Annotated in this window: 47 protein-coding genes, 1 other RNA gene and 7 pseudogenes (2 of these 55 running past the window's edge); 31 read left to right on the top strand and 24 right to left on the bottom strand. The window is 58.3% G+C overall.

Features of this window, described 5'->3' with window-relative positions; translation table 11 throughout:
- Positions 1 to 973: the 5' portion of an anthranilate 1,2-dioxygenase large subunit gene (antA, locus tag CES87_RS13585; protein ID WP_128606505.1), read on the bottom strand. 419 nt of this gene lie to the left of the window's left edge; only the first 973 of its 1,392 coding nucleotides appear in the window; the start codon lies at positions 971 to 973; its stop codon lies off the left edge, out of view.
- Positions 974 to 1,360: 387 nt separating this feature from the next.
- Here antA and CES87_RS13590 point away from each other — a divergent pair, with 387 nt between their 5' ends.
- Complete coding sequence (locus tag CES87_RS13590; protein WP_128606506.1) at positions 1,361 to 2,374, top strand: helix-turn-helix domain-containing protein; 1,014 nt, start codon at positions 1,361 to 1,363, stop codon at positions 2,372 to 2,374.
- A 272-nt stretch (positions 2,375 to 2,646) separates the two neighbouring features.
- On the opposite strand, the gene CES87_RS13595 is transcribed toward CES87_RS13590, so the two are convergent.
- Entirely contained in the window at positions 2,647 to 3,120 is a 474-nt protein-coding gene (locus tag CES87_RS13595; protein WP_128606507.1) for an Lrp/AsnC family transcriptional regulator, read from the bottom strand.
- Positions 3,121 to 3,340: 220 nt separating this feature from the next.
- Here CES87_RS13595 and kynU point away from each other — a divergent pair, with 220 nt between their 5' ends.
- From kynU to CES87_RS13610, 3 genes are all read left to right on the top strand, one after another.
- The gene (gene kynU, locus CES87_RS13600) at positions 3,341 to 4,591 is read left to right on the top strand and encodes a kynureninase (RefSeq protein WP_128606508.1); all 1,251 of its coding nucleotides are present in this window, start codon (positions 3,341 to 3,343) and stop codon (positions 4,589 to 4,591) included.
- Positions 4,592 to 4,696: 105 nt separating this feature from the next.
- Positions 4,697 to 6,010 (top strand): OprD family porin, encoded by a 1,314-nt coding sequence (locus tag CES87_RS13605; protein ID WP_128606509.1) that lies wholly within the window; start codon positions 4,697 to 4,699, stop codon positions 6,008 to 6,010.
- A gap of 99 nt (positions 6,011 to 6,109) precedes the next feature.
- Positions 6,110 to 7,498, top strand: a complete 1,389-nt coding sequence (locus CES87_RS13610; RefSeq protein ID WP_128606510.1) for an amino acid permease — start codon at positions 6,110 to 6,112, stop codon at positions 7,496 to 7,498.
- 50 nt (positions 7,499 to 7,548) lie between these two features.
- Here CES87_RS13610 and CES87_RS13615 read toward each other — a convergent pair whose 3' ends face one another.
- The 3 genes from CES87_RS13615 to CES87_RS13625 are packed head-to-tail and all read right to left on the bottom strand — an operon-like array spanning position 7,549 to position 9,482.
- Complete coding sequence (locus tag CES87_RS13615; RefSeq protein WP_128606511.1) at positions 7,549 to 7,920, bottom strand: MerR family transcriptional regulator; 372 nt, start codon at positions 7,918 to 7,920, stop codon at positions 7,549 to 7,551.
- Positions 7,921 to 7,977: 57 nt separating this feature from the next.
- Positions 7,978 to 8,553, bottom strand: a complete 576-nt coding sequence (locus CES87_RS13620) for an NAD(P)H-dependent oxidoreductase (RefSeq protein ID WP_128606512.1) — start codon at positions 8,551 to 8,553, stop codon at positions 7,978 to 7,980.
- Positions 8,554 to 8,597: 44 nt separating this feature from the next.
- Complete coding sequence (locus CES87_RS13625) at positions 8,598 to 9,482, bottom strand: LysR substrate-binding domain-containing protein (RefSeq protein ID WP_128606513.1); 885 nt, start codon at positions 9,480 to 9,482, stop codon at positions 8,598 to 8,600.
- 228 nt (positions 9,483 to 9,710) lie between these two features.
- Here CES87_RS13625 and CES87_RS13630 point away from each other — a divergent pair, with 228 nt between their 5' ends.
- Positions 9,711 to 10,475, top strand: coding sequence for a sulfite exporter TauE/SafE family protein (locus CES87_RS13630; RefSeq protein WP_128606514.1), 765 nt, complete (start codon positions 9,711 to 9,713; stop codon positions 10,473 to 10,475).
- Between the two features lie 3 nt (positions 10,476 to 10,478).
- On the opposite strand, the gene CES87_RS13635 is transcribed toward CES87_RS13630, so the two are convergent.
- Complete coding sequence (locus CES87_RS13635) at positions 10,479 to 10,793, bottom strand: putative quinol monooxygenase (RefSeq protein ID WP_128606515.1); 315 nt, start codon at positions 10,791 to 10,793, stop codon at positions 10,479 to 10,481.
- A 162-nt stretch (positions 10,794 to 10,955) separates the two neighbouring features.
- Between CES87_RS13635 and CES87_RS13640 the strand changes: the two genes are divergently transcribed.
- From CES87_RS13640 to CES87_RS13685, 8 genes and pseudogenes are all read left to right on the top strand, one after another.
- Complete coding sequence (locus CES87_RS13640) at positions 10,956 to 11,546, top strand: NAD(P)H-dependent oxidoreductase (protein ID WP_128606516.1); 591 nt, start codon at positions 10,956 to 10,958, stop codon at positions 11,544 to 11,546.
- A 158-nt stretch (positions 11,547 to 11,704) separates the two neighbouring features.
- A complete protein-coding gene (locus CES87_RS13645; protein ID WP_128606517.1) occupies positions 11,705 to 12,616 on the top strand; it encodes a LysR family transcriptional regulator in 912 nt (303 codons plus the stop codon).
- Positions 12,617 to 12,832: 216 nt separating this feature from the next.
- On the top strand, positions 12,833 to 14,278 hold the full coding sequence (locus CES87_RS13650) for a SulP family inorganic anion transporter (RefSeq protein ID WP_128606518.1): 1,446 nt from the start codon (positions 12,833 to 12,835) through the stop codon (positions 14,276 to 14,278).
- A gap of 159 nt (positions 14,279 to 14,437) precedes the next feature.
- A pseudogene (locus tag CES87_RS13660) lies at positions 14,438 to 14,512 on the top strand (MurR/RpiR family transcriptional regulator); the annotation flags it as partial.
- 1 nt (position 14,513) lies between these two features.
- The gene (locus CES87_RS13665) at positions 14,514 to 15,968 is read left to right on the top strand and encodes an amidohydrolase family protein (protein ID WP_128606519.1); all 1,455 of its coding nucleotides are present in this window, start codon (positions 14,514 to 14,516) and stop codon (positions 15,966 to 15,968) included.
- 121 nt (positions 15,969 to 16,089) lie between these two features.
- The gene (locus CES87_RS13670; protein ID WP_128606520.1) at positions 16,090 to 16,458 is read left to right on the top strand and encodes a glyoxalase superfamily protein; all 369 of its coding nucleotides are present in this window, start codon (positions 16,090 to 16,092) and stop codon (positions 16,456 to 16,458) included.
- A 223-nt stretch (positions 16,459 to 16,681) separates the two neighbouring features.
- Positions 16,682 to 16,927, top strand: a complete 246-nt coding sequence (locus tag CES87_RS13680) for a plasmid stabilization protein (protein ID WP_128606522.1) — start codon at positions 16,682 to 16,684, stop codon at positions 16,925 to 16,927.
- A complete protein-coding gene (locus tag CES87_RS13685) occupies positions 16,924 to 17,343 on the top strand; it encodes a type II toxin-antitoxin system VapC family toxin (RefSeq protein ID WP_128606523.1) in 420 nt (139 codons plus the stop codon). The genes CES87_RS13680 and CES87_RS13685 overlap by 4 nt, the downstream gene beginning before the upstream one ends.
- Positions 17,344 to 17,461: 118 nt before the next feature.
- On the opposite strand, the gene CES87_RS34295 is transcribed toward CES87_RS13685, so the two are convergent.
- Both CES87_RS34295 and CES87_RS34300 read right to left on the bottom strand, forming a co-directional pair.
- Complete coding sequence (locus CES87_RS34295) at positions 17,462 to 18,325, bottom strand: methyl-accepting chemotaxis protein (protein WP_371858213.1); 864 nt, start codon at positions 18,323 to 18,325, stop codon at positions 17,462 to 17,464.
- Positions 18,326 to 18,367: 42 nt separating this feature from the next.
- Positions 18,368 to 19,381, bottom strand: a pseudogene (locus tag CES87_RS34300) (methyl-accepting chemotaxis protein); the annotation flags it as partial.
- A 261-nt stretch (positions 19,382 to 19,642) separates the two neighbouring features.
- On the opposite strand from CES87_RS34300, the gene CES87_RS13695 reads away from it, so the two are divergent.
- A complete protein-coding gene (locus CES87_RS13695; protein ID WP_128606525.1) occupies positions 19,643 to 20,314 on the top strand; it encodes a histidine phosphatase family protein in 672 nt (223 codons plus the stop codon).
- Positions 20,311 to 21,132 (top strand): phosphatase PAP2 family protein, encoded by an 822-nt coding sequence (locus CES87_RS13700; protein WP_128606526.1) that lies wholly within the window; start codon positions 20,311 to 20,313, stop codon positions 21,130 to 21,132. Before CES87_RS13695 ends, CES87_RS13700 begins: the two co-directional genes overlap by 4 nt.
- 170 nt (positions 21,133 to 21,302) lie before the next feature.
- Here CES87_RS13700 and CES87_RS13705 read toward each other — a convergent pair.
- The 5 genes and pseudogenes from CES87_RS13705 to CES87_RS13725 all read right to left on the bottom strand — a co-directional run.
- Positions 21,303 to 21,565 (bottom strand): annotated as a pseudogene (locus tag CES87_RS13705) (DUF6124 family protein).
- A 333-nt stretch (positions 21,566 to 21,898) separates the two neighbouring features.
- Positions 21,899 to 23,338 (bottom strand): glycosyltransferase family 39 protein, encoded by a 1,440-nt coding sequence (locus CES87_RS13710; RefSeq protein WP_128606527.1) that lies wholly within the window; start codon positions 23,336 to 23,338, stop codon positions 21,899 to 21,901.
- A gap of 81 nt (positions 23,339 to 23,419) precedes the next feature.
- Positions 23,420 to 23,590 (bottom strand): annotated as a pseudogene (locus CES87_RS13715) (30S ribosomal protein S5 alanine N-acetyltransferase); the annotation flags it as partial.
- A gap of 196 nt (positions 23,591 to 23,786) precedes the next feature.
- Positions 23,787 to 25,190, bottom strand: coding sequence for a DUF2252 domain-containing protein (locus tag CES87_RS13720; RefSeq protein ID WP_128606528.1), 1,404 nt, complete (start codon positions 25,188 to 25,190; stop codon positions 23,787 to 23,789).
- Positions 25,191 to 25,359: 169 nt separating this feature from the next.
- Positions 25,360 to 26,304, bottom strand: a pseudogene (locus CES87_RS13725) (multiheme c-type cytochrome); the annotation flags it as partial.
- Positions 26,305 to 26,966: 662 nt separating this feature from the next.
- Here CES87_RS13725 and CES87_RS13730 point away from each other — a divergent pair.
- Entirely contained in the window at positions 26,967 to 29,126 is a 2,160-nt protein-coding gene (locus tag CES87_RS13730; RefSeq protein ID WP_128606529.1) for a cytochrome-c peroxidase, read from the top strand.
- Positions 29,127 to 29,353: 227 nt separating this feature from the next.
- On the opposite strand, the gene ssrA is transcribed toward CES87_RS13730, so the two are convergent.
- The 7 genes and pseudogenes from ssrA to CES87_RS13765 all read right to left on the bottom strand — a co-directional run bounded on the left by ssrA (position 29,354) and on the right by CES87_RS13765 (position 37,921).
- Positions 29,354 to 29,750: a transfer-messenger RNA gene (gene ssrA, locus CES87_RS13735) on the bottom strand.
- A gap of 98 nt (positions 29,751 to 29,848) precedes the next feature.
- Positions 29,849 to 30,124, bottom strand: a complete 276-nt coding sequence (locus CES87_RS13740; RefSeq protein ID WP_128606530.1) for a hypothetical protein — start codon at positions 30,122 to 30,124, stop codon at positions 29,849 to 29,851.
- Positions 30,125 to 30,317: 193 nt separating this feature from the next.
- A complete protein-coding gene (locus tag CES87_RS13745) occupies positions 30,318 to 33,128 on the bottom strand; it encodes an FAD-binding and (Fe-S)-binding domain-containing protein (RefSeq protein WP_128606531.1) in 2,811 nt (936 codons plus the stop codon).
- Positions 33,125 to 33,796 carry a lactate utilization protein gene (locus CES87_RS13750; protein WP_128606532.1) on the bottom strand — a complete coding sequence of 224 codons (672 nt, stop codon included), beginning with the start codon at positions 33,794 to 33,796 and terminating at the stop codon, positions 33,125 to 33,127. Before CES87_RS13750 ends, CES87_RS13745 begins: the two co-directional genes overlap by 4 nt.
- Positions 33,796 to 35,250: a LutB/LldF family L-lactate oxidation iron-sulfur protein gene (locus CES87_RS13755; RefSeq protein WP_128606533.1), complete on the bottom strand. Its 1,455-nt coding sequence runs from the start codon at positions 35,248 to 35,250 to the stop codon at positions 33,796 to 33,798. The genes CES87_RS13750 and CES87_RS13755 overlap by 1 nt, the downstream gene beginning before the upstream one ends.
- Positions 35,247 to 36,070 (bottom strand): annotated as a pseudogene (locus CES87_RS13760) ((Fe-S)-binding protein). Before CES87_RS13760 ends, CES87_RS13755 begins: the two are co-directional and overlap by 4 nt.
- Positions 36,071 to 36,226: 156 nt before the next feature.
- A complete protein-coding gene (locus CES87_RS13765) occupies positions 36,227 to 37,921 on the bottom strand; it encodes a lactate permease LctP family transporter (protein ID WP_128606534.1) in 1,695 nt (564 codons plus the stop codon).
- 262 nt (positions 37,922 to 38,183) lie between these two features.
- Here CES87_RS13765 and CES87_RS13770 point away from each other — a divergent pair, with 262 nt between their 5' ends.
- Complete coding sequence (locus tag CES87_RS13770) at positions 38,184 to 38,951, top strand: GntR family transcriptional regulator (RefSeq protein ID WP_128606535.1); 768 nt, start codon at positions 38,184 to 38,186, stop codon at positions 38,949 to 38,951.
- Between the two features lie 109 nt (positions 38,952 to 39,060).
- Here the strand turns inward: CES87_RS13770 and smpB are convergent.
- Positions 39,061 to 39,773, bottom strand: a pseudogene (gene smpB, locus CES87_RS13775) (SsrA-binding protein SmpB).
- On the opposite strand from smpB, the gene CES87_RS13780 reads away from it, so the two are divergent.
- The 3 genes from CES87_RS13780 to CES87_RS13790 are packed head-to-tail and all read left to right on the top strand — an operon-like array spanning position 39,661 to position 41,813.
- Positions 39,661 to 41,064: a sodium-dependent transporter gene (locus CES87_RS13780; RefSeq protein WP_128606536.1), complete on the top strand. Its 1,404-nt coding sequence runs from the start codon at positions 39,661 to 39,663 to the stop codon at positions 41,062 to 41,064. The pseudogene smpB and the gene CES87_RS13780 sit on opposite strands and share 113 nt — an antisense overlap.
- 7 nt (positions 41,065 to 41,071) lie before the next feature.
- Positions 41,072 to 41,506, top strand: a complete 435-nt coding sequence (locus CES87_RS13785; RefSeq protein WP_128606537.1) for a type II toxin-antitoxin system RatA family toxin — start codon at positions 41,072 to 41,074, stop codon at positions 41,504 to 41,506.
- Positions 41,499 to 41,813, top strand: coding sequence for an RnfH family protein (locus CES87_RS13790; RefSeq protein ID WP_128606538.1), 315 nt, complete (start codon positions 41,499 to 41,501; stop codon positions 41,811 to 41,813). Before CES87_RS13785 ends, CES87_RS13790 begins: the two co-directional genes overlap by 8 nt.
- Before the next feature lie 59 nt (positions 41,814 to 41,872).
- Here CES87_RS13790 and CES87_RS13795 read toward each other — a convergent pair whose 3' ends face one another.
- The gene (locus CES87_RS13795; protein ID WP_128606539.1) at positions 41,873 to 42,400 is read right to left on the bottom strand and encodes an outer membrane protein assembly factor BamE; all 528 of its coding nucleotides are present in this window, start codon (positions 42,398 to 42,400) and stop codon (positions 41,873 to 41,875) included.
- A 97-nt stretch (positions 42,401 to 42,497) separates the two neighbouring features.
- Here CES87_RS13795 and fur point away from each other — a divergent pair, with 97 nt between their 5' ends.
- On the top strand, positions 42,498 to 42,902 hold the full coding sequence (gene fur, locus CES87_RS13800; RefSeq protein WP_003197684.1) for a ferric iron uptake transcriptional regulator: 405 nt from the start codon (positions 42,498 to 42,500) through the stop codon (positions 42,900 to 42,902).
- 75 nt (positions 42,903 to 42,977) lie between these two features.
- On the opposite strand, the gene recN is transcribed toward fur, so the two are convergent.
- A complete protein-coding gene (recN, locus tag CES87_RS13805) occupies positions 42,978 to 44,651 on the bottom strand; it encodes a DNA repair protein RecN (protein ID WP_128606540.1) in 1,674 nt (557 codons plus the stop codon).
- Between the two features lie 240 nt (positions 44,652 to 44,891).
- Here recN and grpE point away from each other — a divergent pair, with 240 nt between their 5' ends.
- From grpE to CES87_RS13850, 8 genes are all read left to right on the top strand, one after another.
- Positions 44,892 to 45,458: a nucleotide exchange factor GrpE gene (grpE, locus tag CES87_RS13810; protein WP_128606541.1), complete on the top strand. Its 567-nt coding sequence runs from the start codon at positions 44,892 to 44,894 to the stop codon at positions 45,456 to 45,458.
- A 102-nt stretch (positions 45,459 to 45,560) separates the two neighbouring features.
- Positions 45,561 to 47,477: a molecular chaperone DnaK gene (gene dnaK, locus CES87_RS13815; protein ID WP_128606542.1), complete on the top strand. Its 1,917-nt coding sequence runs from the start codon at positions 45,561 to 45,563 to the stop codon at positions 47,475 to 47,477.
- Positions 47,478 to 47,775: 298 nt separating this feature from the next.
- Complete coding sequence (dnaJ, locus tag CES87_RS13825) at positions 47,776 to 48,900, top strand: molecular chaperone DnaJ (RefSeq protein WP_128606544.1); 1,125 nt, start codon at positions 47,776 to 47,778, stop codon at positions 48,898 to 48,900.
- Between the two features lie 10 nt (positions 48,901 to 48,910).
- Positions 48,911 to 49,714, top strand: a complete 804-nt coding sequence (gene dapB, locus CES87_RS13830) for a 4-hydroxy-tetrahydrodipicolinate reductase (RefSeq protein ID WP_077046413.1) — start codon at positions 48,911 to 48,913, stop codon at positions 49,712 to 49,714.
- 258 nt (positions 49,715 to 49,972) lie between these two features.
- On the top strand, positions 49,973 to 51,109 hold the full coding sequence (gene carA, locus CES87_RS13835) for a glutamine-hydrolyzing carbamoyl-phosphate synthase small subunit (RefSeq protein WP_128606545.1): 1,137 nt from the start codon (positions 49,973 to 49,975) through the stop codon (positions 51,107 to 51,109).
- Between the two features lie 118 nt (positions 51,110 to 51,227).
- On the top strand, positions 51,228 to 54,449 hold the full coding sequence (gene carB, locus CES87_RS13840) for a carbamoyl-phosphate synthase large subunit (protein WP_128606546.1): 3,222 nt from the start codon (positions 51,228 to 51,230) through the stop codon (positions 54,447 to 54,449).
- A 2-nt stretch (positions 54,450 to 54,451) separates the two neighbouring features.
- The gene (greA, locus tag CES87_RS13845; RefSeq protein WP_128606664.1) at positions 54,452 to 54,928 is read left to right on the top strand and encodes a transcription elongation factor GreA; all 477 of its coding nucleotides are present in this window, start codon (positions 54,452 to 54,454) and stop codon (positions 54,926 to 54,928) included.
- Between the two features lie 28 nt (positions 54,929 to 54,956).
- Positions 54,957 to 55,361: an MFS transporter gene (locus CES87_RS13850; protein ID WP_128606547.1), complete on the top strand. Its 405-nt coding sequence runs from the start codon at positions 54,957 to 54,959 to the stop codon at positions 55,359 to 55,361.
- A 9-nt stretch (positions 55,362 to 55,370) separates the two neighbouring features.
- On the opposite strand, the gene CES87_RS13855 is transcribed toward CES87_RS13850, so the two are convergent.
- A complete protein-coding gene (locus CES87_RS13855; RefSeq protein ID WP_007942889.1) occupies positions 55,371 to 55,679 on the bottom strand; it encodes a YhbY family RNA-binding protein in 309 nt (102 codons plus the stop codon).
- 101 nt (positions 55,680 to 55,780) lie between these two features.
- Here CES87_RS13855 and rlmE point away from each other — a divergent pair, with 101 nt between their 5' ends.
- Together rlmE and ftsH are read left to right on the top strand one after the other, a co-directional pair.
- The gene (gene rlmE, locus CES87_RS13860; RefSeq protein WP_128606548.1) at positions 55,781 to 56,413 is read left to right on the top strand and encodes a 23S rRNA (uridine(2552)-2'-O)-methyltransferase RlmE; all 633 of its coding nucleotides are present in this window, start codon (positions 55,781 to 55,783) and stop codon (positions 56,411 to 56,413) included.
- Positions 56,414 to 56,613: 200 nt separating this feature from the next.
- Positions 56,614 to 57,296 carry the beginning of an ATP-dependent zinc metalloprotease FtsH gene (gene ftsH / locus CES87_RS13865; RefSeq protein WP_128606665.1) on the top strand. Its footprint extends 1,228 nt past the window's final position, so only the first 683 of its 1,911 coding nucleotides appear in the window; its start codon is at positions 56,614 to 56,616; the stop codon falls past the right edge of the window.

Consider the following 57,296-nt stretch of genomic DNA (forward strand, 5'->3'; position numbering starts at 1 on the left):
GGAAAAACAGGCTTGGGTAGATGTTCAGATTGCGCAAGCGATGCATCATCCATTCGGCCTTTTCCTGACCGTGTTCTTCGACCAGTCGCGGCATGATCGTCGCATAGCCAGAGCGTACCGTCGGGTTCGGCATGTCACTGAACAGCAGGCTGTGGCCGTTGTTGAAGGCAAACCAGCCGTCATCAGTATTGGCATCGCCTGCCCCCAGTTTGCTGTAGTCGAGGGTGCTGCCGCTGCTGGTACCGTTCTCGCTGTTGACTTGCTGGCGATGCTGCACCGTGGCCACGTAGTTATAGTGAACGGTGCTGACGTGGTAGCCGTCGAGGCCGTTTTCGTTTTGCAGTTTCCAGTTGCCGTCGTAGGTGTACGCCGACTTGCCTGGCAGCACTTCCAGCTCACCGGTAGGCGACTGGGCGACCATCATGTCGAAGAACACTTTGGCGTCACCGAGGAAGTCTTCCAGGCTGTTGTCCGCGTGAACGTCCAGACTGATGAACACGAAACCCTTGTAGCTCTGGATACGGGCTTTCTTCAGGCCACGGGTGGCTTTGTCGAAACCTTCCGGGTACTCGCCTGGCGCCTTGACCTTGACCAGGCGACCGTCGCTCTTGTAGCACCAGGCATGGAACGGGCAAGTGAAGGTCGACTGATTGCCTTTGCCGACACGGGTCAGGGTGGTGCCGCGATGCTGGCAGGCGTTGATCAGCGCGTTGAGCTGACCGTCGCCGTCGCGGGTGATGATCATCGGCTGACGGCCGGCGCGCATGGTCACGAAGTCGTGGTTATTGGCCAGCTCGCTTTCATGGCAGGCGTAGATCCAGTTCTTCTCGAAGATCAGTTCCATCTCCAGATCGAACAACTGCGGCTCGGTGAAAATGTCCCGGGCGATCCGGAACACGCCCTCTACCGGACGGAAATCCAGACAGCCTTGGATAAACGCTTTCCACTGCTCGACGTTTTTTTCGCCACTCATGGGTGTGTACCTGTTTTTATTAGGGCTAATCGGTGTGCCCATTAGAGGGAGTGGGGCGGGTGGGGGTCTATCCGGTTTGTCGGCGAAGGCAGTCCAGAAAATTCGTGGGGTAACACCCTCCAGGTATCAAGCTGGGCAGCGGCTACTCAAACTGCGCACCAAACGATGAACGGCTGCACCTGTTTGCAGCAATCAGGTACTGTTTTGTGAGGCATCGAGTGCTGTTTGACAGCGTTTGCATGCCTCTGGCCGGCTGCGTTATCCACTTAGTCGAGGATTGTTATCCACTAAGTTGGCGCTGGCTTCTTGTGGCTTGGAACTTGCCTTTTTCAAGTCGGAGACGCGCCGTCAGAGCGCGCCAGAAAAATAGCCCGTGGGTGCACCGTGATGACCAGCAACACTGATTCGCAGTTTCGCGACATTCGTGTCGACAGCGATGACCTTGAGGCCGCCAGAAGCTGGATGTCCGGTATCTGCGGGCCCCATCGACTCGTGACCGCGACGCCCGAGCGGATCCGCTTTCATCACAACGCCAATATGTTCAAGTCGATGGCCACGACCCTGGGCACCATCGAATACGGCACCGATGTCACCATTGATATCGAAGATGCCGAGCACTTCAGCAGTTACAGCCTGAGCTTGCCCCTGGTGGGCGAGCAGGAGTTGAGCAAGAACGGCAGCGTGGTGAAGTCTGACCGCGACCAGGGGGTGATCATTTCCCCGAATGAAAATCAGCTGCTGGCTATCTCCGGGGATTGCCGCAAGGTCCAGGTGGTGATCACCCGCCTTGCGATGAGCGAATCCCTTGAAGGTCTGCTGCAACGCCCGTTGGATGCACCGCTGCGCTTCGAACCGGTGATGGATGCGGTCGACGGCGCGTCGGCCTCGTGGTGGCGCATGGCGCGTTACTTCATTGCCGAACTGGAACGCAGCAGCGAGCTCTACGAGCAGGTGGCCTTCACCCGGGACATCGAAAGTTCGCTGATCAAGGGCCTGATCCTCGCCCAGCCGAACAACTACTCAGAAGAGTTGCGCGAGGTGTTGGGCGTGAAGCTGCCGCACTACCTGATCAGGGCGCGGCAATACATCCACGACAACGCCCGCGAGGCGCTGCACCTGGAGGACATTGAAGCGGCGTCTGGGGTTTCGCGCTTCAAGCTGTTCGAAGCGTTCAAGAAGTACTTTGCGTTGTCACCGATGGTCTACCTGAAAAAATACCGCTTGAACGCCGTGCGCCAGGAGATTCTTGAGCATGGCTCAGCGCGTAATATTTCGGGGATCGCCATGGGTTGGGGTTTCACCCACCTGGGTCGTTTTTCCGCCGAGTACCGCAAGCTGTTCGACGAATCCCCCAGCATGACCTTGCAGCGCAACGAAGCCCGACGCATGCGCGGCTTCTGAGGGGCGCTTGTAGGAGCTGGCTTGCCAGCGAAAGCGGTTGCTCGGTCGACATCTTCAGCGGCTGAAAGAACGCCTTCGCTGCGGTGCGGCGATCCGACAAGCCAGCGCCTACACAAATGCGTACACACTAGGACCTTTTGGACACCCCCAAATCTGTAGGAGCCGGCTTGCTGGCGAAGGCGTTTTCATTGGCGCTGCACGACGCAAGGCCGCCTTCGCTGCGGTGCGGCGATCCGACAAGCCAGCTCCTACAGTAAATCGATGTAAGCCCCTTACTTGCGCACAACCAGATCCAGCAACTCTTCCCGCTCCTTGATTTTCTGCAGGACGATTTCCGAGCGGATATCGGTGACACCCGCCGTGCGGTTCAGGTGGTTGACGATGAAATCGGAGAAGTGTTTGAGGTTGCGCGCCTGGACCCGCAGCACATAGTTGCTTGCCCCCGTGATCACATACGCAGTAACCACTTCCGGCCATGACTGGACCTTCTTGATGAAGGTCTCGTGCCAGCCCTCGACGTCCTGTCGCAATGACACATGGACGATGGCTTCCAGTTCGATTCCCAGCCGCTCGGCATTCAGCACGGCGCGATAGCCGGTGATGATTCCCTCGCTTTCCAGCAGGCGCAATCGGCGTAAACAGGCCGACGGCGAGAGGGCAACTTTCTCCGCCAGTTCCTGGTTGCTGATACGGCCATCCTGTTGCAGTTGATGGAGGATTCGCAGGTCGGTCGAGTCGAGATTCATGGTTGAAATAAATCCGCGGTTAATGGAGTTGGATTCGAATTTTCTGCGAGATAACTACTATAAGGCCGCTTACTTTGCACGAAAATTCTCCAATGCTTCGTTCATTATCTCTCCACCGAAAAGGCGCAAATCTGGCCTGAAATACGAAGTAGAACCTTCTGCCCGCCCCGACGTTTGCGATCTGCCCGGACGGCATGTCTTTCAAAAAACAGGACTCTCAATGACTACAAGAAACGATTGCCTGGCGCTTGATGCTCAGGACTCTTTGGCTGCGCTGCGTCAGCAGTTCGCGCTCCCTGAAGGCGTGATTTACCTCGACGGTAATTCCCTGGGCGCGCGGCCCGTCGCGGCATTGGCCCGGGCTCAGGCGGTGATCGCCGAAGAATGGGGCAATGGCTTGATCCGTAGCTGGAACAGTGCTGGCTGGCGCGATCTGTCCGAGCGTCTGGGCAATCGCCTGGCCGGGCTGATTGGCGCCGGCGACGGTGAAGTCGTGGTGACCGACACCACCTCGATCAACCTGTTCAAGGTGCTCAGCGCCGCGCTGCGTGTGCAGGCTACCCGGTCGCCAACGCGGCGGGTCATCGTCACCGAAGCCAGCAATTTCCCCACGGACCTGTACATCGCCGAAGGTCTGACCGACATGCTGCAGCAGGGCTACACCCTGCGACTGGTGGACAGCCCTGAAGAGCTGCCGCAGGCAATTGACCAGGACACGGCGGTGGTCATGCTCACCCATGTCAATTACAAGACCGGCTACATGCACGACATGCAAGCCCTGACCGCGCTCACTCACGAGTGTGGCGCGCTGGCGATCTGGGACCTGGCGCACTCCGCCGGGGCGGTACCGGTCGATCTGCATCAGGCGGGTGCCGACTACGCCATTGGTTGCACGTACAAATACCTCAATGGTGGTCCCGGTTCACAGGCGTTTGTCTGGGTATCGCCGCAGCTGTGCGATCTGGTACCGCAGCCGCTGTCGGGCTGGTTCGGCCATTCGCGGCAGTTCGCCATGGAGTCGCGCTACGAGCCGAGCAATGGCATCGCTCGCTATCTGTGCGGCACTCAGCCGATTACTTCTCTGGCGATGGTCGAGTGCGGGCTGGATGTCTTCGCCCAGACCGACATGGCCAGCCTGCGCCGTAAGTCCCTGGCCTTGACCGACCTGTTTATCGAACTGGTCGAGCAACGTTGCGCCGCTCATGAATTGACCTTGATCACCCCGCGTGAACACGCCAAACGTGGCAGTCACGTCAGTTTTGAGCACCCCGAAGGTTATGCAGTGATTCAGGCCCTGATCGCCCGCGGCGTGATCGGTGATTACCGCGAGCCGCGGATCATGCGCTTCGGCTTCACCCCGCTGTACACGACCTTCACCGAGGTCTGGGATGCAGTGCAGATCCTCGGCGAAATTCTCGATGATAAAACCTGGGCGCAAGCGCAATTCCAGGTTCGCCACAGCGTCACCTAATCCCTCCACCGTTCACGTCTTGCTGCCGGGACCTTCCTGGCAGCAAGGCTTCGGTCGTCGCCAATAAAGAGTTCTGTGCAAACACAATAATAAGGAGCACGCAGAATGAAGTTGTCCCTCTGGCCCGCCTTGCCGCTCGCCATCACCAGTTGCCTCGGGCAAATATCCTATGCCGCCGCCGACAAGGGATTCGTCGAAGACAGCAGCCTGACCCTGACCAACCGTAACTTCTATTTCTATCGCAACAACCTCAACAATCCGGGTGGCCAGAATTATCGGGATGAATGGGCCCACGGGATCATGCTCGACTACCGTTCCGGTTTTACCCAGGGCACGGTGGGTTTCGGGGTCGATGCCTATGCGCAGTTGGGGATCAAACTCGACAGCGGCAGGGGGCGTACCGGCACCGGTTTGCTGCCGGTCGATTCAGATGGCCGTCCCGAGGATGAGTACTCCGAAGCGGGTGGCGCACTCAAGGCGCGGATCTCCCGTACCGAGCTCAAATACGGCAACCTGACCCCGCTCAACCCGGTGTTCGGCACCGGCAATGCGCGACTGTTCACCTCCGTGGCCAACGGCTTTCAGTTGACCAGTAACGAACTCAAAGCACTGCAACTCGACATCGGTCATTTCACTTCCGGCAATGACAGTAACTCGACCAACGCCGATGGTGCCCTCAAGGCGCTCTATGCCGGGGTGGAAACCCGCAGCGTCGATTATCTGGGGGGCAGTTATGCCGTAAACGATCAACTGAGCGTCAGCCTGTACGGTTCGCAGTTCACCGATATCTGGCGGCAGTACTACGCCAACACCAACTACACCTTTGCCCTGAGCGAAGGCCAGTCGCTGAACCTGGATTTCAATATTTACCGCACTAACGACGATGGCCAAAGCCTGGCCGGCAAGATCGACAACACCACCTGGTCGCTGGCCACTGCCTACAAGTTCGGCGCCCATCGATTGACCCTGGCGTATCAACGCGTCGATGGCGATGAGCCGTTCGACTATCTGGGGTTCGATCAGCAGCCGGGCACTTCGATTTTCCTCGCCAACTCGGTTCAGGTGCTCGACTTCAACGCCCCCAACGAACGTTCCTGGCAACTGCGCTACGACCTGGATATGGCGGCGTTCGGGGTGCCGGGCCTGAGCTTCATGTCGCGCTACGTCAGCGGTGACCATATCGACGACAGCCACTACGACGGCGGCCCCAACGGCGCCTATGGACGTTACGGCGATGACGGCAAGCGCTGGGAACGCGACATCGAAGCGCGCTACGTCGTGCAGTCGGGCTCGGCCCGTGATCTGTCGGTGCGGGTGCGTCAAGCCAGTGTGCGTTCGACCGCTCAAGTGGCCCGGGCGGACACCACGGACAACAACGAAATCCGCGTCATTTTCGAATATCCACTGAGTATTTTCTGATCCGTGTCCTGCTGTGCGTGGCTGATCCCCACCGCTGATTCCCAACCGCAGTACCAACGACGTGCTCTTCAAGAAAGACAATATTCAGAGGACATAAAAATGGCTGATAACGCCGGATTTGAAACGATATCCAACCGTGAGCAGGGCCTGCGACGTCAGTTGACGTCGGGGCAGATGAGCATGATCGCCATTGGCGGTGCGATTGGCACCGGGTTGTTCATGGGCAGTGCCTACGCGATCGGGTACGCCGGGCCGAGCGTGCTGCTCAGCTACGCCATTGGCGCCATCATCACGTTGCTGTTGATGGGTTGCCTGGCGGAAATGACCGTGGCCCATTCGACTTCGGGTTCGTTCGGTGCCTATGCCGAATTCTATGTCAGCCCGCTGGCCGGGTTCCTGGTGCGCTATGCCTATTGGGCGGCGATCGTACTGGCGGTCGGTACCGAAGTGACGGCCGTGGCGATGTACATGAAGTACTGGTTCGCCAATGTGCCGGAGTGGATCTGGATAGTCTCGTTTTCCAGTGTGCTGATCGTGCTGAACGCCATCAGCGTGAAGACATTCGGCACCTTCGAATACTGGTTCTCGACCATCAAGATCGGCGCGATTGTCGGCTTCATCATTCTCGCGGTGTATGTGGTGTTCGGCTCCGGCAACCCGGAATACGGCGTACACAATTACACCGCGCATGGTGGCTTTTTCCCTCATGGCCTGCAAGGAATGTGGGTCGCGGTGATTGTGTCGATCTTCAGCTACCTGAGTGTGGAGATGATCGCGGTAGCCGCCGGCGAAGCGCAGGACCCGGAGCAGGCCGTGAAGAAGGCTTTTCGCGCGACCATCGTGCGACTGGTGGTGTTCTATCTGCTGACCCTGGCGCTGATGCTGGCGATCGTGCCTTGGGTCCAGGCCGGTCACGCCCAGAGCCCGTTCGTCACGGTCATGCAAGCCATCGGTATTCCCGGCGCGACCGGCGTGATGAATTTCGTGATCCTGATCGCGGCGTTGTCAGCGATGAACAGCCAGTTGTACATCACCACGCGCATGATGTTCAGCCTGTCCCGTGGCGGTTACGCACCCAAGTCCATGGGCAAACTGAGCAAGACCGGTATCCCGCTGAACGCATTGTTGCTGTCCAGTTCGGGCATTGCCCTGGCGACCTTGCTCAACATCCTGTATCCGGATAGCTCGTTCACCTTGATGATGGCGATCTCCATGTTCGGCGCCATCTTCACCTGGTTCATGATCTTCCTGACGCACTACTGTTTCCGCCGTTATCACCAGCGCCATGGCGAGCGCAAACTGTCCTTCCGCATGCGTCTGTTTCCGTACACGACGTTGCTGGGTTTGGTGCTGATGGGCGCGGTGATGATCACCACCTACTTCACCGAAGCCTTCAGGATGACATTGGTTTTCGGTGTGCCGTTTCTGCTGCTGCTAACGGTTGTCTACGGCCTGTTTTCAGAAAGCCCAAGACCGTCGCGGCGTTGAGTCCACTGCCGAAGGCGTAGACCGCGGGCTTCATTGCCGGACGGTGGTCTTCAACGACTGCCGAGCCGGCATTGATCCTCGGCATGAGCGAGACTGGCCTCGAAGGCCTCCAGCTCGCCATGCAGCCGTTGCAGTGAGTCGATGCTGTTCATCAGTTCGCGTTTCTTGTCCGCAATGGCTGCCCGGGCCAGTTCCAGGGTAAGTACTTCGCCTGGGTGTCGGTCGAACATTGCCTGCATCTCCTTGAGCCTGAAACCCAGTTGCTGGGCACACTTGATGAAAATCAGCAGCTCCACGCTTTGCTCGGTGTAGATCCGGTAGTTGCCCTGGCGTTGGGCGGCGGGTAACAAGCCGATGGCTTCGTAGTGGCGGATACTCTTGACGGTACATCCCGATAGCTGCGCAGCCTTGCCGATGAACATGAAAAATCCTTCTTCGAATGTCCATGTCAGTGTGCCCGAATGGGCGGCCCGCCGCATTCAACCATGGGAGATAGCCTGCGCCTGTTTTAGCCAGATATCCCTTTGCGTGGCCTTGGAGCCGAGAATCGGGCCGAAGGTCAGGGTTCTAGTCGGTTTGATGCCGCAAAACTCCAGGGTGGTCTTGCGAACCTGGTGCAGCCCGGGCATGCGGTAAAACCAGCGGTAATACCAGGGCGGTGTGTCCATGGTCACCAGCAAATGAGCCGTACGGCCTAGAAGGAGTTTGTCGGGAAAGGCTTTGCCCTGGCGATATTTGAAAGCGAAACCCGGCAGGAACACCCGATCGAAAAAGCCCTTGAGCAAGGCCGGAATCCCACCCCACCAGATTGGATAGACCAGCGTCAGGTGTTCGGCCCACAGGATGTCTGCCTGCGCCTGAAGCAAATCGCCTTCCAGTGGCTGGACCTGTTGATAACCTTCACGCAGCACCGGGTCAAATATCATGTTGCCCAAAAACAACTGGCGTACCTCATGTCCGGCGCGCAACGCCGACTGTGCGTAGCGCTCGGCGAGGGCGCCGCAGAAGCTGTGGCTTGAAGGGTGGCCGAGAATGACCAGTATGCGTTTGCCCACGGTTCTGTCCCTGAAAATGAAACCTCAAGGGTAAAGTCTGCCCCTCAGGGGAGAGTCAAGGCGTGCAGCAAGGCCTTGGCGTAACCGGGCAACGTTGCGAAGTCGCGGGCGCAGATCAAGAGTTTGCGTTGGGCCCAGGGCTCTTGCAGGACGAGGCTGGTGAACGGCTGTTTGCCAGACCCGCGTTCGACCGCCGCAAGGGGCACTATCGCCAGCCCCGCCCCCCGGGCCACCATGCGCATCACCCCATCGAAACCCTCGGCGCGGATGCGGATCTGCATGCGTGAGCCGACGTGCAGCGCCTGTTCCTCCAGATACACGGCCAACGCGCTGTTGGCGTTCAAGCCGACGTAGTCGTAATGCAGTGAGTCGGCAAAACTTAACGATGCGGCGTTTGCCTGCGGGTGATCTCCGGGCACGATCAGCACCAGCGGATCATCGCGAAACGGCACTGTTTGCAGGTCATCGGTATCGACCGCGTCGGACACGATACCCAGGTCCGCCGCACCTTGGCGCAAGGCGTGGGTGATGCGCGAGCTGGGCATTTCTTGCAAATCGATGTCGAGGTTGGGGTGATCGCGCAGAAAATCGGCGAGCAGCTCCGGCAGGTATTCGGTGATTGCCGTGGTGTTGCACAGCAAGCGGATCTGGCCTTTGACACCGTTGGCGTATTCGGCCAGGTCCTGTTGCATGCGCTCGGCCTGTTGCAGCAGGGTGCGGGCGTGCTGTGCCAGGGCTTTGCCGGCAGGTGTCGGCGTGACGCCGCGACGGCCGCGCTGCAGAAATTCGATGCCCATTGAAGCTTCCATGGTCCGGATACGCGCACTGGCGGCCGCCAGGGACAGGTGACTGCGAGCGGCGCCGGCGGTGATGTTGCCGGTGTCGAGGATGTTCAGGTAGAGGCGCAGGTCGGTCAGGTCGAAGTGCATTGTGGCAATCCAGAGAGGTGTGGCGTCAGTGCGGACGCCTTCGCGGGCAAGCCCGCTCCCACAGTGGATTTGTGTTGGATACAAAATTTGCATTCGCCGCAAAACCCTGTGGGAGCGGGCTTGCCCGCGAAGGCGTCGGCAGCTTCAACTTATGCCTCTTGTTATGGCAGAGGCACCCTCAGTATATGGCAGATTTTCAACCGGCCATTCCAGGCTCACCATAGCCCCATGAATACACTCGCCGCGTTCTACCAAAACCTCGGTCTGGCCCTCTCTATGCTGGTCATCGCCACCTTCCTACTGGCTGGCATGATCAAAGGTGTGATCGGTCTCGGCCTGCCGACCATTGCCATGGGCTTGCTCGGTCTGGCTATGGCGCCGTCGCAGGCTGCGGCGCTGTTGATCATCCCGGCCACGCTGACCAATGTCTGGCAATTGGCATTCGGCGGGCATCTGCTCGGGCTGATCAAACGACTGTGGCCGATGTTGCTGGCCATCTTCATCGGCACCGGTGCCGGCACGCTTTGGATCGGCATGGCCGGTGGGCATTGGGTGGTGCGGGGATTGGGCGCGGCGTTGTTGCTCTATGCCTTGAGCGGATTGTTTCTGCCGACCTTGCGCGTCAGCAGGCGCAGCGAACACTGGCTCGGTCCGCTGTGCGGCATGTTGACCGGCATCATCACCTCGGCCACGGGCGTGTTCGTAATCCCCGCGGTGCCATACCTGCAAGCGCTGGGTTTGAGCAAGGATGAGCTGGTGCAAGCGCTGGGATTGTCGTTCACCGTCTCCACCCTGGCATTGGCCGGCGGGCTGTTATGGCGCGGCGCCCTCGGCGGTGGCGAGTTGAGTGCGTCGCTGCTGGCGCTGATCCCGGCGGTGCTCGGCATGTGGCTGGGGCAGTGGCTGCGCCAGCGGATCAGCGCCGTGTTGTTCAAGCGCGTGTTCTTCATTGGCCTTGGATTGCTGGGCGGTCATTTGTTGATCAGCAGTTAGCGGCTAGCGGTTATTGGACGGGGGGCTGATCATCTCGATGGCGCGGATCTCGAAATCCCGCTCCAGATATTCATCGCGCTGCTCAAGAAACTGCTTCATGTGCGGCAGATTCGAATGCACATCGAGGTGAGCCTGGGACTGCCAGATTTCATAGAAGATAAACAGGGTCGGGTCCTGTTTATCGCGCAGCATGTGGTACTCGATGCAACCAGGTTCGGCGCGACTTGCTTCTACATAACTGCTGAAAAACCCTTCGAAGGCGTCGGATTTTTCCGGACGGGTCTTGGCGTGCAGGATAAAGCCTTGCATTTCACTCATGAAAATCGCTCCTCAGGTCAGAATCGGCGCCAGTCTAAGGCAACAATCGCCTGATGATTCGTGCGTATGGGTCAAATGAATGTTGCGCAACGAGCGCTTTTTCCGCGTGAACCAGATCGTTAATCTGCCGCCATCCAGTTTCTGACCTTCCCGAGATCACTGATGAAAAAAGTACTGTTGCTCAATGGCGGCAAAAAATTCGCCCACTCCGATGGCCTTTATAATTTCACGCTGCACGAGGCCGCCTTGAGCGTGCTGGACCGTGGCGGTGTGGATGTGAAGACCACGTTCATCGACGAGGGCTACGACGTCGCTGAAGAAGTCGCGAAATTCCTCTGGGCCGACGTGATCATTTACCAGATGCCCGGCTGGTGGATGGGCGCGCCGTGGACCGTCAAGAAGTACCTCGACGAGGTTTTCACCGAAGGTCATGGCAGCCTCTACGCCAGCGACGGCCGTACCCGTTCCGATGCGTCGCAGAAATACGGCAGCGGCGGCCTGATTCAGGGCAAACAGTACATGCTGTCGCTGACCTGGAACGCACCGCAGCAAGCCTTCGACGACCCGACCGACTTCTTCGAAGCCAAGGGCGTGGATGCGGTGTACTTCCCGTTCCACAAGGCCAACGAATTTCTTGGCATGACCGGGTTGCCGACCTTTCTGTGTGTGGACGTGATGAAACGCCCGAACATCGAGGGCGATGTGGCGCGGTATGAGCGGCATTTGACTGAGGTGTTTGGCCTTAAGGCGTAACGCTCGGCTACTATCGAAAGCCTGAGCCGGGCCGCTTCTCGTAGGAGCGAGGCTTGCCCGCGAAGGCGCCCTCAAGATCGCCTTCGCGGGCAAGCCTCGCTCCTACGCAAAGCGGTTCAGCGGCATTAATAGGCGGGGCTACTGATAAAGGGACGCACGTGAAAGCCAGATCCGATGAGTTGCAGATCTTCGTCTGCGTAATTGAGTGCGGGTCGATTTCGGCTGCGGCCGAGCAGGTCGGGCAGACGCCGTCGGCGGTCAGCCGCACGCTGTCGCGGCTGGAGGCCAAGCTCGATACGACGTTGATCAACCGCACCACTCGGCGCATGGACCTCACCGAGGAGGGCAAGTATTTCTTCGAGCACGCCAAGCTGATTCTCGATCAGATGGATGAACTCGAAGAGCGCTTGTCCTCCCGCCAGCAAACACCGTCCGGGCGTTTGCGCATCAATGCCGCATCGCCTTTCATGCTGCACGCCATCGTGCCCTACATCGACGAATTCCGCCGGCTTTACCCCGAGATCCAGCTCGAACTCAACAGCAACGACCTGATCATCGACCTGCTTGAGCAAAGCACCGACATTGCCATCCGGATCGGCATACTGGCCGACTCGACCCTGCACGCTCGGTCCCTGGGGAGCAGCCCGCTGCACATCGTCGCAAGCCCCGGCTACCTGGAAAAGCATGGCACGCCGATGGAAGTGGCCGATCTGACCCACCATACGCTGCTGGGCTTCACCCAGAACGAAGGCCTCAACCAATGGCCGTTGCGCTATGTACACGGTGATCGCTGGCCGATCGAGGCGTCGCTCAGCGCATCCAGCGGCGAGACCATTCGCCACCTGGCGCTGGAAGGGCAGGGCATCGCCAGCCTGTCGCATTACATGACCATCGAAGACATTCGTGCCGGGCGCTTGAAAGTGTTGCTGGCAGAGTTCAATAGCGGTTATCGCCAGCCAATCAACGCGGTGTACTACCGTAACTCGCAGCTGGCCTTGCGGATCCAGTGTTTCCTGGACTTCATCCAGGGCAAGTTGGCGCTGTACGCGAGTTCGGATTTCAAGGACTGATGGGGGATCCCTGCGCAAGGTGCTGAACCTGCGTGAGCCGTGGTGGAGTGGATTCGCAGCGAGATGGTGTGAGTTCGCTTTAGACCGCGTCATCGTTCTTCGCGGGCAAGCCTCGCTCCTACAGCGAAGGCATTTCTGAAGTCCCAAAAACTGGCCGGGTTGCCCTCGATTCCGTAACATCCGCACATTCTTTCTCGCTAGTCCCCGCGGTCCTCCATGAAACCAAAACACCTGCGCGCCGATGCCCTGGCCGGCCTCACCACGTCTTTTGCCCTGTTGCCCGAATGCATCGCCTTTGCGCTGGTGGCTCACCTCAATCCGCTGATGGGGCTGTACGGCGCGTTCATCATTTGCACGCTGACCGCACTCTTCGGTGGTCGGCCGGGGATGGTGTCCGGTGCCGCCGGATCGATGGCGGTGGTGATTGTCGCGCTGGTGGTGCAGCACGGTGTGCAGTACCTGCTGGCCACCGTGTTACTGGGCGGGTTGATCATGACGGCGTTCGGCTTGCTCAAGCTCGGCAAACTGGTGCGAATGGTGCCGCATCCGGTGATGCTCGGTTTCGTCAACGGCCTGGCGATCATCATTGCCCTGGCGCAGTTGGAGCATTTCAAAAGTGGCGAGAGCTGGCTGAGCGGTACGCCGCTGTACATCATGATCGGATTGGTGGCGGTGACGATGGTGATCGTCTACGTGTTGCCCCGCCTGACTCGCGCGGTGCCGCCGGCACTGGCGGCGATCCTGGGTGTCGGCCTGGCGGTTTATCTACTGGGCCTGCCGACCCGCACCCTCGGCGACATGGCGCATATCGCTGGCGGTTTGCCGACGTTTGCCTTGCCGGACATTGCGTGGAACCTGCAAACCCTGCGCATCATCGCCCCGTACGCGATCCTGATGGCACTGGTCGGTCTGCTGGAAACCCTGCTGACCCTGAACCTCACTGACGAGATCACCGAAAGTCGTGGTTACCCGGACCGCGAGTGTGTCGCGCTGGGGGCGGCGAATGTGGTGTCCGGCGTGTTCGGCGGCATGGGCGGCTGCGCCATGATCGGCCAGACCGTGATCAACCTCAGCTCCGGCGGGCGTGGGCGCTTGTCCGGCGTGGTGGCCGGGGTGTCGATTCTGCTGTTCATCTTGTTTCTGTCGCCGCTGATTGAGCGCATTCCGTTGGCGGCGCTGGTCGGGGTTATGTTCGTGGTGTCGCAGCAGACCTTCGCCTGGGCTTCGCTGCGGGTGGTGAACAAGGTTCCGCTCAATGATGTGCTGGTGATCATCGCGGTCACCGTGATCACGGTGTTTACCGACCTCGCCACGGCCGTGCTGTGCGGGATCATCATCGCCGCGCTGAATTTCGCCTGGCAGCAGGCTCGCGAACTCTATGCCGACAGCCACCTTGAAGCTGACGGCAGCAAGCTTTACCTGCTGCATGGCACGCTGTTCTTTGCCTCGACGACACCGTTCCTCAATCAATTCGATCCAGCCAACGACCCGTCGGTGGTGACGATCGACTGTCGCCATTTGAGCTTCGTCGACTACTCGGCCATCGCCGCACTCAAGACGCTGCGCGAACGCTACGAAAAGGCCGGCAAGCATCTTCGGGTGCTGCACCTGTCCGAGCGTTGCAAGAAACTGCTCAAGCGTGCGCGGGTGGATCACGAATGACTAACCGACCAACTCACCAACCAACTAACCACCGACACTGATCGTTCCCACGCTCTGCGTGGGAATGCAGCCCGGGACGCTCTGCGTCCCCTTCGAAAGCTGGAACGCGGAGCGTCCCTTGAGGCATTCCCACGCGGGAGCGTAGGAACGATCAGGGTCGAGCGTCTGCGGCGGATTAAACTCGCCCTGGACGATTACCGCGGCGGCGACGATCACTTGCCGCTGGGAGACTGACATGATGTACGACACGCTGATCCGCAACGCCCTGATCATCGATGGCAGCAACAGCCCCGGTTACCCCGCCGACGTGGCGATTCTCAATGGTCGTATCGAACGCATCGGCGACTTGCGCGACGCCCGCGCCACTGAGGAAATCGACGCGCAGGGCCACGTGCTGGCGCCGGGTTTCATCGACGTGCACACCCACGACGACACGGTGGTGATCCGCCAGCCGCAGATGCTGCCCAAGCTCAGCCAGGGCGTGACCACGGTGATCGTCGGCAACTGCGGGATCAGTGCAACGCCTGTGAGTTTGTGCGGTGATCCACCGGACCCGATGAACCTGCTCGGCACATCCGCTGCGTTTGTTTATCCGAAGTTCAGCGATTACCGCGCTGCTGTCGAAGCGGCGAACACCACGCTGAACGTGGCCGCCCTGGTCGGTCATACCGCGTTGCGCAGCAATCATCTCGATGACCTGTTTCGCACCGCCACATCTGATGAAATCGCCAGCATGCGCGAGCAACTGCGCGAGAGCCTGGAGGCCGGCGCGTTGGGCTTGTCCACCGGTCTGGCCTACGCCAGCGCCTTCTCGGCGTCTACCGACGAAGTCATGCAACTGACCGAAGAGCTCACGGCATTCGGCGCGGTTTACACCACCCATTTGCGCAGCGAATTCGAACCGGTGCTGGAGGCCATGGACGAAGCATTCCAGATCGGCCGCCATGCGAAATCCCCGGTGATCATTTCCCACCTCAAATGTGCCGGTGCCGGTAACTGGGGACGTAGTCCGCAACTGCTCGCATCCCTTGAACACGCGGCGAAAACCCACCCGGTTGGCTGCGACTGCTATCCGTATGCCGCCAGTTCTTCGACCCTGGACCTCAAACAAGTCACTGATGCCCATCGCATTACCATCACCTGGTCGACGCCGCACCCGGAAATGGGCGGTCGCGACCTGATGGACATCGCTGCGCAATGGAACCTGTCGCTGCTCGACGCCGCGCGCCAACTGCAACCGGCGGGTGCGGTGTATTACGGGATGGACGAGGCCGATGTGCGCAGAATCCTCGCGCATCCGCTGTCGATGGTCGGCTCCGACGGCTTGCCGGAAGACCCGTTTCCGCACCCACGCTTGTGGGGCGCATTCCCACGAGTGCTCGGACATTTCAGTCGTGACGTAGGACTGTTCCCGCTGCACACGGCTGTACACAAAATGACCGGGCTGTCGGCGGCGCGATTTGGCTTGAAGGGCAGGGGCGAAATCCGTGAAGGGCATTGGGCGGATCTGGTGTTGTTCGACCCCGCGACTATTCGCGATGTGGCGGACTTTAACGATCCACAACAAGCGGCCGAAGGCATCGAAAGCGTATGGGTCAACGGCGTTCTGAGCTATCGCAACGGTCAGGCGAACGGGCGCAGGGAAGGACGGTTTCTGGCGCGGGAAGGGGATTTGCGCGACGGGTTTTAGAATGATTTGGGCAGTGCGTCACGGTGATGGCACATTGAGATTAAAGAATGCCCTCACCAAGCCGACTTGCTGACATACAGCCCGGCTACACTGTGGGCTATTTCTGTCTGGGAGCAACTTGATGAGCTTCGGCAAAACCACTCCGATCCTGCGCATCTTCGATGAAAGCAAGGCCGTTGAATTCTACGTCGACTTCCTTGGGTTCAAGATCGACTGGCAGCACCGCTTCGAAGCCAACTTCCCGCTGTACCTGCAAGTCTCCCGCGGCGAATGCGTGTTGCACCTGTCCGAACACCACGGTGACGCGACACCGGGCTCGGCCCTACGCATCGAGACCGATGAGCTGGAAGCCTTCCAGCAGCAACTGCTCGCCAAGGAATACCCGTTCGCCCGCCCGCAAATCCAGGCGATGCCGTGGGGTAGCCAGGACATGACCATCAGTGATCCGTTTGGTAATAGGTTGGTGTTTACCAATGCGATTAGTGTTTGAGTTTTTTCGCTGACACTCATCGATCTGTAGGAGCCGGCTTGCTGGCGAAGGCGGCGTATCAGTCAACATTGATCTTGTCTGACACACCGCTTTCGCCAGCAAGCCGGCTCCTACAGGTTTTGCGCAATCCAGTGGAGCGAGGCCGTTCGGCAGCTTGGTGGTTTTTACTGAGGTATGATGTGCTAGCCTGCAATCAATGATTTCATTGATTGCAGGAGGCATCATGGCCAGCATCACAATTCGAAACCTCGACGATCAGATTAAAGAGCAGCTGCGCATTGCGGCCGCTCATAACGGGCATTCAATGGAAGAGGAAGCCCGCCTTATTCTGGGCAGAGCATTAGCTCCCGTCGATCGTGCAGGAGGGCTTGGCAGCAGAATCCGTAACCGTTTCAGTACTTGCGGTGGGGTAGAGCTCGATCTGCCTGTCCGGCAGGAGAAAGCGACCGCGGTGGACTTCTCCGAATGATAGTGCTCGATACCAATGTCCTATCAGAGTTCATGCGGGTCGAGCCTGACATTCAAGTTCTCGCTTGGGTAGATGCACAACCTGCGATGGAACTGGCAATTAGTGCCGTCACCGTGGCGGAGATTCTCCACGGGATCGCCCGCCTCCCGTCCGGCAAACGCAAACAGAAACTTGAAGCACATGCGATGGCGATGTTTGAAGAGGACTTTGCCGGAAGGATATTGCCCTTCGATGTCCATGCTGCGGTCGAGTACGCGACGCTGGTAGCGGCTTGTGAAGCTAAAGGACGGACAGCGGGAATGGCTGACGCGCAGATTGCTGCCGTCTGCCGAATTCACGGAGCACCGATTGCCACTCGCAATGTTCGGGACTTCGAGTTTCCCGGGCTGGAGGTGATTAACCCGTGGGAAGCCTGAGTGCATTCATTGCCAGTTAGATCGCGTTCGCCAGCAAGCCGGCTCCTACAGGTTTTGCGCAATCCTGTGGGAGCGGGCTTGCCCGCGAATGGATTTGTGATTCGCCGCTAGCCGAATGTCAGACGCGGAAGTGGCTCACCATCTGTTGCAACTGATTCCCCAATCGCGCCAGTTCAACACTGGACTTGGCCGTCTCATCGCTGGCCGCAGCGGTCTGTTCCGACACGTCGCGCACGTTGATGATGCTGCGGCTGATTTCCTCGGCCACGGCGCTTTGCTGCTCGGCCGCGGCGGCGATCTGCTGGTTCATCGACTGGATGTTGGACACCGTGCGGGTGATGCTTTCCAGTGATTCGCCGGCCTTGCGGGTCAGGGCCACGCTGCTGTCGGTGAGGACACGGCTGTTGTTCATCACCGCCGACACTTGTTGCGTACCGTTTTGCAGGCCGGCGACCAGGCCTTCGATTTCTTCGGTGGATTTCTGCGTGCGTTGGGCCAGGCCACGCACCTCATCGGCCACCACCGCAAAACCACGGCCGGCTTCACCGGCGCGGGCCGCTTCGATGGCGGCATTGAGGGCCAGCAGGTTGGTCTGTTCGGCCACGGCCTTGATCACGTCCATGACGCTGCCGATCTTGTCGCTTTCCTTTTGCAGCACGCTCATGGCTTCGGTGGATCGCACCACTTCGCTGGCCAGGCGCTCGATCTGGGCAATGGCTTCGTTTACCACTTTGTCACCTTCACGGGCTTCGTCGTCGGCAGCGGCGGCGGCTTGCGAGGCTTGTTCGGCGTTGCGCGCGACTTCCTGAACGGTGGCAGTCATCTCGTGCATGGCTGTGGCGACCTGATCGGTCTCGACCTTCTGGCTGTTGACCCCGGCGCTGGTTTGCTCGGTCACGGCCGACAGTTCTTCGGCGGCGCTGGCGATCTGGGTGACGCCGTCGCGGATGCCGCTGATCAGGTCGCGCAGGGTTACGCCCATGCGGGCGATGCCTTGCTGCAATACACCGAGTTCGTCGCGGCGGGTGACCTTGACGTCATGGGACAGGTCGCCGCTGGCGATGCGATCGACCACGGCCAGGGTATCGCGCAAGGGACCGGTGATCTGCCGGGTGATAAGGACGGCGGCAATGATGCCCACCAGCAACGCCAGCAATGTGCTGACCAGTTGCAGGGTCTGGGCCTTGGCGCTTTCGGCATCACGGCGGTCGAGCTGGATTTGGTACAGCTGCTCGCTCAGGGAAACGATGGCGGCGCCTTCGTCGGTCATTTCCTGGCGCGCCTGCACTACATCGATGTTCGCGGTTTTGTAAGCCTGCAAGGCGCTGCGGTAGTTGCTCAGTGCGCTTTCCAGTTGACGCAGGGCGTCCGGCTGAACGTCGGCGAAATGCGCGTTGAGGGATTTCACGCTGGCGATAGCCGCATCCAGTTGCGCGACGGCTTTTTGCTCGGTCTCGGCGTTGGTGGTGGCGGTGTAGCCCCGCACTTCGTAGCGGGCCAGCAGGAACGCTTCCCTGGCCGCCGTGATGGCCTGGAATTGTTCGAAACGCTGATCGCTCGGCGGCAGTTGTTGTACGCGGGTGTTGATGTCGTTGATCAGCGCGTAGGCGGTTTGCGCGTTGGCGGCCATGAGATCGCGTGCGCTGTTGCCGGCGCGGTAGGCACCACGCATTTTGTTCAGCGACGTTTTGTAGGCGTCGATGACGGCGCCTTGCTCATTGAGCAACTTGAGATTTTCCGGGCTCTTGAATGTCACCAGCAGGGCTTGCTGCTGAGCCGAAAACGCTTCGAGGGTGGTCTGCACTGTCTGTGCGGTGGTTTCGTCGCCGTTGGTCATCATGTATTGCAGGCGCACCACGCGCAGTTTGGTCAGGCCGGCGTTGAGCTGGGTGATGTCGCTCATCCAGTTGCTACGGTCGATCAAACTGCCGAGGCTGGTCCAGCCGGTCAGGGCGAGGACGCAGGTCAGGGCCAGGACCAGGCCAAATCCCAGCCCCAGTTTCAGGTTCACGCTGATATTGCCGAACCAGCTATTCATCAAAATTCCTCCAGTAACGTGGTGCTTCTCGATCGTCGGTTGGCTGGAAGATTGTTGTTTTTAGGTGCCAGCAAGCTGTGTAGAAGGTCTGTATCGGCCGCAATCACGAGAGCTGAAAGGATTTTGTCGGCATGATTATGTAACAGGACGTTTGTGCTGGTTTTAAGCTTTTTTTCACATATGTTTCACTGCCTGCCTACGCCCGTCTCTCTAACCTCCGCGGATTAAATGAAGTGGTGCATGCCGGCGAGGCGGCTTGATGTGGAATTGAGACTGAGTCTTTTCGGTAGAAAACGCTCGATCGATCTTGGCCGTTTGGGCCGGTATCGCAATGCAGCGGTTGTGCTGGTCTCGGCGCTGCTGGTCATCCCGTTGACCGTGTTTTTGCTGCGGCCTGCTGCCGTGCCCGACCTGGCCAATGGCAACGTCGCTGGCGCACAGGCGTTGCGGGCGGGCTGGGCCAAGGGCGACATGATCGTGTTGGTGCGCCATGTCGAGCGCTGCGATCACTCCAGCGCCCCTTGCCTGAGCGGTAACGATGGCATTACTGATCGTTCGCGTAGCGTCGCGGTGGCTGTCGGTGCACAATTTGAGCAGTTGGGCCTGGACAAGGCCGATATCTACAATAGCCCGATGATGCGCACGGTGCAGACCGCGGGCTTCATGTTCAACAAGGTCAGTGTCGGTGACGAGTGGTTGATCAACTGCAAGGGCACCATGCTACGCGATGCCCTGGCACACAAGGTTGCCGGGCGTAACCTGATCCTGGTGACTCACAGTGAATGCATGTCGCAACTGGAGAAAGACATGAAGCTGCCGACCTCGACTTTGGGTTATGGTGCTTCGCTGTTTATTTCCACTGCCAGCCCTGCCGCCCCGCAGATGCTTGGTTATATTGAAGCCTCAGACTGGCGCACGGTGACCACCCAATGACCTCACGTTTTTATGCATCCAACTTCGGCATCCCGCTGGCCTGTGCCGTGCTGGTATTCCTGATGTTTGACATGACCAGCATCGACGTCGCTTTCAGCAACCTGCTGTTTGATCCGCTGACCCATTCTTTCCCGCTGGATCACAACCACTTCTTCGAGAAGCTTACTCACAAGTGGGCGCGGATCATTCCGAACTGGACGGCTGAAATTGCCTTGATCGGTGCAGGGCTGTCGTTCGTATGGCCGCTGGTCAACCCGCAAAAGCGTCCTCGACTCGGCGGTTTTCTCGAACGCAGCAAGGTCGCGCCAGTACTACAGTTTGCCGCGGCTCACCGTCGGGATTTTCTGTTCGTTGTGATCGCATTTGCGCTTTGCACAGGCGTGATCCATTTCCTCAAGTCCCACACCAGTGTTTACTGCCCGATCGAGACCACGATTTACGGCGGAAAAATGGCCCATATCGAGTGGTACAACAACTTTCAGTTGTTCCAGGAAGCAGGTGATGGACGCTGCTGGCCGGGTGGGCATGCGTCGGGCGGCTTTACCATGCTGGCGTTGTACTTCGTGGCACGCCGTTACCGCTGGCGGTTTTCCAGTGCAGTGCTGTACGGCTCGCTGTTGCTGGGTTTCGTATACGGCACAACCCGGGTCCTTCAGGGGTGGCACTACATGTCTCACACCTTCTGGTCCGGAATCTTCGTGTGGCTGACCTGTTTGCTGACAGCCCTGGCGTTTTATGGACGGGCGCGGCTGGATCAACCTGTGTTGAAAAAACATGAACGAGCGCAATTGGTGGCCCAGGCTGAACCTGTGAACTGAAATATTTGTTGCATGGCGAAACCCGCATCCTGAGTCAGGGGTGCGGGTTTTTTGTTGTTTGGGACATAGCTTTCGCGAGCAAGCCCGCTCCCACAGTTGGCCTGAGTCGTACACAAATCAAACGTGGGAGCGGGCTTGCTCGCGAAGAACGATAATGCGGTGGTTCAGGCTTACTCCTGCGGATCGAGGTTATCCAGCGCCCGATTCACCGCCAGTTCCGCCAACATGACGATCTGCGCAATGGCCAGCGCGGTGTTGCGCTGTGGGCCGTTCAGGTAGGTGGCGAAGTCGTTGAGCATCACGTTGGCTGACGCCAATGACTCGCAGGCGTGGGCGAGGAGGTTCTCGGTTTTTATGTCGGGAAGGACGGTGAAAAACGTGGTGGGGCTGTAGGGTCTTTCGGTACAAGGGGATCAGGAATTATCTTATCCATCTAAGTTCTCCACTCGGTTTTAGAACCACCACTCGCCGGTCTCACTCGGCGAAATGGGTGGCAGCTATGTGCGGAGTGAGATCACCGGGAGCAGAGAACCGGTCAGACCGAAGTCTGCCCGCACACAGCCGCCATAAAACATTGCGGACAGCGGATAGCTGGCGGCAATTATGGTGGTACTGGTACTAGATTCATACTCTCGGGATCTCACACCCGGTCACTGAATTTTTCAGCGACCGCCATAGACTATTGAGCCCACTTCCGACCGACAACCTGAAAGACCTGTGGGACCTTTCTTCTCATTCCCACCAAACGTAGGACTTGTCCTGCGACTCACTCCTCGACGAAGTAATACGCCTGGCGCCCCACCTTCATCGTCTTGAGCACTTTCAACGGCGCCAAAGGCTCGGTGTCGCCGGCAATGACTGCGACATGCGCAGGCGATGCACTCAGAAACTCATGAAGCTGCTCCTCGGTATCGAGCCCCTTGAGCAGGCTACGGGTGTAGAACACGATGGCGCCACCCAGCCGCTCATTGGCCTGGAACAGCGCGACTTGCTGCCCGTTGGCCTGCATCGACTGGATCTGTTCGGTCAGCGGCAGGAAAGACAACTTGCGATCGGCATGGGGCAGCAGCCATTGAGCGGCCGCCAGGTAGCTGCCGATGACCACGGCCAGTGTGCCGATGGCCAGGCCGTGGCGATATTTGACGAGGCGATCCAGCCAGGTCGAAGCGCCTTCCCCGGCCCTCAGGCGTTCGAACAGAACACGGGCGTACTCGGCCGCGATCACCGCCGCTGCGGGCGTGATCGACATCAGATACACCGTGCGTTTGCTCGACGCCAGCGTCAGCATCACAAACTGCGCCAGTACCCATAGGGTGAAGAACAGCAAGTAACGGTTAGCCACCAGGCTTTTGCGAAAGTGCCACAGCCCCAGGTACACCAGAATGTTCCAGGGCAAGAACGCTTCCGGCAATTTGGCGAGATAGTAATAGAACGGTTCATAGTGCCCGGCCTCGACGAAGGAGCCGCTGAATCGACCGACGCTGTTGGTCAGCAACACATCGGTCACCGCCTGGATGCCCTCGCGCTGATACAACACCGCAAGCCAGATCATCAGCGGTACCAGCCCCAGCAATGTCAGCAGCCCTGGCCGCAGCCAGTCCGTCAGCTTTACGCGTCGGTCCAGCAAACTCTCGGTCAACAGGTACGCGAAGATCACCACCCCCGGCATGGCCAGGCCCAGTACGCCTTTGCTCAACGTTGCGATCATGATCCCCAAGGCAAACAGCAAACCGTTGCCAACGTCCGCTCGCCGTTGCCCGGCAAAGAACGCCAACAGGGCCGTGCTCACGCCGAGCGCTAGCAACGCATCCTCACCGACACCGCGCACGTTACTCCAGTAGCTGGCCATGGTCGTCAGCAGAATGGCGGCGGTCCATGCGACGCTGACGGGCCGGCCGTAGCGGCGCAGCATCCCGTACAAAAGCATCACGCTGAACAATCCGGCAAACGCCGATGTCAGGCGCACGGCCCAGGGTGTGCCGCCGAATGCACGGATTGCGGCGGCATCGAGCCACAGGCTCAGGGGCGGTTTTTCCAGAAAGGGTTCGCTGAACAGACGGGGCGTCACCCAGTCGTTATCCAGGTGCATTTCCATGGCGATCCCGGCGACCCGGGCTTCGGTGGAACCTTGTAACTGGTGATTCCCCAGGGCGAAGAAAAACAGCATGGCTGCAAGCAGCAAGAGCGAATAGGCGGGGCGTGACATGGGCTACTGGTGACCGAAGAAGGACCGGGAAACCCAGCATACGAGGCGATAACTTAACGGAGCGTGAACGGCGTGTGAAACTTACGAAAGCTGTCGCGACCATTGCCGATCCGGATCCTCCCAAACCCTGCTGACCAGCGCCGTCAGCACATGATCCTGCCAGCGCCCGGCAATGTTCAGATAAGCCTTGGCATACCCTTCGCGCTCGAAACCCAAACGTTCGAGCAAGCGCGTGCTGCGATCGTTGCCCGGGCGCTCCGGGCGCGTTGTCCCATGAATGGAAAGAATGACGAGCAATCTACAGGCAAAAAAAAGCCCGCGGGAGGGCGGGCAAACCGTAGTTTCTTGAATGAGCGAGGGAAATGTACAGCTAGTGGCATTAAGGTGGGGTGAAGAAAAGTTCATGTCCCGGCCGATATGCGGCGCTACCGCCGCTTGTGAACCAGGTTCAGGGCAAATGATCCGCCGCAAAGTCGGCTTCGGAGCGTGCGCGTAAAGTCCCCTTGCGGCAGGCTTGCTGGAAGCGTTCGAAGTCGCGTTCGTTCTGCTCGGTATAACCATGAGCATACTTATGAAGCGCATCGGCCAATGCCTCGCCTTTGCCGATATAGCCGCTGATCACTGCCGCGTGTCCCGAAGACTTGGCGTGCGCACGGGCCAGTGCCCGACCGCAGAGCCGCCCGTAGGCCGCAAAGGTCTCTCCATCGAAGGTTTCGAGCTCGGCCGAGATTTTCATATCGCGCAATTGCCGCACGTAAAAGTGACGCCCGCTGGGACCGGTGGTCCAGCCGAGGAACAAATCACTGGCCGATTGCATGAGCCGCTGGCCATCGACGACGCGCTGGCCTTCATGCCGTGTCCGCGTCTTGTTTTTCACGTAATGGGCCAGTACCGAGGGGCGTGCTTCCTTAAATTGCAGGAATAACGGGAAGTTCTGCCCGTCGGTCAGCAGCGCCACCAGGCAGCGGGTGCCGACGCTGCCGACTCCCACCACTTTGAACGCCATGTCCTGAACCTCAAAGCGTGACAACAGTTCGCGGCGGTCGGCTTGCAGCGTGACGCGATAATCGCGCATGAGCGTGTCGAATAGTGGTCGCCAGTCGAGGCGCAGCCACTCATCGTCGGCATCGAGTAGCGTGGTGCTGTTTTGCAGGTGGAATATTTCCGGCAGGTCATCGCGAATGATCAGGCGACCGTTGGCGTCGCGCTCACATATTTTCGGCAACAGTTCGGCGTGGGTGCGCCGTTCGGCTTTTTCGATGGCGCGCTGCACATGCTCCAGCGTGCTTTTGTTTGCCTGCTGCAGCAGATCGTCATAGCTGATGGATTCGTACCAGGTTTCCAGCGCGCTTTGTTCGGCGCACTCAAGCATGGTCTTCTGATAGGCGCCCACCACTTCATGGCAGACCGCTTCTTCAACCGAACTGCCGTGACGCAGGTCGCGGGCGGCCACCAGAAAACTCGCGACCAGGCGTTTCAAGTCCCACTCCCAAGGCCCCGGATGGGCTTCGTCGAAATCGTTGACGCTGAACAGCAGATTGCGCTCGGGTGTGGCAAAGCCACCAAAGTTCATCAGGTGACAGTCACCGCAAATCGGCGCAACCAGCCCCATATTCGGTGTGCCTGCCAGGTCGTGCGTCTGCAGCAATGCATTGCCACGGTAGAAGCTAAACGGCGACACCAGCATGCGCCCGTAACGCAACTCGACCAACGACTTGACCCGCCCCTGACTCGACGCCTTGATCAACGTAATCGGATCGCGATTGGCTTTGCCCAGTGACGCCTGGGCAGTGCGCGGGCACTTCTTGCGCGCGTCCTTGCCTTGTTTGAAGCGGTCTTTGAGGGTGGTCATGAGGGCTCGTTTCGGCAGGAGGTGAAGGAGGGCTGCCGATTGAGTGTAGAAGGGGGCGAGGTTTTTTTCGAAGTGGTTCGGGGCAATCTCGCCGGACCGCCGCGATGGAAGGCGCAGCCTTCCCTTGCGATGTCTGTCCGATGCGGGGGCCGCTGCGCAGCCCATCGCGGGCATCCTGCGATTCGTCATAGGTTCGCTCGACCGCCACACTGCTGAACGGGTGCGTGATGTTGTGGCAAGTGCCGCGAAAGTCCGAGCGCGTGTGCAGAGGGGAATATACGGTGTCGTGATAGGGCGAAACGGCATCTTTGCGCGGGCCGAACTTGGTCGGTTTGCCGTGCGCGCGAGGGCTCAGGACATAGGCGCCGTTATCCAGGCCCGTGCGGGCGCTAATGTTGTGGCAGGTCTCGCAATCGACCCCGGGCATCGGATGATTTTTCGCACTGTCTTCAACTGAGGAGCGGTTGACCTGCGAATTGATCTGCCCGGTCGTGAGACCGATCGGGGGTATGGCAGCCGGTGCAAAAGTTATCGACCTTGCCCTCGGTGGCCGAACTCGCACGCTTGAGCAAGGCCCGATAGATGGGTTCATCCCAGGCTTGGGACATCATCGACGAGCGCCACTGCTTGTAGATCTCCGTATGGCAAGCGCCACATACCTTGGCATTGTCGAAGTCTTTTACATTCAAGACCAGGTTGCCGGGGGTATTGGCCGATGCGGAAAGAACGGCATCGCGCCATTTACATGCATGAGTTTGGAGCGTGCCGGCTCCAGCCACTTCTCATTTGCCTGATTGTCATTGCCCTGAGGCTCGTCGGCCGCCACCAGCGTTACCGTCAGCAGGCAGACTAGAAAGCACAAAAAACGGAGAACTAAAGGTCTGTGCCTGGGCGAGTATTTGCGTATCTGGTTAACGCGCAAACCTGCACGCACCACGAAAAACGGCATGAACAATGTCGTCAGCGAAATATTCAAGTCGATAATAGTTAGCCAGACATTCTCCGATACATTAAATAAGGCTGCGTAAGAGCTGGTGCATATTATCCATAGAATATTCAAAGCCGATAAGCCGTGCAGCGCTACTTGCCCAAGCGTGTATTTAGGGTGGTTCATGAAAGTTTCCCCAAGGCGATTGCAGAGGGTGACTGCAACACGTCTATTGAGTTGACGGAGGTACTTCATGATGCATATCAACGGTTATATGTAATCACTCAATGGGGTACTTACAACTCCCCCGACGCTCCACCTTTCATGAACGGGACAAGCTCATTCAGCAATTACTCTGCCAATTTGTTGCAAGATATGTCTAGCAGCCTGAAAGCCCCGTAAACACTGGCTGTTGCCTGAGTTTTATGTCCGTAAAGACGCGAATACTGCTGGGTGATGGCACCCATTAGTGGAGGTAGTGGGGGGGAATTTACACCGGAATTGGGGGTTTGTGTGACCGCTCTTTCTGCCCGTCGCTGCTCATCTTTGCCCGGCAGATTTTTAAACTAACGAGTGGCTCGCTCGACACACAAGATTTTAAAAAATTGACTACTAAAATTTTCCACTGCAGCTAGAGTTGGTCTAGGCACCCGCTACATTGTGACAGGAGGGCATTCCAATTGAGCATATAAAATAGCGCTTCGCCTGATTTAACTACGCTTTATGCCAGCCAACTTCGAGTCGACGTGATAACTCGCGCCAACAGAAAGATTTCTGGCCAGGAATTCATTTCGAAAAAGGACAGCCCCCGAACTCGGTAACCCCAAACTGGATCGAGTAATATCATCATGAAGAAACACTTGAGCATCCTTCGAACTATCAGCTTGACCTGCGCGGTCGCAGGCGGACTGGTTGCAGTCAGTCTGCCCTACAAGAGTGCCTTCGCTGCTAAAGGGTCAGCGCCAGCAACCACACCACAGCCAGCAACCGAGTCGGACTCATCACTCAAGCTGCAGTCCCTACGCGGCATGACGCCGCCCGACCCCTCGGGAACCGAGGGCGGACGCAAAGTCGATCTGATGACCGACTACGTGCAAAATCGCGCAGCGGCGATCCAATTGGGCAAGGCCCTTTTCTGGGACATGAACATCGGCAGCGATGGCCAAACCGCTTGCGCGTCTTGCCACTTTCACGCCGGGGTTGATCACCGGATCACCAACCAGCTCAATCCCGGCGGAAATAACACCGATGCGAACGTCGCGTCGCTCTTCAACAAGCCGTTCGCAGCGTCCAACATTCCTGGCGACGTGGCCTCATACACGACCCGGTCCGGTGGCAAGGGCGGCCCGAACTACATGCTCAAGAAAACCGACTTTCCGACCCATGTGCTGGCTGATCCGCTCGATCACAACTCGGCGATCCTCTACTCGAGCGACGATGTGACCGGCTCACAAGGTGTTTTCAACGCCAAATTCATCAAGGCGTCTCCATCGCGTTTCGACGACTGCACGCAGCTGCTGGACGGCAACTTCCATGTGGGTGCCATGAATGTGCGTCGTACTACCGGGCGCAACGCACCTTCGGTGATCAACGCCGCCTTCAACTTTCGCAATTTTTGGGACGGCCGGGCCAACAACGTCTTCAATGGCTTCTCGCCGTTCGGCAATCGCGATCCCGATGCTGGCATTTTCGTCACCAACGATGCCAGCGGGGTAGCGGCCAAGGTGCGGCTAGCACTCGACAATGCTTCTGCCGCCTCGCAGTCCGTGGGCCCTCCCGGCAACGGGACGGAAATGTCCTGCGGCGGACGGACCTTCGCCGACATCGGCCGACGCATGCTCGACAGGCAGATGCTCGCCCAACAGAAGATCGCCCCAACCGATTCGGTACTGAGTGCTTTCTCCGGGGCAAGCCGACCCACCTACCGTGACATGGTCCAGAAGGTCTTCCAGCCACGACTGTGGAACGCAAAGCAGCAGGTTTCGCTGGGCGGCACGCCGTATAGCCAGATGGAGGCTAATTTCCCGCTCTACTTCGGGCTCGCGATCCAGATGTACGAATCCACCCTGGTCTCTGATAAGGCGCCGCTGGATGACTACTTGAACGGTAATCGTCAGGCATTGAATGACCAGCAAGTCAAGGGCATGAACATTTTCACTGGCAAGGGCCAGTGCGTCAAATGCCACGCTGGACCGGAATTGACGACCGCAGCCAGCCTTTCGCGGCGCCTGCCCGGTGCGCTCATCGACCGTATTGAGATGGCTGACAACCTGACGACGCTCCATGACAGCGGCTTCTTCAACGTAGGTGTGCGCCCGACTTCGGAGGACCTGGGGAACGGCGGCACGGACCCATTTGGTAACCAGTTGTCTTTCACCCGCCAATACAACACCGTGCTGCAAGGCGGAAAAGTGCCTGATCCGTTTATTGTCGACGTTTGCACATTCGAAGTGCCATTGAGCCCAGCTATACCTTGTGACTCGACGCTCAAGCCCAAAGTCGGCTTCCGCGATTCTGTCGATGGGTCCTTCAAGATACCAACGCTGCGCAACGTCGCTTTGACCGGGCCCTATTTCCACAATGGCAGCCGGGCGACCCTCCAACAAGTCGTGGAGTTCTACAACCGAGGTGGTGACCAGCGCGGTCGGGATGCGAACAACACCACCGGATTCGACCATCCCAGCGTAAATCAGCACAACACATCAAACCTCGCTCCGAGAATAAAACCCCTGAGCCTTTCCTCCTCTGACATAGACGCACTGGTCAAGTTCTTGGAGGTCGGGTTGACCGATCCGCGAGTCGCATGGGAGCGAGCTCCATTCGATCATCCGGAGCTGGTCGTTTTGCAAGGCGCAGTGGGTGACGAAAACAGCGTGACCCCACAGGCGGCTGATACGTCATCGACCCAACGGGCGGCAGATGCGCAAGTGGTGATTAAACCCGTCGGCGCAGAAGGTCGCACAGTCAGTCAGGGACCTTTGCTGCCGTTCAACAACGACCTGCCCTGATTTGGATACAGGGTCCGAAGACTGCAACTCCCGAAGCTAGTGATGTCAGCCACCAAAAAGCCCGCCAAGTGGATCTTGTGCGGGCTTGGCTGCAGATTGACCCTTCCGGGCGTGCAGGGGCTGACCACTGCCGGGACGTCTCTGGACGCTATAGGTGCTGAAGGTGTTGTATTTACTGGATTTCAGGCACAAAAAAAGACGTCCGTGGACGTCTTTAGATGTGTGTTTGGTGGAGCCGGGGGGATTTGAACCCCCGTCCGCCAGTACTCCGCTGTCGGTACTACATGCGTAGCCGTGTCTATTAAGTTAACCCTCAGCGACCCGACGGGCAGGGTGCTTTGGGCGAGTTGTGTAAGTTTTAGCCGCTTCGTCCACAACGTACTGCACGGCGATTCTGTTCTATATGACAATCATTTTGGGTTTACAGACATCCCCTGATGATTGCTGGACCCGAAGGTACCAGAAGCTCAGGTCTAAGGCTGCTTACGCAGCGATAGCGAATTCCTGGCCGTGGTTATCGTCATTGGCAACTATAAGTAGTTGCAACAGTGGATTTACGAGTTCTGTTACCAACTCGGCATGCACCTAAAGTTTCGCGACCGGCGTCGAATCCTAAACGGCCCCGAACTCATTGCTCGTAAATCACGATGAGCAACAAGCCTGTACAGTCTACGTCAATGTGGCCCGGAAGGCCAACCCAAAGGTTGGCCCTGAGCTGAGAGTTACTTTCCGCCTTTGCTCGCGTTCTTGAGGTCTTGGATGGTTTGGTTGGTCTCGGCGACGCAATCATCAACGCCTTGTTTGGTGCCTTTTGCATGGTCGGCTTGGGCTTTCTCGACAGAGTCCGCTACTTGGTCAGTCATTTCGGGTGGAATCTGTGTCTTTGCGTTTTCGATGGTTAGCAGATTGATCGCGCATTGATCTTTTTCGGCGGCAAACGAGGGGGAGGCCAGCATTGAGGCAGTAACGAACAGACCAAACAGTACAGAACGTTTCATGAGTATCTCCTTGAACTGAGTGGCCAGGCATCGCTGGCCATCAGGACGGGCTGCCGAGTATTGGGAAAGTCCCGCATTGGCGGGACCTGATCGGTGGACTGCGGCGACACGTCAGGGTTCTGTTTTTCTGTGTTGATACCCGCAAGAAACTACTGAACAGGCGCTTGAATGCGTCTTCCTTGAGGCCTTGTCATCAGGTCACCCTGGCCTGGGTAACGCGGTCCACCAGATAGACTAGCCCGTGGTAGTCAATTGCGCCGTGTTGCGTCAGACCGATCTCACAGGTGCGGCTGGTAGAAATCCCCTCGCTGCATTGCTGCACTGCGTCCTTCAGGGTCCTTAAAGAATGCGCGTTCAATTCCGGCGTGGTGAAACCCTTGTCGCCGGCAAATCCGCAGCAGTGAATGCCTTCGGGGATGACCACGTTCTTGCTGCACTTGCGCGCCAGATCGATCAATGCCTGGCTTTCCCCGAGGTGCTGGGTGCTGCAGGTGACATGCACCGCGATCGGCGTGTCCTGCGGCGTGAAGTCCAGTCGATCCATCAGATGCGTGCGGATGAAACGCACCGGGTCGTACAGGTCCAGGCGCGTATCGCCAAGGTCCTGGGCCAAGCGCAAGGTGCAGGGGCTGGTGTCGCAATAGATCGGGTCGAGCCCGCCTCGGCTGGCGTGGAGCAGGGCGCCGATCAGCTCCTGGCGTTTGTGTTCGGCTTGCTCGGCGTAGCCTTTGGACGCGAACGGCTGGCCGCAGCAAAGGTTGTCCAGGTTGTCCGGGAACACCACTTGATAGCCGGCCTTTTCCAGCAGACCGCGGGTTTTGTCGTACAGCGACATTTGTTCCTTGTCGCCGGCCGCGGGCCCCATGGTGCGGGAAACGCATGCGGCCAGATACACCACGCGCGGGCGCTCGTCGGTCACAGTCGGGCTGAAACGGATCGCCCGTTCAGGCTGCGGCATGGCGTTGGTCCACTGCGGGATTTGCCCTTTTGACAAGCGGGTCACAGTAGCCGAAAGCCTTGCCAGTCGCGGTGCACCCAGCAACATCCGCGCACCGTTGGCCACGTGCAGGGTGAAACGAGCGCCTTGCAGCGCCGTGGCGAAATTTCCTTCCAGCCAGTTGGCGGTCTTCGTATGGGTTGCGTGCTGGCCGCGAAGCTTTTTCACTAGCTCTCCGGTATTGATGCCTACCGGGCAACGTTGCGCACACAGACCGGTGGCAGCGCAGGTATCGATGCCCTGATATTCATACGCCGCTTCAAGCTCGCGGGTGTCGACCCCGGCGCGTTTCTTCGCCTGAATGTCCCGCCAGATCACAATGCGCTGGCGCGGGCTCAGGGTCAGGCCTTTCGACGGGCAGACCGGTTCGCAGAAACCGCACTCTATGCACTTGTCCACAATCTCGTCGGCGGCCGGTAAAGGCTTGAGATGCTTGAGGTGAATTTGCGGGTCTTCGCTGAGCACCACATCCGGATTGAGAATGCCGTTGGGATCGAGCAGGTGTTTGAGTTGCCACATCAACTGGTAGGCATCGCTGCCCCACTCCAGCTCAACGAATGGCGCCATGTTGCGCCCGGTGCCGTGTTCAGCCTTGAGCGAACCGCCAAACTCCACCGCGACCAATTGCGCCACGTCGTCCATGAACGCCTGGTAGCGCGCGACTTCTTCCGGGTTGTTGAACCCCTGGGTAAAGACGAAGTGCAGATTGCCTTCCAGTGCGTGTCCGAAAAGGATCGCTTCCTCGTAGTGATGTTTATCGAACAACTCGATCAGGCGGTTAACGCCGATGGCCAGTTGTTCCACCGGGAAGGTCACATCCTCGATGATCACTGTGGTGCCGGTTTTGCGCACCGCGCCGACGGCGGGGAAGGTGTCTTTGCGGATTGCCCAGAGGCGGGCGTTTTCCAGCGGGTCTTCGGTGAAGTCGACCTGCTTCTCCACCGGGAACGACGCCAGTGACGCCATGATTTGCGCCAGCTGTTCCTGCAGCAATGTGGACGACGCAGCGCGGGATTCGATCAGCAAGGCACAGGCATTGTTCGACAGATGCTGTACGAAAGCGGGCATGCCGGGTTTGTTCTGCACCGAGCGCAGGCTGCGGCGATCCAGCAGTTCCACGGCTGACACCGGTTGGCTTTTCAGCACGGTGACGGCATTGCAGCAGGTCTCCACGTTCGCAAAGACGATCAACGCCGAGGCTTTGTTCGGGTGGTCGATCACCGTGTCGTAAGTCACCGCGCTGATGAAACCGAGGGTGCCTTCGGAGCCCACCAGCAAGTGGCTCAAGATATCCACAGGCTCGTCGTAATCCACCAAGGCGTTGAGTGAAAGGCCGGTGGTGTTTTTCAGACGATATTTGTGGCGAATTTTTGCGGCGAGTTCGGCGTTGGCGCGGGTCTCACGGCCCAATGTCGCCAGGCGCTCCAGTAACTGTGCATGGCTTTGGCGAAACGTCGAAACACTGGCGGCATCTTCAGTGTCGAGGCGGCTGCCATCGGCCAGCACCAGGCGAATACCGGCCAACGTGTGATAGGTATTTTGCGCCGTGCCACAGCACATGCCGCTGGCATTGTTGGCGACGATGCCGCCGATTTTGCAGGCGTTGATCGACGCCGGGTCGGGACCGATCTTGCGCCCGAACGGCGCCAGCCAGGCATTGGCCTGTGCGCCGATCACACCCGGTTGCAGGCGGATTTGCGTGCCATGGTCACGGATTTCGCGGCCGTTCCAGTTATCCCCAAGGACGATCAAAACCGAGTCGCTAATCGCCTGGCCGGACAGGCTGGTACCGGCTGCGCGGAAGGTCACCGGAACCTGGTCGCGCTGTGCCAGCTCCAGCAGTGCCACCACTTCATCTTCAGACTCGACGCGGATCACCAATTGCGGAATCAGCCGATAGAAGCTAGCGTCGGTGCCAAAAGCCAAGGTCGACAACGGGTCGTCGAAGCGACGCTCCCGGGGGATCAGTTGCTGCGCATCACGCAGGAAAGCGGCCGGTAGACTCATTGGTCCTCCAGGATCAACACCACCAGGTCTTTCGGACCGTGGGCGCCGTATGCCAGGACCTGCTCGATGTCGGCTGTCTTCGACGGGCCGGACACCAGCAACGCATTGGTCGGCATGCCTTGGGCCCATTCGAACTCCTGCTGCACCTGATAGAAGTTATCGCGGATTTCGCTGGCCTTGAGCAGGGCGAAATGCACCGGTGGCGCCAGGCTCATCAAACGTGGTTCTTCCCGCGTCGGCCAGATAATCAGGCTACCTGTCGCAGCGATTGCGCCGAGGGTCGTGGTCAGGCTCGCCGGCGTGTCGTTGAACAGTTCGGCTTTCCATTCTTCCACTGGACGGTCGTAGGCCTTGAGTGTCGGCAGGTGCGGATTATTCACCCAATGCTGAGTGACACGTTGACCGTGAGGTGTGGTCGGCGCGATCAATAGGCTCGGAAGCTGACGATCCAGCAGCAGTTTTGCCAGCAATGCCGGCCAGTCTTCTCCAGATGTCAGATGGATTTCCGTGTGCACCGCTTCCATCAGTTTGCGCAGCTGCGGGATGCGTTGTTCCGCGGTGTAGGTGTAAGGCGCGGTCACCAAATCGACATCGAAGTTGTCCGCCACGGGTGTGGTGCCGGTCAGACTTTTACGCAATTTGCCGAGGATATTTTGTTTGGCGCTCATCAACGATCTCCCTGTTTGGCCAGATGCTCGCGAGCCATGTCATGTAGTGAACGGGCGGCGGGTTTTGGCGCGCTGTGGTTTTGCGTCCACGGGCCGACATTGTTCGGCGCGAATGCGCGCAGGCGCGTGGCGAAGAAACCGAACAGGCGATACAGCCTCGGCGAACTGTTGAGCCTGGCCCAGGCGTTCCAGATGAACCGTTCCTTGCGCGAGTACTTGCTGCCCTGACCGCGCATCGCTTGATGCGGGCTATCGGGCGCTTTGACGTTCTCTTCGCGCAAACGCCGCAGCAAAGAAGGTATCGGGATTTTGACCGGGCACACTTCACCGCAGGCACCGCACAACGAGGAGGCGCTCGGGTGGTCCGGTACTTTCGCCAGGCCGACCATGTGCGGGGTGATGATTTTTCCGATAGGACCGGGGTAAACCTCACCGTAGGCATGGCCGCCGATGCGGGTGTAGACCGGGCAATGATTCATACAGGCGCCGCAACGGATGCAATTCAGAGTCTGGCGCAATTCGCTGTCGGCAAAAGCCTGGCTGCGACCGTTGTCCAGCAATACCAGGTGCACTTCCTGCGGGCCGTCGAGCTCATGCTCCTTGCGCGGGCCGGAGATCATGTTGACGTAGGTGGTGATCGGAATGCCCAGGGCCGAACGGGTCAGCAGCGACAACAGCGGCACCACGTCGCGCAGGTTTTCCACAACTTTTTCGATGCCGGTGACGGCGATGTGCACCGGTGGCACCGTGGTGGTCATGCGGCCGTTGCCTTCGTTTTCCACCAAAAGCAGGGTGCCGGTTTCGGCCACGGCAAAGTTGACGCCGGAGACGCCGATGTCCGCTTCGAAGAATTTCTGCCGCAGGACCCTGCGACCGATCTGAATGAGTTGGTCAACGTCCTTGGTATATTCCACGCCAAGTTTGTCGTGGAACAAGGACGCGACCTGACCGGCATTCTTGTGGATCGCCGGCATAATAATGTGTGAAGGCTTCTCGTGGTCGAGCTGGACGATGTACTCGCCCATGTCCGATTCCAGGCATTCAATGCCCTGTTCAGCGAGGATATGGTTCATCTCCATCTCTTCGCTGACCATCGATTTGCCCTTGATCACTTGCCGCCCCTCGTGAGCGCGGATGATCGAGAGGACGATGCCATTGGCCTCGTCCACCGTTTCCGCCCAGTGCACTGTCACACCGTTGCGGGTCAGGTTCTGTTCAAGCTGCTCGAGCAGGTCGGGCAACTTGGATAACGCACGGGCGCGGACAGCATTGCCCAGCGCTCGCAGATCTTCTCTTTCATGGGCATCGCTGAAAGCCGTTGCCCGTTTTGTCATCAGTGAATCCATCGCCTTGCGAAAGTTGTTTCGCAATTGCGCGTCACCCAATGCCTTGTGAGCACGGGTTCGGAAATCTTCTTCTACGGCGACCGTAGGAATAATCGCGGAAGCGTTCATTGCGCGCCTCCGGTTCGCTGCCAGAGGAAGCTCGCCAAGTGTTGGCCACGCAACGCTTCTTTCTGTTTCTCCAGCGAGCCGTTGATATTCATCAGGCAACCGCAGTCGGCACTCAGCACCTTGTGCGCACCGGACTCCTTCAACGACCGGGTCTTGTCAGCCACCATCGCCCCGGAAATGTCTGGCATACGGACGCTGAAAGTCCGCCGAAGCCACAGCATTCGCTTTCGTGATTGTGCTCGACCCGCTCCACGTTGCTCAATTGCGACAACAGCTCGCGCCCGTGCAAGTGGGTATTCATTTCACGGCGTGCCGAGCACGACGTGTGCAGCGCCACTTTCACCGGTGTGCCGCTGTCCTTGAGCTGCACCTTGCAGACGAACAACAGGAACTCGGCAAGTTCATAGGTTCTGGCAGCCAATGCCTGAACCTGTTTCAACATTTGCGGCTCGTCCTTAAACAGGTCGGCATAGTGCTCGCGCAACATGCCCGCGCAGGAACCGGATGGCACCACTACCGGATAATCCCCAGCAAATAGCGCCAGTTGCGAGCGTGCGACGGTTCTGGCCTGCTCGGTGTAGCCCGAAGTGTAGGCCGGTTGTCCGCAGCAACTTTGCCCTTGCGGGTACTCGACACGGATACCTTCGCGCTCCAGCAAGCGGATCGCGTCCATTCCGGCTTCCGGGTAGAACAAATCCACTACGCAAGTCCCGAACAGATACACCCGTTGCGGTTTCTCACTGGGATATTGCCGAGGCTCAGGCAGTGGCGGGGCGACACGGGTCGCATTCGGCACAGCGTTGTAAAAAAGCTCGCTCATCAGGCGTGTCTCTCGGCCGGTTATCCGTCCGCTGAGGCTGCTGAATATAAAGAGAGATTCTTTCAGCAGCCTTACAGACCGGGTAGTGAATAGCTGACCGGAATCGTGATCCGGCGTCGGTTTTTTCTGACGTACTCATGTAGCTGCGTGTAGTACTTAGTGCACCAGCATGCCGGTCAACCAGTAGGCCTGAGCCAGGGTGATCAGGCCGACGATGGTTGCAAAGAACAGGCTGTGCTTGAGCGTGAAGCGGAACAGATCCGATTCCTTGCCCACCAGGCCGGTCGCGGCGCAGGCCACGGCGATCGATTGTGGCGAGATCATCTTGCCGGTCACGCCGCCGCTGGTGTTCGCCGCTACCAGCAAGGTGTCGTTGACGCCGATCTGATGTGCAGTGGTCGCTTGTAACGAGCTGAACAGCGCGTTGGACGAGGTATCGGAACCGGTCAGGAACACGCCCAGCCAGCCGAGGAACGGCGAGAAGAACGGGAAGGCTGCGCCGGTGGCGGCCAATACCAGCGCCATGGTCGACGACATGCCTGAGTAGTTGGTGACGAAGGCGAAGGCCAGCACCATGCCGATCGACAGAATCGGCCAGCGCAGTTCGTAGAAGGTCTCTTTAAAAGTGGTCAGACCAGTTTTGATGTTGATCTTCAAGATCAGCATGGAGATCAGCGCCGAGAAGAAAATCGCCGTGCCGGTCGCGGAAATCGGGTCAAGTTTGAACACCGCTGGGATAGCGGTTGGAGCGGCCACGATCGGCGCTACCTTGATCACCATCTGGTCCAGGTGCGGAATGGCGAAGTTGAACACCCAGCTGTACATCGAGCCGCCGGCGGCAAACATCGCCTTGAACGGTTTCAGGGTCCAGATGGTGACCAGCACGGTGAGGATCAGGAATGGCGACCAGGCCTTGAAGATTTCACCCAGGCTGTAAGGCGAAGCTGTGGTCGTGCGCTTTTGGCCAAAACCACCGACGCTTGCGGTTACCACGGAGGCAGAGACGGCACCGGCAATGTGTTGGCCAGAGGCGCGTTTCGGCTGCCAGATTTTCAGGAACAAGGTCAGGGAAATCAGGCTGACCAGGGCTGAAGTAATGTCCGGCAGTTCCGGGCCGATGAAGTTCGAGGTGAAGTACTGGGTCACGGCAAAGCTCAAGCCGGCCACCAGTGCTGCAGGCCAGGTTTCGCGGACGCCGCGCAGGCCATCCATCATGAACACCAGCCAGAACGGCACGAACAGCGACAGCAGGGGCAATTGACGACCGGCCATGGCGCCGATCTTGAACGCGTCGATACCGGTCACTTGCCCGGCAACGATGATCGGAATGCCGAGGGCGCCGAACGCCACCGGAGCGGTGTTCGCAATCAGGCACAGACCCGCGGCGTACAGCGGGTTGAAGCCCAGTCCGACCAATAATGCGGCGGTAATCGCTACCGGCGCGCCGAAACCCGCTGCACCTTCGAGAAAGGCGCCGAAGCAGAAACCGATCAGCAGCACTTGCAGGCGCTGGTCATCGGTAATCGACAGCACCGAACTACGGATCACTTCGAACTGGCCGCTCTTGACCGTGAGTTTGTAGAGGAACACAGCCGCCACGATGATCCAGGCAATCGGCCACAGACCGTAGGCGAAGCCATATCCGGCGGCGGCGAATGCCATGTCAACTGGCATCTGGAACGCAAAGATTGCCACCAGAATCGACAAGGCCAGGGTAATGCTTCCGGCTACGTGACCTTTGAGACGGAACACGGCCAGGGCCAGAAAGAAAAACACGATTGGGATGACGGCTGCTAGCGCGGATAAACCGAGGCTGCCGAGAGGGCTGTAGAGCTGTTGCCAGGTTTGCATATGGGGTGGCCCCTAATTGTTGTTGGTCAGGCACTGATCAGCGTTCTTGGATAATTGGTAATACCAATTTACAATCGCTGTTGGCTAGGGTAAAAGCCTTGTAGGTGGTGTGTCAATTTGCCGCCCTAAAACTTTTGTCGAATGCAGGTCTCTCAAGATCATCTGATCCAAAGGGGGAAATGCTGGCTGGCAGGTGCCGCGGCCGCATGGATAGGCCAGAATAGAGCCCCGGCGAGCCGTCGGGTCGTGGAGATATCGAGTTATGGGGTTTGATCAGATTCGTCAGCGCCGTTTGTCTGACGATATTGTCGAGCAGTTAGAGGGCATGATCCTCGAAGGCACACTAAAGGCGGGTGAGCGCCTGCCGGCCGAGCGCGCATTGGCCGAACAGTTCGGCGTGTCGCGCCCTTCGTTGCGCGAAGCCATTCAGAAACTGGTCGCCAAGGGCTTGCTGGTCAGTCGCCAGGGTGGCGGCAATTATGTGGTGGAATCCCTGGGCACGACCTTCAGCGATCCATTGCTGCAACTGCTTGAAAGCAATCCCGAGGCTCAACGTGATCTATTGGAGTTTCGCCATACGCTGGAAGCGTCCTGTGCTTATTACGCCGCGTTACGCGCAACGGATGTTGATCGCGAGCGGCTGACCGCGGCCTTCAACGAGTTGCAGGACTGCTATTCGCGCCACGATGAAGTCAGTCGGGCCGAAGAGGGCGCGGCAGATGCGAAATTCCATCTGGCGATTGCCGAGGCCAGTCACAACGCGGTGCTGCTGCACACCATTCGCGGTTTGTTCGACCTGCTCAAGCGCAACGTGGTGACCAACATTGGCGGCATGTACAAGCAGCGCACTGAAACCCGCGACATGCTGATCACGCAGCACCGGGAGTTGTATCTGGCGATTATCGAAGGCAGGGCGGAGCAGGCGCGGGAAGTCTCCAGCCGCCACATTCTGTATGTGCAGGAAGTGCTGGAAGAGGTGCGTCAGGAAGTGCAGCGCATGGCTCGGGCGGAGCGGCGCAAGGGGACGTAGTCAGATTAATTTGCGGTGAAACATTCGCGGGCAAGCCTCACTCCTACGGGATTGCGTTGTTCCGTAGGAGCGAGGCTTGCCCGCGAAGGGGGCCTCAAGGGCGAAAAAATTAATCTTCCTTGCCCTTGTTCCGTACCGCGCGCTGCAGCTCGCGACCGGCGTCGCGTTCGCGCTCGGTATCACGCTTGTCGTATTCCTTCTTGCCCTTGCCCAGAGCAATCTCGCACTTGACCATGTGCTTGCTCCAGTACCAGGACAGGCATACGCAGGCGTAACCTTTTTGCTGTACGGCGGCGGCCAGCTTTTCCAGTTCGCGTCGATTAAGCAGCAATTTTCGCGTGCGGATCGGATCAGCGATGACGTGGGTGCTGGCGGTCGTCAGGGGCGTAATGTGGCTGCCGAGTAGCCATGCTTCGCCATCCTTGAGCAGTACATAACTGTCAACCAGTTGTAGCTTGCTCGCCCGCAAACTTTTACTTCCCAGCCGGCCAGGACCAGACCAGCCTCGAAACGATGTTCGATGAAGTAATCGTGTCGCGCCTTTTTATTTTGCGCGATGGTCCCTGTGGGGTGTTTCTTCTGTTTAGCCATAGGGGCGGCATTATAGGGAGTTGCACGCGAGTCGGCTACGGTGATGCTACGTGCTTGAGCAGGTTGATTGAATCCCGGACAATGCGTGCTCTTTTTTGAATGCTTGGTCGTAGTAACGATGTCGACAGACAAGGTTTCTGTCCACGGCAGTTGGGCTAGCCGTTGGGTTTTCATACTCGCCGCGACCGGTTCGGCCGTAGGGCTGGGTAGTATCTGGAAATTCCCGTACATGGTCGGCGTCTATGGTGGCGGCGCCTTCGTGTTGGTGTTCCTGGTCTGTATTGCACTGATCGGCATCCCGGTCATGCTGGCGGAAACCCTGATCGGCCGGCGTGCCCGGCAGAGTCCGGCCAATGCCTTGAAAGCACTGGCGCGGGAGGCGGGGCATTCGGGCAGATGGTCCTGGGGCGCGTTTGCCGGAATGATCACTGCATTGCTGATCCTGTCTTTCTATAGTGTCGTCGGCGGTTGGTCGCTGGATTACATTATCGACATGGGGCGTGGTGACTTCCAGGGGGCGACACCCGATCAGGTCGGTGCCTACTTTGGCAGCGTCATTGCCGACCCGTGGCGCCTGACGCTTTGGCACACGATTTTCATGCTGCTTTCGGCGGTCGTGATCGCCAAGGGTGTGGTCGCCGGGCTTGAGCGCAGCCTGCGAATCATGATGCCGTTATTGTTCGTGATGGTGATTGTTCTGCTGGGCTACAGCATGACCACCGGGCATTTCATGGATGGTGTGCATTTCATGTTCGACTTCCATCCGGAAAAAGTCCTCGACGGCTTGTTGCCGGCCATGGGGCACGCGTTCTTTTCCCTGAGCGTAGGCGTCGGTTCGATCATGATCTACGGCGCTTACATGCCAAAGAGTTCATCGATTTCCGGGACCATCGTTGGCGTGGCTCTGCTCGATACTTTTGTTTCCCTGGTGGCAGGCCTGGCATTGTTTCCGATTGTGTTCGCCGCAGGGCTGAACCCAAGCGAAGGCCCAGGTTTGATGTTTGTGAGCCTGCCGTTTGCCTTCGGTAACGTAGCATTCGGCCAGTTGATGGGCGTAGTGTTCTTTGTGCTGGTGGCGATTGCCGCCTGGAGTTCGGCTATCTCGCTGCTCGAGCCGATGGTGGCGTACCTGGTCGAGCGGAGCAAAGTCAGCCGCGCCTGGGTGACCTTCTGGCTGGCATTCACCTGCTGGTTTGTTGGTCTGGGTACAGTGTTTTCCTTCAATGTCTGGAAGCAAGCCAGGTTTTTCGTGAACGAAGGCGGCTTGTTCCATCTCTACCAATGGGGCGCCGCGGGCGGGCTGGATTTCTTCGGTGTGATCGATTTCTTTACCTCGCGGATCATGTTGCCACTCGGTGGTTTGTGTTTCGTGGTATTTGCGGGCTGGGTAATGGGTCGGGAAGCGGTGCGCGACGAACTGTCGATCCGCAACCCTGCGTTGTTCGCCCTGTCTTTGTTCTTGATGCGCTATGTGGCGCCCATCGGCATTCTCGTAGTATTTGCCGCCCAGCTGTGGAAGTGACGCTGACATGACGACACACATTTCACGTTCGGCCTTGCTGCCGTACCCGGCGCAAGCCTTGTATGACCTGGTCAACGACGTGGCGCGGTACCCGGAATTTCTGCCTTGGTGCTCAGCGGCCGAAGTTCTGGAAAGCTCCCCTGAACATATGCGCGCGAGCGTCGGCGTAGCTAAAGGTGGGCTCAGCCAGCATTTCGTGACGCGCAATACCCTTGTTCCCGGTCAGTCGATCGAGATGAACCTCGAAAAAGGGCCGTTCACTCAGTTACACGGTGTCTGGGTGTTCAAGCCATTGGGCGAGAAGGCCTGCAAGATCAGTCTGGATCTGTCGTTTGATTACGCCGGGCCCATTGTTCGTGCGACTCTTGGACCATTGTTCAATCAGGCGGCCAATACGCTGGTGGATGCATTCTGCCAGCGGGCCAAGCAAATGCATGGTTGAGGCGGGGGTCGATGTCGAGGTGGTGTACGCCGCCATTGATCGTCAGATGCTTCTGCCGTTGACCGTGCCGTCAGGCACAAGCATTCGGGTGGCGTTGCTTGAATCTGGCATTGGCCAATCGTTTCCAGAGCTGGATTTGGCCACTTGTCCCGTGGGGATCTTCGGCAAGGTGATCGCCGACCCGGAAAGCCGTCTGGTTCAATCTGGGGATCGCATCGAAATTTATCGGCCATTGCTGGCTGATCCAAAAGAAGTTCGCCGGCTGCGTGCGGCCAAGGCTGCCGAGGCGAAAAACCGGAACCAGTAAACTTCCATGCGCCAGACAATAAAAAACCCGGCATGCCGGGTTTTTTATTGAGTAGCAAATTATTGCGGCGTGGTGTCCAGCGGTTCTGGAGTCGGGACTGGAGTAGTTTCTACGCCGTCCACTTCCTTCTGGATTTGATCCAGCAACGAACCCGGCTTGACCGGTTTTTCCGGCTTTGGCTTCTCGGCGTTTTCTGCTGGTGCGGTCACTGTCGTGGCGCTGTCCTTGCCAAGGATGGCCTCGTCGCGGCTCACACCTGGCATGAAGTCACCGGAGAGGCTGACAAGCTGATCATTTGGGTTGAAGATAATGCTAATGCGTTCCTGCTGGCGTTCACCGCCACCTGGTTGCAGGCTGTACAGGTAATCCCAGCGATCGGCATGGAACGTGTCGGTCAGCAGAGGGTTGCCCATGATAAACCTTACTTGCTTACGGGTCATTCCCGGGCGTAACTGGTCTATCATGTCCTGCGTGACGACATTGCCCTGCTGGATGTCGATTTTGTAAACCCCGGGGAATGAACAACCGGCGAGTGCGAGCAGTCCCACAAAGGTGAAACTGGTTAGCAAGAGCTTGGTGTTTTGCATCGGTGGGCGACTTCCACTATCTTGGCTGGGACAACGTAAACGCCGATCATACCCGCATTAAGAGAAGCTGCGAAGCAGCATCGCGAGAAAGCTGACCATGGTTGAAAATAGCGAACTACGCAAAGCCGGCCTCAAAGTGACCCTGCCACGGGTCAAGATTCTGCAAATGCTCGACTCTGCCGAGCAGCGCCACATGAGTGCCGAGGATGTCTACAAGGCACTGATGGAGGCTGGCGAGGACGTCGGTCTGGCCACGGTTTACCGTGTACTCACTCAGTTCGAGGCAGCTGGCCTTGTGGTGCGGCACAACTTCGACGGAGGCCATGCAGTCTTCGAACTGGACGACGGCAAGCATCACGACCATATGGTCAACGTCGAGACCAGTGAAGTGATCGAATTCTTCGACGAAGAGATCGAGCGCCTGCAGAAAGCAATCGTCGACAAGTATGGCTTCGAGATGGTTGATCACAATCTGGTGCTATACGTACGCAAGAAAAAGTAAGCATGTCGCGCGAACGCAAGGTTCGCGAAACGAACGAAGGCGACCCCAGGGTCGCCTTCGTGCTTTCTAACGGACTTAAATTTTTGCAGTGATCACCATTTTTTTTGCGTGAGCCAAGGACTCCTTGGTGAGATCGATGCCGCCCAGCATTCGAGCTACCTCCTCGACACGATCGTTCTTGCTCAATTTGGAGACAGCAGTACGCGTGGCATCCTCGTCTCGCACTTTGTGCACAAATAAATGTTGATGACCTTGCGCTGCTACTTGTGGCAAGTGGGTCACGGTCAGAACCTGCCCTCGCTCCCCGAGACGACGCAACAACTGGCCGACGATCTCGGCCGTTGGGCCACCAATACCTACGTCCACTTCGTCGAACACCAGGGTTGGCACGCGAGAGGTTTGTGCGGTGATCACCTGGATGGCCAGGCTTATCCGTGACAGCTCGCCACCCGACGCGACTTTCGCCAGGGCTTTCAAAGGTTGTCCCGGGTTGGCACTGACCAGCAGTTCTACCTGCTCAAGCCCGTTAGGTAGCAGTTCGTCGCTGCTGTTGGAGCGTAGTTCGATGGTAAAGCGACCGCCGGGCATGCCCAGTCGCTGGATTTCCTGTTCCACGGAGCTGGCCAGGCTGCTCGACGCCTGATGGCGCAAGTCACTCAGCTCGCGGGCCTTTTCCTGGTAATGGCGAGCATAGGACGACAGTTCAACGCTCAGTCGCTCGATGGATTCGTCATTGGCATTCAGGGTTTCGATTTCATCAAGTAGCTTCTGCTGCATTTCGGCGACTTCGGTCGGCTGGATGCGGTGTTTGCGCGCAAGGGTATAGATAGCATCGAGGCGTTCTTCCAGGTATTGAAGACGTGATGGGTCGGCGTCGAAATTGTCGAGGAAGCGGTTCAGTTCACCCACAGCTTCTTCAACCTGGATCTGCGCGCTGATCAGCAGACTGCTGGCCTCGCCCAGCGCGTCGATCGAATTGTTCACGCTCGACAGGCGGTTGAGGCTTGCCGTGAGCGCGTTCAGCACGTTGCCGGAGTCACTTTCGCTGCATTGCTCGACCACTTGCCGGCAGATAGCCAGCAGGGTTTCAGCGTTGGTCAGGTTCTTGTGCTCCTGCTCCAGCTGCTCCAGTTCATTGTCGCCAAGGCCCAGGTTTTCCAGCTCTTCAAGTTGATAACTGAGCAGTTGGTGACGAGCGCGCTGCTCGTCACCTGAGTTGGAGAGTCGCTCCAGTTCCTGGCGAGTCTGGCGCCAGCGTTGGGCAGCCAGCTGTACCTGGCGGGCAAGGTCCGTCGCGCCGGCGTACTCGTCGAGCAGACGACGGTGGGTGTCGGTCTTGAGCAGGGATTGGTGTTCGTGCTGGCTGTGGATATCGATCAGCAGCTCGCCCAGTGCCTTGAGGTCGCCCAGAGGGCAGGGCGTGCCATTGATGTAGCCGCGCGAGCGTCCTTCTGCCGTGATCACCCGGCGCAGGATGCACGGGCCATCGTTCTCAAGGTCGCGTTCCGCCAGCCATGTGCTGGCTTCTGGAATATCGGCCAGATCGAAGGTTGCCAGGATGTCGGCCTTGTCTGCCCCGGGTCGGACCACGCCACTGTCGGCGCGATCACCGAGCGTCAGGCCCAGGGCGTCGAGCATGATCGACTTACCGGCGCCGGTTTCTCCTGTGATCACGCTCATCCCGCGATCGAGTTCGAGATCGAGATGTTCAACGATGGCGTAGTTATGTACGGACAGGTGCACCAGCATAAAAGCCGCTCCCAGGCATTAAGTCTGGTTATTTATACAGTGTTTTGTTTCGGGCTGACAATGCCTCTCGCTAGCTCGATTTGCTTGATCCGACGAAATCCTTAGCGCGTTCTGGAATGACAATACAGGTGTTTTTGTAGGGTTAATGCGCGAGCACCCCTTGAAGCTCATTTTTGCGGCCCCATATAGCTGGGCAGAAGCGCGAGTCAGGCTCGCGGACGATATTGAAAGGAGAATTCTATGGCTGACGAACAGACAGTGGATACGCAAAATCTAGACGCCGATCAGGCTCCCCAGGCTTCGGGTGATGACCTGGCGGCTCGTGTACAAGTGCTCGAAGAGCAACTGGCAGGCGCGCAGGATCAGGCTTTGCGTGTTGCCGCCGATCTGCAGAACGTCCGCCGTCGCGCCGAGCAGGATGTAGAAAAGGCTCACAAATTCGCGCTGGAAAAATTCGCCGGCGATCTGCTGCCGATCGTCGATAGTCTGGAGCGCGGTCTGGAATTGTCCAACCCGGATGACGAAAGCATTCGCCCGATGCGCGAAGGCATCGAGCTGACCCTGAAAATGTTCCAGGACACCCTGAAACGTTATCAGCTGGAAGCGATCGATCCGCATGGCGAACCGTTCAATGCCGTTCTTCATCAGGCAATGGCCATGCAGGAAAGCGCAGATCTCGAGCCGAACAGCGTACTCAAGGTGTTCCAGAAGGGCTATCAGCTCAATGGTCGCCTGCTGCGCCCGGCGATGGTCGTGGTCAGCAAGGCACCGGCGCCGGTTTCGCCTTCGATTGACGAGCAGGCTTGAAATTAGCCGCAAGGCCCCCATTTAGAAGTCAAGCGTTTAAGTGCTACCGCAGTTAGCCACCACTGCTGCGGCAACCAAATCCAAAGTTTCGGGAGAGTGAACATGGGCAAAATTATCGGTATCGACCTGGGGACTACCAACTCCTGCGTCTCCGTGCTGGAAAACGGCAAAGCCAAAGTTATTGAAAACGCCGAAGGTGCGCGCACCACGCCGTCGATCATCGCTTACGCCAACGATGGCGAAATCCTGGTCGGCCAGTCCGCCAAGCGTCAGGCAGTGACCAATCCGCACAACACCCTGTACGCGGTGAAGCGTCTGATCGGGCGTCGTTTCGAAGAAGAAGTCGTACAGAAAGATATCCAGATGGTCCCTTACAAGATCGTCAAGGCTGATAACAACGATGCCTGGGTTGAAGTGAACGGCCAAAAAATGTCGCCGCCACAAATCTCGGCTGAAATTCTGAAGAAAATGAAGAAGACCGCCGAAGATTACCTCGGCGAGCCAGTGACCGAAGCGGTGATCACCGTTCCGGCCTACTTCAATGACAGCCAGCGCCAGGCGACCAAAGACGCCGGCCGCATCGCGGGTCTGGACGTAAAACGTATCATCAACGAACCTACCGCAGCTGCTTTGGCTTACGGTATGGACAAGGCGAAGGGCGATCACACCGTGATCGTTTACGACCTGGGCGGCGGTACTTTCGACGTTTCCGTGATCGAGATCGCTGAAGTCGATGGCGAGCATCAGTTCGAAGTATTGGCCACCAACGGTGACACGTTCCTGGGTGGTGAAGACTTTGACATTCGTCTGATCGACTACCTCGTCGACGAATTCAAGAAAGAAAGCGGCATGAACCTCAAAGGTGACCCGCTGGCCATGCAGCGCCTGAAAGAAGCCGCTGAAAAAGCCAAGATCGAGTTGTCGTCGAGCATGTCGACCGACGTGAATCTGCCGTACATCACTGCAGACGCCACCGGTCCTAAGCACTTGAACGTGAAAATTTCCCGCGCCAAGCTCGAAGCGCTGGTAGAAGATCTGGTTCAACGCACCATCGAACCTTGCCGCATTGCTCTGAAAGACTCCGGTATCGACATTGGCGCGATCAACGACGTGATCCTGGTCGGCGGTCAGACCCGTATGCCACTGGTTCAGAAACTGGTCACCGAGTTCTTCGGTAAAGAAGCTCGTAAAGACGTGAACCCGGACGAAGCCGTTGCCATGGGTGCTGCGATTCAGGGTGCCGTTCTGGCCGGTGATGTTAAAGACGTTCTGCTGCTCGACGTAAGCCCGCTGACCCTGGGTATCGAAACCATGGGTGGCGTGATGACCGCGCTGATCGAGAAAAACACCACGATTCCTACCAAGAAATCGCAAGTGTTCTCGACTGCCGACGACAACCAGGGTGCCGTGACCATTCACGTGCTGCAAGGTGAGCGTAAGCAAGCGGCGCAGAACAAGTCTTTGGGCAAGTTCGACCTGGCCGAGATTCCGCCAGCACCACGTGGCGTGCCACAAATTGAAGTGACCTTCGATATCGATGCCAACGGCATCCTGCACGTAGGTGCTAAAGACAAGGCCACCGGCAAGACTCAGTCGATCGTGATCAAGGCCAACTCCGGTCTGTCCGAGGAAGAAATTCAGCAGATGATTCGTGATGCTGAAACCAACGCCGAGGAAGACCGCAAGTTCGAAGAGCTGGCTGCTGCCCGTAACCAGGGTGATGCACTGGTTCACTCGACGCGCAAAATGGTTGCTGATGCTGGCGACAAAGTGAGCGCTGAAGAGAAGACTGCAATCGAAGCTGCCGTGGTTGCCCTGGAGGCCGCTGTCAAAGGCGACGACAAGGCCGCTATCGAAGCCAAGGTTGAAGAACTGTCCAAGGTCTCCGCCCCAGTGGCTCAGAAGATGTACGCCGAGCAGGCCCAGCCAGCTGAAGGTGCCGCACCGCACGCTGAATCGGCTCAAAAGGCTGACGACGTGGTCGATGCAGAGTTCGAAGAAGTCAAAGACCACAAGTAAGTTGTTGGTCGGCCGGTTGACTGCCTTCAGGCGGTGACTGGTAGGATGTCGCCGCGCGGGAGCTTGCTCCCGCGTTGGCGTGTCTGGAGTAAGCGAATTTTTACAGCATGCGACAGCGTTCGCGTGCTGGCGGCATGGCCGGGAATGCTCCTGCTTTCCGAGTCAAAAGTGCCATATCGAAACAAAGACCAGGATCGTTGAATTGACGTGAGTTGGGTCCGGGCCTGCATTGGGGCTCAACGAGTTTGGCAAGGCTCAGGAGAGGTTTGCCAAACGTCCTCAAGAGTGCAAAAGACTTATGGCAAAGCGTGACTATTACGAAGTATTGGGTGTTGAGCGAGGCACAAGCGAGGCGGACCTGAAAAAGGCCTACCGTCGCCTGGCGATGAAGCATCACCCGGACCGTAATCCCGATGACAAGGCGTCGGAAGATAAATTCAAGGAGGCCAACGAGGCCTACGAAGTGCTGTCCGATTCCAGCAAGCGTGCGGCCTACGACCAGTACGGCCATGCTGGTGTCGACCCGAGCATGGGTGGCGGCGGTGCCGGTTTCGGCGGTCAGAACTTCTCCGACATCTTTGGCGATGTCTTCAGTGACTTCTTCGGTGGCGGTCGCGGTGGTTCCCGTGGCGGCGCTCAGCGCGGCAGCGATTTGCGTTACACCCTGGAGCTGGATCTGGAAGAAGCGGTGCGCGGCACAACCGTGAATATCCGTGTTCCGACGCTGGTCAACTGCAAGCCATGCGACGGCTCGGGTGCCAAGAAAGGCTCCTCGCCCGTGACTTGTCCGACATGCGGTGGTATCGGCCAGGTGCGCATGCAGCAAGGTTTCTTCTCGGTGCAACAGACCTGCCCGCGCTGCCACGGCCAGGGCAAGATCATTTCCGATCCGTGCGATTCCTGCCACGGCGAAGGTCGTGTCGAAGAGTACAAGACCCTGTCGGTGAAAGTGCCGGCCGGTGTTGATACTGGTGATCGCATTCGTCTGTCCGGCGAAGGTGAGGCGGGCGCTCAGGGTGGGCCGACCGGCGACCTGTACGTGGTGATTAATGTGCGCGAGCACTCGATCTTCCAACGAGATGGCAAGCATCTGTTCTGCGAAGTGCCAATCAGCTTCGTCGACGCGGCGCTGGGTGGTGAGCTGGAGATTCCGACCCTTGATGGTCGAGTCAAGCTGAAGATCCCTGAAGGAACTCAGACCGGCAAGCAGTTCCGCGTGCGTGGCAAGGGTGTCGCGCCAGTGCGTGGCGGTGGTGCTGGTGACTTGATGTGCCGTGTAGCGGTCGAGACTCCGGTCAACCTGAGTCGTCGTCAGCGCGAAATGCTGGAAGAGTTCCGCAGCTCGCTGGCGGACGACAACAGCCATTCGCCAAAAACCACGGGCTGGTTCGAAGGCGTGAAGCGCTTCTTCGGCGATTTGTAAGGAGGCAGGTATGCGACGTATAGCTGTGATGGGCGCCGCCGGGCGCATGGGAAAAACCCTGATCGAAGCCGTGCATCAAGCGCCGGGTGCGGGTCTGACGGCGGCAGTGGATCGTCCTGACAGTACGCTGGTCGGCGCGGATGCCGGTGAGCTGGCTGCGCTGGGTCGTATCGGTGTGCCATTGTCTGGTGATCTGGATCGTGTCGTTGACGAGTTCGACGTGCTGATCGACTTCACTCACCCGACGGTGACCCTGAAAAACCTCGCTTTTTGCCGCAAGCACGGCAAGGCGATGATCATCGGCACCACCGGTTTCAGCGTTGAAGAGAAACAGTTGCTGGCAGAAGCGGGCAAGGATATTCCGATCGTATTCGCGGCCAACTTCAGTGTCGGTGTAAATCTGTGTCTGAAGCTGCTCGACACCGCCGCTCGTGTGCTGGGTGATGATGTCGATATCGAGATTACCGAAGCGCACCATCGGCATAAAGTCGATGCGCCGTCGGGTACTGCAGTTCGCATGGGCGAAGTGATCGCCGATGCCCTGGGTCGTGATCTGAAGAAAGTGGCGGTTTACGGTCGTGAGGGTCAGACCGGCGCGCGGGATCGCGAAACGATTGGCTTTGCCACCGTGCGCGCCGGCGACATCGTGGGTGATCACACCGTGCTGTTCGCTGCTGATGGCGAGCGTGTCGAGATCACTCACAAGGCGTCCAGTCGCATGACCTTTGCAAAGGGTGCGGTGCGTGCTGCGTTGTGGCTGGATGGGCGCGAACCTGGTCTATACGACATGCAAGACGTGCTCGACCTGCGTTAAGATGTGCCCGAAATCGGGCTTGAACCTAAGGTTTGGGCCCGGTTTTACTCCGCCAAGCGACGACCTGTCGCATTCTCCGGCCTTTCTGGCTCATTGGCGGTAGACCAAAAATGCCTTTTTCTGTAAGCTACAGCTTTAGTGTGTTCACTAAAAGCGCGCAGAATAATTCAGTGAATGAGCGGGGTGACGTGTCCATACGTCACTCCGCTTTTTTACAACTGCGATCGCCCTTTCAGGCTTTATTTACGGGAGGTCTTCTTGACTAAGCCAGCCATACTCGCCCTTGCTGATGGCAGCATTTTTCGCGGCGAAGCCATTGGAGCCGACGGTCAAACCGTTGGTGAGGTGGTGTTCAACACCGCCATGACCGGCTATCAGGAAATCCTTACCGATCCTTCCTACGCCCAACAGATCGTTACCCTGACTTATCCGCACATCGGCAACACCGGTACCACGCCGGAAGACGCCGAGTCGAATCGCGTCTGGTCCGCTGGCCTGGTTATCCGTGATCTGCCACTGGTAGCGAGCAACTGGCGTAACACGATGTCCCTGTCCGACTACCTGAAAGCCAACAACGTTGTGGCAATCGCCGGTATCGACACCCGCCGCCTGACGCGCATCCTGCGTGAAAAGGGCGCGCAGAACGGCTGCATCATGGCCGGTGACAACATTTCTGAAGAGGCAGCCATCGCCGCAGCCCAGGGTTTCCCAGGCCTCAAAGGCATGGACTTGGCGAAAGTCGTCAGCACCAAGGACACCTACGAATGGCGTTCGACAGTCTGGGACCTGAAAACTGACAGTCACGCGACCATCGAAGCGTCCGAACTGCCTTACCACGTTGTCGCTTACGACTACGGCGTCAAAGTCAACATCCTGCGCATGCTGGTCGAGCGCGGTTGCCGTGTGACTGTGGTGCCTGCGCAAACCCCGGCCTCCGATGTGCTGGCAATGAAGCCGGATGGCGTGTTCCTGTCCAACGGTCCTGGCGATCCGGAGCCTTGCGACTACGCGATCCAGGCGATCAAGGATGTGCTGGAAACCGAGATCCCGGTGTTCGGTATCTGCCTCGGTCATCAACTGCTGGCCCTGGCCTCCGGCGCCAAGACCCTGAAAATGGGCCACGGCCACCACGGTGCCAACCACCCGGTCCAAGACCTGGATACCGGCGTTGTGATGATCACCAGTCAGAACCACGGTTTTGCGGTAGACGAGACGACCCTGCCAGCCAACGTCCGTGCGATCCATAAATCGCTGTTCGACGGCACCCTGCAAGGGATTGAGCGTACCGACAAGAGCGCCTTCAGCTTTCAGGGTCACCCTGAAGCCAGCCCTGGCCCGAACGACGTAGCGCCACTGTTTGATCGCTTCATCAACGAGATGGCCAAGCGACGCTGATCGCTCGCCCTGATGTAGCAAAGCTTGAGGGTGGTCCCGACACCGGTGGCCCCCTTAAGTCTTCAGAGATTGAACAAGACGGCTTGCCGACTGACCTGCGGATTTGAGTGACAAACCCATGCCAAAACGTACAGACATTAAAAGCATCCTGATTCTCGGCGCTGGCCCGATCGTGATCGGCCAGGCCTGCGAATTCGACTACTCCGGCGCCCAGGCCTGTAAAGCCCTGCGCGAAGAGGGTTACCGCGTCATCCTGGTGAACTCCAACCCGGCCACCATCATGACCGACCCGGCCATGGCCGACGCCACCTACATCGAGCCGATCAAGTGGCAGACCGTTGCCAAGATCATCGAAAAAGAGCGTCCGGACGCGCTGCTGCCGACCATGGGTGGCCAGACAGCTCTGAACTGCGCCCTAGACCTGGAGCGCGAAGGCGTTTTGGAGAAGTTCGGCGTAGAAATGATCGGTGCCAACGCCGACACCATCGACAAGGCTGAAGACCGTTCGCGTTTCGACAAGGCCATGAAGTCCATCGGCCTGGCGTGCCCGCGTTCCGGTATTGCCCACAGCATGGAAGAGGCTAACGCGGTTCTCGAGAAGCTCGGCTTCCCGTGCATCATCCGTCCGTCCTTCACCATGGGCGGCACCGGTGGCGGTATCGCTTACAACCGTGAAGAGTTCGAAGAAATCTGCGCTCGTGGTCTCGACCTGTCGCCGACCAAAGAACTGCTGATCGACGAATCGCTGATCGGCTGGAAAGAGTACGAGATGGAGGTTGTCCGCGATAAGAAGGACAACTGCATCATCGTCTGCTCCATCGAAAACTTTGACCCGATGGGTGTGCACACCGGTGACTCGATCACTGTTGCTCCTGCGCAGACCCTAACCGACAAGGAATACCAGATCCTGCGTAACGCCTCCCTGGCGGTACTGCGTGAGATCGGCGTCGAGACTGGTGGTTCGAACGTACAGTTCGGTATCTGCCCGGACACTGGCCGCATGGTCGTGATCGAAATGAACCCGCGTGTTTCGCGTTCGTCGGCTCTGGCCTCGAAAGCCACCGGTTTCCCGATCGCCAAGGTCGCGGCCAAACTGGCTGTGGGTTACACCCTGGACGAACTGTCGAACGACATCACCGGCGGCAAGACCCCGGCGTCCTTCGAGCCGTCCATCGACTACGTCGTCACCAAGCTGCCACGTTTTGCCTTCGAGAAATTCCCGAAAGCTGACGCCCGCCTGACCACTCAAATGAAGTCGGTCGGTGAAGTCATGGCCATCGGCCGTACCTTCCAGGAATCCCTGCAGAAAGCCCTGCGCGGTCTGGAAGTGGGCGTTTGCGGTCTTGACGAGAAGCTCGACCTGAGCAACCCGGAAAGCATGAGCGTGCTCAAGCGCGAACTGACCGTTCCGGGCGCCGAGCGTATCTGGTACGTGGCTGATGCCTTCCGCGCCGGCCTGTCGGTCGAAGACATCTTCGGCATGAACATGATCGACCCGTGGTTCCTGGTGCAGATCGAAGATCTGATCAAGGAAGAAGAGAAGGTCAAGACCCTGGGGTTGGCCAGCATCGACCGCGACGTGATGTTCCGCCTCAAGCGTAAAGGCTTCTCCGACATGCGTCTGGCCAAGCTGCTGGGCGTGACCGAGAAAGCCCTGCGTCGCCACCGTCACAAGCTGGAGGTTTACCCGGTCTACAAGCGCGTTGACACCTGCGCAGCCGAGTTCGCCACCGACACCGCTTACCTCTACTCGACGTACGAGGAAGAGTGCGAAGCCGCACCGTCGGGCCGCGACAAGATCATGATCCTCGGCGGCGGTCCAAACCGTATCGGCCAGGGTATCGAGTTCGACTACTGCTGCGTACACGCGGCACTGGCCCTGCGCGATGACGGTTACGAGACCATCATGGTCAACTGCAACCCGGAAACCGTTTCCACCGATTACGATACCTCCGATCGCCTGTATTTCGAACCAGTGACTTTGGAAGACGTACTGGAAATCGTTCGCGTCGAGAAGCCGAAAGGCGTGATCGTCCAGTACGGCGGGCAGACTCCGCTGAAACTGGCTCGCGCTCTGGAAGAAGCTGGTGTGCCGATCATCGGCACCAGCCCTGATGCCATCGACCGTGCCGAAGACCGTGAGCGCTTCCAGCAGATGGTCGAGCGTCTGAACCTGCGTCAGCCACCAAATGCCACTGTGCGTAGCGAAGACGAAGCGATTCGTGCCGCCGCCAAGATCGGTTACCCGCTGGTGGTGCGTCCGTCCTACGTACTGGGCGGGCGTGCGATGGAAATCGTTTACGAAGAAGAAGAGCTCAAGCGCTACCTGCGTGACGCGGTGAAGGTGTCGAACGATAGCCCGGTGCTGCTCGACCACTTCCTCAACTGCGCCATCGAAATGGACGTGGATGCGGTCTGCGACGGCACCGACGTGGTGATCGGCGCGATCATGCAGCACATCGAGCAGGCTGGTGTTCACTCCGGTGACTCCGCGTGCTCGCTGCCGCCGTACTCGCTGCCTGCACATATCCAGGACGAGATGCGCGAACAGGTCAAGAAAATGGCCCTGGAACTGGGCGTGGTCGGCCTGATGAACGTTCAGTTGGCGCTGCAAGGCGAAGACATCTACGTCATCGAAGTCAACCCACGCGCTTCCCGTACCGTACCGTTCGTGTCCAAGTGCATCGGTGTTTCCCTCGCAATGATCGCGGCGCGCGTCATGGCTGGTAAAACCCTGAAAGAAATCGGCTTCACCAAAGAAATCATCCCGAACTTCTACAGCGTGAAAGAGGCGGTGTTCCCGTTCGCCAAATTCCCTGGCGTTGACCCGATCCTTGGCCCAGAGATGAAATCCACCGGTGAAGTGATGGGCGTGGGTGACACCTTCGGTGAAGCGTTTGCCAAGGCCCAGATGGGTGCCAGCGAAGTGCTGCCGACTGGCGGTACTGCGTTCATCAGTGTGCGCGACGACGATAAACCACTGGTTGCAGGCGTGGCTCGTGATCTGATCAACTTGGGCTTTGAAGTGGTTGCCACTGCCGGTACTGCCAAGCTGATTGAAGCCGCAGGCCTGAAAGTGCGCCGCGTGAACAAAGTCACCGAAGGCCGTCCGCACGTGGTTGATATGATCAAGAATGACGAAGTCACCCTGATTATCAACACCACCGAAGGTCGTCAGTCGATCGCTGACTCCTATTCCATTCGTCGCAATGCCCTGCAGCACAAGATCTACTGCACCACCACCATTGCTGCTGGCGAAGCCATCTGCGAAGCGCTGAAGTTCGGTCCCGAGAAGACCGTGCGCCGCTTGCAGGATCTACACGCAGGATTGAAAGCATGAGTATGACCAAGTACCCAATGACCGTTCAGGGCGCTCGCGCCCTGGAAGAAGAGCATGCTCACCTGACCAAGGTCGTTCGTCCGAAGCTCAGCCAGGACATCGGTACGGCCCGCGAGTTGGGTGACTTGAAGGAAAACGCCGAATACCATGCTGCTCGCGAGCAGCAGGGTATGGTCGAGGCGCGTATCCGTGATATCGAAGGCCGGATTCAGAATCAGGTCGTCATCGATGTCACAACTATTCCTCACACCGGTAAAGTGATTTTTGGCACCACGGTTGAAATCGCCAACGTCGAAACCGACGAGCGCGTGACCTACCACATCGTCGGTGAAGATGAGGCTGACTTCAAACTCGGCAAGATATCTGTCGGTTCGCCTCTTGCCCGCGCCTTGATTGCCAAGGAAGAGGGTGACGTAGTCGCCGTCAAAACGCCTGGCGGCGTTATCGAGTACGAGATTGTCGAAGTTCGCCACGTCTAAAGGCAGGCGCCCGCTCCGTGCGGGCGCCATGCTTTGGCAACTGGCCCAGATGTTGTGGGTCGGCGGCCTGTGGTTATTGCACATCGGTCTGCTACCGGTGCTAGGGCGAATTGGCCTGGCGCCGCTGCTGATCGACGAAATTGCAGGCATGTTGAATGCGCTGATGGTGGGATTTGCCGCAGCGTGTGTGATTTTTCAGGCTTTGGTGCTGATTCAGGCCGAGGGCCTTGCCAGTCTATGGCGGGATATTCGCGGGCAGCTGTTGTTGATGGCGCTGTATGCGTGCGCGATGTACTTCGTGGTGCGTATCGGTTGGCCGGATGCGACGCGATGGCAGGTATTCAGCTACCTTGTCCTGGGCTTTTCCGGGCTGATGCTGGTATTGCAGCCGGTGCCGGGATGGAGTGGCAGGGTGCGCGAAGCACACCCTTGACCCTTGTCATCACTTGAAGCGATGGACGTTCGACAGCTGCTTGTTGACGCTGAAGTTCTTGCGGTAAATCAGTGCCATCTTGCCGATGACCTGAACCAGATCCGCTTTGCCGACCTTGCACAGTTCTGCAATGGACGCCAGACGCGATTCGCGATCCAGGATGTTGAGCTTGATCTTGATCAGCTCGTGATCCGCCAAAGCGCGTTCAAGTTCGGCTAAAACACCCTCAGTCAAACCGTTGTCAGCCACAATCAAAACTGGTTTCAGATGGTGGCCAATGGATTTGTACTGTTTCTTCTGCTCTTGAGTGAGCGGCATAATCTGACCCTTTCGTCTGGATTCTGTAAAATGGCGGCCATTTTACCCGAGGGTTCGTGGATCCGCCCAATTAATCACGACCCTTATCATCGAGGTGCCCAATGGCGCGTTCCAAGACAAGCCTTGGTTGGCTGAAAAGACATGTCAATGATCCCTATGTGAAGCAGGCGCAGAAGGATGGCTACCGCTCGCGTGCGAGTTACAAGCTTCTGGAGGTCCAGGAGAAATACAAGCTTATCCGTCCGGGCATGATCGTTGTCGACCTGGGGGCGGCGCCCGGTGGCTGGTCGCAGGTGACTAGCCGGCTGATCGGTGGCCAGGGGCGTCTGATCGCCTCGGACATCCTGGAAATGGACAGCATTCCGGACGTGACTTTCATCAAGGGTGACTTCACCCAGGACGTAGTGCTCGCTCAGATCCTTGAGGCCGTGGGTAATTCGCAGGTGGACCTTGTGATTTCCGATATGGCCCCCAATATGAGTGGTACGCCTGAAGTAGATATGCCAAAAGCCATGTTTCTTTGCGAGCTGGCGCTTGATCTGGCGGCTCGGATACTCAAGCCGGGTGGTAATTTCGTGATCAAGGTTTTTCAGGGTGAAGGGTTTGATGCTTACGTGAAGGACGCTCGTCAGAAATTCGACAAGGTCCAGATGATCAAGCCTGACTCTTCCCGTGGAAGTTCCCGCGAGCAATACATGCTGGCTTGGGGCTACCGGGGGCGTAGCGAGGAATGAGAGAATTTTCGACCGGGGCGATAGGAATTTCGTATTTCGCCTTGTGAGAATTAGCGAATATTGTGTAGGAAGTGTTTCACAAAGGGTTACAGACGGCGCCTGCCAGAGTTGTAGGTAATGTAGTAAGTTAGGCCGGTGAATATCATGCGAAGCGCGCGCCATATGCGGCGCTTGCTTCAGAGGGTAGTTAATTGAACGATATGGCAAAGAATCTGATCCTGTGGTTGATCATCGCGGCTGTCCTGGTGACGGTGATGAACAACTTCTCCAGCCCTAACGAGCCGCAGACCCTCAACTATTCCGACTTCATCCAGCAGGTCAAGGATGGAAAGGTCGAGCGCGTGGCGGTTGATGGCTACGTGATTACCGGCAAGCGCAACGATGGCGACAGTTTCAAGACCATTCGTCCTGCAATCCAGGACAACGGCCTGATCGGTGACCTGGTCGATAACCACGTCGTGGTCGAAGGCAAGCAGCCTGAACAGCAAAGTATCTGGACTCAACTCCTGGTCGCGAGCTTCCCCATCCTGGTAATCATTGCCGTGTTCATGTTCTTCATGCGGCAGATGCAGGGCGGTGCCGGCGGCAAGGGTGGGCCTATGAGCTTTGGCAAGAGCAAGGCGCGCCTGCTCTCCGAAGATCAGGTCAAGACCACCTTGGGTGACGTTGCCGGTTGCGACGAAGCCAAGGAAGAAGTTGGCGAGTTGGTCGAGTTCCTGCGTGATCCGGGCAAGTTCCAGCGCCTGGGCGGTCGCATTCCTCGCGGCGTCCTGATGGTCGGCCCTCCGGGTACCGGTAAAACCTTGCTGGCCAAGGCGATCGCCGGCGAAGCAAAAGTGCCGTTCTTCACCATTTCCGGTTCCGACTTCGTCGAAATGTTCGT

The organism is Pseudomonas sp. ERMR1:02 (genome assembly GCF_002277815.1).
Taxonomy (GTDB): Bacteria; Pseudomonadota; Gammaproteobacteria; order Pseudomonadales; family Pseudomonadaceae; genus Aquipseudomonas.

What these genes read in the sequence shown, in the direction of transcription:
- CES87_RS13590 (WP_128606506.1), top strand. Translation starts at nt 1,361, where the DNA reads ATGACCAGCAACACTGATTCGCAGTTTCGCGACATTCGTGTCGACAGC.
- CES87_RS13595 (WP_128606507.1), bottom strand. Translation starts at nt 3,120, where the DNA reads ATGAATCTCGACTCGACCGACCTGCGAATCCTCCATCAACTGCAACAG.
- kynU (WP_128606508.1), top strand. Translation starts at nt 3,341, where the DNA reads ATGACTACAAGAAACGATTGCCTGGCGCTTGATGCTCAGGACTCTTTG.
- CES87_RS13605 (WP_128606509.1), top strand. Translation starts at nt 4,697, where the DNA reads ATGAAGTTGTCCCTCTGGCCCGCCTTGCCGCTCGCCATCACCAGTTGC.
- CES87_RS13610 (WP_128606510.1), top strand. Translation starts at nt 6,110, where the DNA reads ATGGCTGATAACGCCGGATTTGAAACGATATCCAACCGTGAGCAGGGC.
- CES87_RS13615 (WP_128606511.1), bottom strand. Translation starts at nt 7,920, where the DNA reads ATGTTCATCGGCAAGGCTGCGCAGCTATCGGGATGTACCGTCAAGAGT.
- CES87_RS13625 (WP_128606513.1), bottom strand. Translation starts at nt 9,482, where the DNA reads ATGCACTTCGACCTGACCGACCTGCGCCTCTACCTGAACATCCTCGAC.
- CES87_RS13630 (WP_128606514.1), top strand. Translation starts at nt 9,711, where the DNA reads ATGAATACACTCGCCGCGTTCTACCAAAACCTCGGTCTGGCCCTCTCT.
- CES87_RS13635 (WP_128606515.1), bottom strand. Translation starts at nt 10,793, where the DNA reads ATGAGTGAAATGCAAGGCTTTATCCTGCACGCCAAGACCCGTCCGGAA.
- CES87_RS13640 (WP_128606516.1), top strand. Translation starts at nt 10,956, where the DNA reads ATGAAAAAAGTACTGTTGCTCAATGGCGGCAAAAAATTCGCCCACTCC.
- CES87_RS13650 (WP_128606518.1), top strand. Translation starts at nt 12,833, where the DNA reads ATGAAACCAAAACACCTGCGCGCCGATGCCCTGGCCGGCCTCACCACG.
- CES87_RS13665 (WP_128606519.1), top strand. Translation starts at nt 14,514, where the DNA reads ATGATGTACGACACGCTGATCCGCAACGCCCTGATCATCGATGGCAGC.
- CES87_RS13670 (WP_128606520.1), top strand. Translation starts at nt 16,090, where the DNA reads ATGAGCTTCGGCAAAACCACTCCGATCCTGCGCATCTTCGATGAAAGC.
- CES87_RS13680 (WP_128606522.1), top strand. Translation starts at nt 16,682, where the DNA reads ATGGCCAGCATCACAATTCGAAACCTCGACGATCAGATTAAAGAGCAG.
- CES87_RS13685 (WP_128606523.1), top strand. Translation starts at nt 16,924, where the DNA reads ATGATAGTGCTCGATACCAATGTCCTATCAGAGTTCATGCGGGTCGAG.
- CES87_RS34295 (WP_371858213.1), bottom strand. Translation starts at nt 18,325, where the DNA reads ATGGGCGTAACCCTGCGCGACCTGATCAGCGGCATCCGCGACGGCGTC.
- CES87_RS13700 (WP_128606526.1), top strand. Translation starts at nt 20,311, where the DNA reads ATGACCTCACGTTTTTATGCATCCAACTTCGGCATCCCGCTGGCCTGT.
- CES87_RS13710 (WP_128606527.1), bottom strand. Translation starts at nt 23,338, where the DNA reads ATGTCACGCCCCGCCTATTCGCTCTTGCTGCTTGCAGCCATGCTGTTT.
- CES87_RS13720 (WP_128606528.1), bottom strand. Translation starts at nt 25,190, where the DNA reads ATGACCACCCTCAAAGACCGCTTCAAACAAGGCAAGGACGCGCGCAAG.
- CES87_RS13730 (WP_128606529.1), top strand. Translation starts at nt 26,967, where the DNA reads ATGAAGAAACACTTGAGCATCCTTCGAACTATCAGCTTGACCTGCGCG.
- CES87_RS13740 (WP_128606530.1), bottom strand. Translation starts at nt 30,124, where the DNA reads ATGAAACGTTCTGTACTGTTTGGTCTGTTCGTTACTGCCTCAATGCTG.
- CES87_RS13745 (WP_128606531.1), bottom strand. Translation starts at nt 33,128, where the DNA reads ATGAGTCTACCGGCCGCTTTCCTGCGTGATGCGCAGCAACTGATCCCC.
- CES87_RS13750 (WP_128606532.1), bottom strand. Translation starts at nt 33,796, where the DNA reads ATGAGCGCCAAACAAAATATCCTCGGCAAATTGCGTAAAAGTCTGACC.
- CES87_RS13755 (WP_128606533.1), bottom strand. Translation starts at nt 35,250, where the DNA reads ATGAACGCTTCCGCGATTATTCCTACGGTCGCCGTAGAAGAAGATTTC.
- CES87_RS13765 (WP_128606534.1), bottom strand. Translation starts at nt 37,921, where the DNA reads ATGCAAACCTGGCAACAGCTCTACAGCCCTCTCGGCAGCCTCGGTTTA.
- CES87_RS13770 (WP_128606535.1), top strand. Translation starts at nt 38,184, where the DNA reads ATGGGGTTTGATCAGATTCGTCAGCGCCGTTTGTCTGACGATATTGTC.
- CES87_RS13780 (WP_128606536.1), top strand. Translation starts at nt 39,661, where the DNA reads ATGTCGACAGACAAGGTTTCTGTCCACGGCAGTTGGGCTAGCCGTTGG.
- CES87_RS13785 (WP_128606537.1), top strand. Translation starts at nt 41,072, where the DNA reads ATGACGACACACATTTCACGTTCGGCCTTGCTGCCGTACCCGGCGCAA.
- CES87_RS13790 (WP_128606538.1), top strand. Translation starts at nt 41,499, where the DNA reads ATGGTTGAGGCGGGGGTCGATGTCGAGGTGGTGTACGCCGCCATTGAT.
- CES87_RS13795 (WP_128606539.1), bottom strand. Translation starts at nt 42,400, where the DNA reads ATGCAAAACACCAAGCTCTTGCTAACCAGTTTCACCTTTGTGGGACTG.
- fur (WP_003197684.1), top strand. Translation starts at nt 42,498, where the DNA reads ATGGTTGAAAATAGCGAACTACGCAAAGCCGGCCTCAAAGTGACCCTG.
- recN (WP_128606540.1), bottom strand. Translation starts at nt 44,651, where the DNA reads ATGCTGGTGCACCTGTCCGTACATAACTACGCCATCGTTGAACATCTC.
- grpE (WP_128606541.1), top strand. Translation starts at nt 44,892, where the DNA reads ATGGCTGACGAACAGACAGTGGATACGCAAAATCTAGACGCCGATCAG.
- dnaK (WP_128606542.1), top strand. Translation starts at nt 45,561, where the DNA reads ATGGGCAAAATTATCGGTATCGACCTGGGGACTACCAACTCCTGCGTC.
- dnaJ (WP_128606544.1), top strand. Translation starts at nt 47,776, where the DNA reads ATGGCAAAGCGTGACTATTACGAAGTATTGGGTGTTGAGCGAGGCACA.
- dapB (WP_077046413.1), top strand. Translation starts at nt 48,911, where the DNA reads ATGCGACGTATAGCTGTGATGGGCGCCGCCGGGCGCATGGGAAAAACC.
- carB (WP_128606546.1), top strand. Translation starts at nt 51,228, where the DNA reads ATGCCAAAACGTACAGACATTAAAAGCATCCTGATTCTCGGCGCTGGC.
- greA (WP_128606664.1), top strand. Translation starts at nt 54,452, where the DNA reads ATGACCAAGTACCCAATGACCGTTCAGGGCGCTCGCGCCCTGGAAGAA.
- CES87_RS13850 (WP_128606547.1), top strand. Translation starts at nt 54,957, where the DNA reads ATGCTTTGGCAACTGGCCCAGATGTTGTGGGTCGGCGGCCTGTGGTTA.
- CES87_RS13855 (WP_007942889.1), bottom strand. Translation starts at nt 55,679, where the DNA reads ATGCCGCTCACTCAAGAGCAGAAGAAACAGTACAAATCCATTGGCCAC.
- rlmE (WP_128606548.1), top strand. Translation starts at nt 55,781, where the DNA reads ATGGCGCGTTCCAAGACAAGCCTTGGTTGGCTGAAAAGACATGTCAAT.